Source organism: Nocardia sp. NPDC056064 (genome assembly GCF_042266925.1).
In the GTDB taxonomy this organism is placed as follows: domain Bacteria; phylum Actinomycetota; class Actinomycetes; order Mycobacteriales; family Mycobacteriaceae; genus Nocardia.
In genome coordinates this window covers 2,261,605-2,318,230 of record NZ_JBHJWO010000001.1, presented here as the reverse complement: position 1 = coordinate 2,318,230, position 56,626 = coordinate 2,261,605, and the positions used below count along the sequence as shown (strand labels likewise).

Genomic DNA, 56,626 nt, shown 5'->3' with positions numbered 1-56,626 from the left:
ATCGTCTTCGCCGGGCTGCGCGACTCCCCGGTGCTCGTCGCCGACGATGCCGCCGCCACGTCGGTGTTCACCTTCCGGCACGCCTGGTCCGAACCCGCCTACCGCTCGGTCCTGCTGTCGAGTTTCGCCGGTGGCGCGGCCGTGTTCGGCGTGCGGATGGCGTTCGTCCCGCTGCTGGTGGTGGAGACCCTGCGCCAGGAATCCGGCATGGCCGGGGTGGCGCTGACGGTGTTCGCCGCAGGCAATGCGGCGGTGCTGTTCGTCTCCGGTCGCCTCTCCGACCGCTTCGGCCGCAAACCGTTCCTGATCGCCGGTTCGGCCATCTGCGCGGTGGGCACCGGCGTGCTCGGCTTCGCCCCCTCGCTGCCCTGGTTCCTGGTCGCCTCATTCGTCGCCGGGCTCGGCTCGGGCATGTTCAGCCCCGCCCAGCAGGCGGCCCTGGCCGACGTCATCGGCGCGCGGGCCCGCGGCGGCCCGGTGCTGGCCGCCTTCCAGATGGCCGCCGATCTGGGCACCGTGCTCGGCCCGATCGCGATCGGCTGGCTGGCCGAGCGCACCTCCTTCGGCGTCGGCATGGCGGTCACCGGTGCGCTGCTCGCGGTCTCGGCCGTGGTCTGGGTGCTGACCCCCGAGCCCTCCCGGATCGTCCATCCCGACGACCCCACCCACCCCGACCACGCCGGTGACGGCATCGACCCGCAATGCAGTTGCGACGGTTCCGACGGCGTCCCGGTGGTGCGCGACGGCATGGTCGCGACGGCCCGTCGCGGCGCTCCCGGCTGAGCGGACCCGCAGGTCAACGCCATTTCCCGGTGCCCGGCCGCCGGGTGACGCGCGCCTCGAGGCAGAGTGGACGGGTGAGCAGCGCCAAGTCACCCCACAATCCGCGCCCCGTGTCCAGCAACACCACCTACGCGCTGGCCGCGGTGGCGCTCGTGCTGATCGGGGCGATCGTGTTCGCCGCGTACAAGTGGGGCAACGACGGGCCGCCGCCGGTCCGCAACGAGGGATACGGCCCCGTCCACGACCCGGCCGTGCAGGTGAGCACCACGCCCGCCGGCGTGATCCGCCTCGGCCGCCCCGACGCCGCCAAGACCATCGACCTGTTCGAGGACCCGATCTGCCCCGCCTGCGGCGTTCTCGAGACCAGCTACGGCCAGGAGCTGGCGCAGAAGATCGACGAGGGCGAACTGGCGATCAACTACCACTTCGTCACGTTCCTCGACGACAAGTCCAAGAGCAAGGACTACTCCACCCGCGCCTTCGCCGCGAATCTCTGTGTCGCCCAGACCGGTTCGGGCCCGATCTACGGAAAATTCCACGAGACCGTCTTCACCACCCGCCAGCCCGACGAAGGCGCCGCCGACCTGAGCAACCCCGCCCTGGCCAGAATCGCCACCGAATCCGGCGCCCCCGAATCCGTGGCCACCTGCATCACCGGCGGCGCCCAGCTCGACGCCGCCCGCACCGCCGCCGCCACCAACCTCGCCGACCTCGACGCCCGCACCGGCAACAAGTCCGCCACCCCCTCCGTCTACGACGGCACCACCAAGCTCGACTGGTCCGACGAAAACTGGGTCACCACCCTCACCCCCTGACACCCCGAGGTGAGGTTCCCCACACCCCACCCCTCACCCACACCTCTCCACCCCCCACCACCCCCTCCAGCCACACCCGAAAATCCCCACTTTTCCGCCCTCTACCAGCCGATTTGTAGTCGCCGAGAACCATGGTGTAACTTCATTCAGGCAGCAGCGAGAGCGGCTGAAACAAAAGAACAAGGGGCTATGGCGCAGCTGGTAGCGCACCACACTGGCAGTGTGGGGGTCAGGGGTTCGAGTCCCCTTAGCTCCACAGAAATAGCAGGTCAGGCCCGGTCAAATGACCGGGCCTGACCTGTTTTCCGGTTCTGGCCCCCGTAAACCCCCCGTTTTTGATTGTGTGTTTGATGGATGCTGCGTGCGGCCTGCCCTGTCGTGGGTCCGATTCGCCGCGATGGGCGATGCGTCCGCAGCCGACAGTGAGAACCTGTCTGGCGATCTCACTCCGCCATCCAGTGATTGTTTCGGTCGCGGGATGGAGTTCTTGGGCGGGTCAAGTTCGCCGCACGGGGCTTGCGGCGCCGCCCGCTGGTGACCACAGGTTGCGCACCCCGGCAGGTTGAACGCGCGAACCGTGTTGATTGCCCGGACGACGCCGACGACTCCATGCTCCTGACGGGCGTGCCAAGCTTGCCCAACCTGGCCTTCCCGAACGGTGGCTCATGTCCGGATCTCACCTATCTCAGCGGCAGTTCTGGTGCTGGTCTATTGGCCCGGGCGGTTGTGGCCTGGCAGCGCGATGGTCCAGTTCATACTGGTCTGCGGGGCCTGCAAATCTGTCGAACAGCGCCGTGAAGAATTCAGTGAGTGATGGCTTCGCGGTTTCGGGGTCGGTCAGCACGGCGCCACCGAAGCGGAAGACCTCGTAGCCGCGCATCCGTGGGATCATGTCGATTCGGGTGTCGCGTGCATAGACCTGCGGTGAGGCGATGCCATCTTGGCCGGTGTAGTGGGGTTTTACGTCGACTTCGAGAACGACACTGTGCCCGCGGCGACACTATGCCGAGGTGCTCAGGTGTGACCTACCGGTCTGCCTCCGGCGGCGGTAGGCCCGCTGTCGACATGCGTTGTCGCAATAACGTCGTGGCCTGCCCAACCCCCCAGCCCTTGCGATCTTCAGATCGCAAGGGCACCCACCGCATGGATTTCCGCGCGACTCAGTCCAGCCGAGATGGAACTGACACCACCTTCGCTTCCTGGCGGCGAAATCACGATCAGTGGCCTGACTGAATAGCCTCAGAATCCGGTGCAGCTCATCGGTTTTGAGATCGTGGTTGCGGCTTACGGGGCGGCCCCCGCGGTATGCGGAGATCGTCCACATCAGCGTCATCTCCGCTTCGATGTACGACAGCCCGGTGGCTTCGGCTGCTTCCCACAGCATTTGGCCGTCGAGTAGACGGCTGATCAACTCTGACTCTCGCTCGGTCACAAAGTGGAGAAGGGCCTCAACCTGCTGGCCGAAGTGCTGGACGGCGGCTCTGTCGGTGGCTTGCTGCTCTACTGGGTCGTAATGGTACCTGCGGCGGCTCATGCCCTCCTCCCGGCGGATCGGAGCTCATCGACATCAGCCATGCTGCGTTGGGCCGGGCCGCGGAACCCGAAACCAGCGACCCACGCCTCGAAAATCCAGGGCACATCGTCACGGTTTGCTCTGCACAGGGCGAGGATCGTCACAACAGTAACCGCGCTGAAATATGCTGCCGCCGCCCACCACTGGGTGGAGAGGATCACACCGGTCACCACAGCCGTCCCGCCAGCAACCACGGTTGTCCTGAGCATGAACACACCTCCGGGAATAGAAGAGCCCCCGACAATCGCTCGCCGAGGGCTCGATGGTTTGGCAATAACGCCAGAAATGGAAAGGGCCCCAGTCGCGGGACTGAGGCCATGAAGAGAGAGCTGTGCCCTCGTTCACTGGAGCATATCACTCACAACAGCTACAGAACCGCTGCAGCGGAACAGCTCCCACCTGCTGAAAGTGCGATAGCTTGACACTGCACAACTTTCGTAACGTTTGAGACAGGGGTCCGACAAGGACTGTCAGTGACTGCTGATGGCGGGCCCGAACACGCACTTCCATGCGGCGACGCCTGCCTGCGGATCCCGGCCGACGGCAGCTAATGATCCCGCCTGCCCCCAAGCCGTGATGGCGGAAAGCATCGACGCCACCCTCGCGCAGATCCCCGGGCAGCCACGCCGTTCTACGCCTTCCAGCCGAAGGTGGCAGCCGATGTCGGCCGTGGCCGCTTCACTGATCGAGCGGCTGCGGGAAGTCGTCCGAATTGCCGGGAGCCTGACGCCAGCACGTTCCGTCCAACCCGATATGACCCCCGAAGACCGTGAAGCGCTGATCGAGGCGGGCTACGACCCCGACGATCCCCATGTTCAGGCCCGTACGAAGCAGGTGGAGCGAGGCCTGAAAGTAATGCGTCAGCGCTGGCACTCGCATCTGCAGCACCCGACGGCCGCATCGGTCACCGATGGACGGTGCGGCTGTTGATGGCGATGACGGTCGGACCTGGACGCCAACGGCCGCTGCCGCTTCACCCGACTGCGGTCGTAGCCGCGCTGATTTTCATGCGGGGACCTGATGGCGCTCTCGTCGCGCGGTTTCCACTCTGCTAGGGCACTGCGCTGTTGGTTCAGGATCGTTGGGCGCGCCGCATCGTAGGTCTCGCGCCCCCTTTTGCCAGGTCGACGTTCGCGGGGGTCCGCGCGCGTTTGATCGCGGCGCCGAGGATCGCGGTGACCTCCTCGCTGAGCTTCACGAGCCGGTCGTAGCTCTCGTCTCGGGACACCTGCGTATTCAGGCCGCGGGGCCTGCAGACGGCGGGGGTCTACGGGGCCGGGTATCCGGGGTTGCGCGATGTGTGGTCTCAACCCCAGGGGTGGACGGTTCGCGGTGAGCGCGGGTGAAGGCGAGTACCGGAGTGTGCCGGCTTCGGCGTAGCCACGCAGTACCTCGGTCAGCGTGTCCGCGATCTGCTCCACGCGATCGGGAGAATAGTGTTGCCGAAAACCTCGGTGTCGAGGAGCTGGCGGCGAACCGTGGCCAGCGGGCGATCTTCGCTCGTCAGATCGGTCGTAGCTGGAGCGGTTATGTGCCTCCTGAGATACTATTCGGGCAGCACCGGACGACGAACCGGTAACAGGTGACTACTACAACACAGGTCGAGGTCTTTCTCGGCGACGATTTCGCTCACGGCTCAGAGCGTGCGTTTCTTGCACGGTTGCGAGCTGATCTTGTGCGGCGTGGATGTGGCGCCCGGGTGTTCGCGAACTTCATCACCAGAAGTGGTCAGCGGCAGATCGACTTTCTGATTGCCACCGCGCATCGGGTTGTGCACGCCGAACTGAAGACGGTAGACCCGCAGGCTCCGCTCATCGGTGGACTCAACGGTCCCTGGGCGCACGGAGTTTCCTCAAGGCCCGTTCGGCCGTTGGGGCGGAACTACTTTCACCAGGCCCATTCCGCGACGTTCTCGATCAGTGACGACATGCATGCGCTTGCACGGCATGGTGGGGTTCCGCACGTGCAGGGGAGGTACTACACCCGGTTTCAAACGGTGATCTGTCTCAATCCGGACATTCCGGTAGGGTCTCAGCTGGACACTCATCGACACGTCGAAGTGGTCGGGTATCAGCAGCTGCTCGACCTACTTACCTCCGAGGGGCCTCAGCTCGGCTGGACAGACGGTCATTGGCTTGCATTCGCGAGATATCTGCAGTTGGTTCGTGAACTGCGCGGCCCGGCGGAAAGCGCTGCGCAGCAAGCCATCACGGTTGGGGTGGATGGCTATCGGCGCCGTTTCACCGCTACCCACCGGCGAGACCTGCACGAGTATGTTCCGGTACCCGCGGCAGCCCCGAGGCAGACGGTGCAGGATCCGGCGGCAATGCTTGCGGAAGCGATGCTGAACCAGCGTGTTGTCACCTTCACTGGAGACAGCGGCGCGGGCAAGTCCCACGCAATGCGGCATGCCGCATTGCGAGTGGCGGCGGCCGGTGGAGTACCGATCTGGGTGCGTTGCAACGAGTATCAGCAGGGTCGTTTCAGCCACGCGCTCGCGCGGGCCGTTGCACCCTTCACCGAACAGTCGGGCCTCCAGTTGCTACGGTGCGCTGTCGAGACCGGTAGCCCTACCGCTGTCATCCTCGATGGCTTCAACGAATGCTCTCCAGTCGACCGCGCAGAGTTGCTTGAACAACTTGACGCCCTGCGGCTACGGATGCCGATCGCTGCCGTCATCACCTCCACGGTGCCTGTCGGTCTCCCCACTGATCTCGCGCTCAGCGCTGTGGTCCCAGACGAGGACACCCGCGCCGCGCTGCTGGCTTCCTACGGTCACGCGGAGGGTTTGGCTGGCGTCGAAGCGTTTCGTTCACCGATGGAACTTGCGCTCGCTGCCGAATCTGGGGCGCACCTTCAACCGGGTGCCCCGGTCGCAGAGGTGTTTGACGCCTACATCAGTCACCACTGTCCTTCTGAAACGACGCGCGCCGGACTGCGCTGCATGGCCGTTGAAATGAACCGTCAGCTGCGAGGCTCGCTTCGCATCAGCGAGATCCGGACGCTCCTGCATCGATCGTTCGATGTATCCATGCCCGACCTCGCGATTGATTCGGTCCTCGGCTCAATGCTACTGGTGCGAACGCAGGGCAGAGCGGCGTTCCGACACGAACTATTCGGGCGGTTCCTCACTGCCGAGCAGTTCATCCTGCAATTCCGAGCGATCCCGGAACTGGCTGAGCAGCTGCGACTCCCGGCTCACGCCGATCTCATCTCATATGCTATTGCCCTGCAACATGATCCGGTTCAGTGCCACGAACTGCTGAGTGCTCTGTCCGATCCAGCCCAGCTCGATGCTGCCCTACGCGGTGTGTACGGACACGAGACGGCGCAGACTGTGCACGACGACATCCTAGCTGAGCTCACTCGAGCAACGGCCGTCACCGACACCGCCCGGATCGTCCGCGAAGGCAGCGGCCCCGAAGACATGTCCGCAGTTCGCTGGATAGTGAGTGAACCGCGTAGCACATATCAGCAGGCGCTACTTCATCTTGCCGGGTCGCGCCTAGCCGAGGGAGAGTTTCTCGAACCCACCAGACTGCTGCTCGACGCTACCGACCGTCGATGCAGGCAACAGATGCGGCACCTTCAGGACGAAGGCCATCGGGCGGCGGTAAGTGCTGTCGTCAGGGCGCTCCATAGCGGCTTTTACTACGCCGACGAGCGAGAACTGCGTAGGTTGCCCGCATCGGTGGTGATTTCGGCTTGCGAGAGTTCCCGCAGTACTCGGCGCGGGCATGTCCTGATGTCCTCGCCAGCGCGAGCATTCTGGGAGGACCATGCTCTTGTCCGACCGTTGTGGGCTCGTCTAACTGTCATCCTCCGGCTAATTGACCGCGACGACCCTGATGCCCAGACACTGCTGCCCGATGTCGTCACTGCGGCTTGGGCTGCGGGTGGCTATCACCTGCGCCTCGCAGCACTGGAGGTGGCGCACTTCAACGCCGCAACCGTCGACAGCACTACCCAGCACCGAATGAGGATGGCGCTTGACAAATGCGACACCGACAATATGTTTCTCAACAGCAGCCTGTTCGAAGCCTTGGCTGCCTACGACGGTATCGAACCGCTGAATACCGAAGACGACATTCGTACTCGGATCGAGGCGATCCTCGCAGAGCCCGACAACCCTGTTGCCTGGGTATTCGCCCAGGGTGTCATGGGAATGGTGTGGGAGGACCAGAACTTGCATGGACCCTACGACGAGGTCCTTGAGTCCCTTGAACCTGCGGACTATCTACGCCTACATGTGATGGCTGCTCGCGCCGAGGGAACGCCTGTGAATCGTGATTGGATCATGCGAGCCATCGTCAACAACATCGAGCATGCCGACACGGCAGCCCGATCGGTCTTGCAGCAAGCTGCCACGACCATCGATCTCAACGACCCGTTCCGGCAGGAAGCCGTCGGCGCGCACCTGCTTGCGCTGCGAGGCTGGGCTGCACTGTCGGACGAACTGCCATCCGCTGACAATGTTGGTGGCACCCTCGAACTACGCGCGTGGCGTATCGTCGATGAACTTCTGTTTACGGCTGTGCGTGGAAGTGAGTCGACGTCCAGCGAGATCCTCGCCCTGTGGACCGAGCTGCTAGGTGTTTGTGGACCGGCCGCGGCTGATGTAGTCACTCACATCAAGTCCGCGCGCATGTCGGAATACACACAGGACCAACCCACCATGTATGAACGCCTGATCACGATGTGGCCGGACCAGATGCGACAGCTCATCGAATGGGCGGTGCACAACAAGGACCGCCTGGTGGCGACCCTCAGACACCCGGCACATGACTGCCCGAAACGACTCATCGAAGATCTAGGCGTCATCGGAACAGCCAAGACGGCGACCTTGCTCAAGGGCTATGTTGGAGACGTTGCGATTGGGAACGCTGCTGTCGCCGCTGTCCGCGCGATCGAGCAACGTTTGAACCCATCTTGACCAGGCGACTGGTTCGAATTGTGCGGGTGGTGCCCGGGACGGGCGCGCCGGTCGGGTCGTGCAGTCCAGGATCACGGTGCGCAGTTCCTCGGTGCTGATCGCACCGGCCCGAACCAGTATCGGCACCGCGCCGGTGGTGTTGACGATCGTCGAGGCCACCGCGGCCGGTGTCGGTCCCGCGTCGAGGTAGACCGCTACTTTGGTGCCGAGCATCTGCTTGGCAGCCTGGCAGGTCTGTGGCGAGGCGGTGCCGGTGAGGTTGGCACTGGAGACTGCCAGCGGGCCGGTCTCGGCGAGCAGTTCCAAGACGACCGGATGCGCCGGCATCCGTACCGCGGCTGTGCCTTCGGTCTCGACCAGGTCCAGCGCAGCGAAGGCTCGTGCCGGGCGATCAGGATCAACCCACCCCGCCGGAGCTTCTCCATCAGATCCCACGTCGGTTGCGGCAGCTCGGCGACCCCCAGTCGCCGCGGTCGCCGACCCGATGAGCTCCCCGGACAAGTCCAGTCTGGCGCCGTTGACGTGGCGGGGCGTGCCTGGATCGCTGATGACGAAGGCGTGCAGGCGCATCCACACCGGCTTCGGCGCCTCCACAACGGTCCGCGCAAAGTAGCCCTGCGCCTGCGGGTGTAGCGGCCGCGGTGGTTGAGGCAGTCGGCCGAGATCACGAGGCGTTCTTGCTGGGACTTGATGGTCAGGGCTGGGTGGAAACAGCCGGAAACGCCTTTACAAGTGAGCAATTCAGGTTCGCTGACCTTCACCCGATCCCCGGCCACACTACTGTGACGGGGTGACAGAACACCCGCTGCAGCCTGCCCTCGACCGAACAGCTCGAGCGCTTTGGACCACCACTGACCTTCTTGAGATTGCGATGGGAAGAAAGCCCCAATTTGGCCGATCCGATGCTCGACAGACCTCCCTGTACCGCGCGGCCGTGACGGCTTCCGTCGGCGTGGTGGAAGAGGCAACCGAATCGCTGGTTGTCGAGGCGCTGCGGTCAATGGGGCTCGCACCAAAAGCCGTGGGGCTGCTTGCATCGACCGTCTCAAGAGTTATGGGGAATCCCAATTCTGACGAGATTCGTAAGCTGATGTCGTCCTTTCTGGGCTACGATCCGGTCTCTGACCTGCGTATTACGCTACGTACCTCCGAGCCTGCGTTTCGGATGCCCGAGCCGGTCGGAACTCGCATCTCGCACCAGCTTTGGACCATCTACAACCGTCAGCGTTCCTGGTCGGGTTCCGACGCTGCGATTGTGCTGAATCGGTTCGTGAAGATTCGAAACTCGTTTGCCCATCAGGACTCGTCCGTCGGAATGCTGGCCGCGAAACAACCTGAAAGGCTTCGCTTGATCGTCGAGAAGCTGCGCAAGATCGCTGAGGGCAGTGGGCAGAAGCTTGAGCCCGAAGACAAGGCGTTCATCGAGCAGATCAACGCCAGTAGCGCGGTTCGGGTTCTCGTTCCCGCACGGCCAGGTGAGGATCCGATCAGGGATTGGCGGCTCCACGAGACACACGCTGTGAACGCGCTCCTCACGTCCGCCTGTGTCGTGTCGTCGTTGGCTGATGGTCTCGCCAACCATCTCGACTCATCGGCCGGTGTTCGTCGGGACGCGTACGACCCGCTGTATCTCAACATCGACACGGGCAGCTGGGTCACGCATGCCGGAGACAGCCTCGCGACGAGTCCGTGTGGTGTCGATTGGGTGCTTACTCCGTACGCTCCTCGGTCTCGGACGTGACGGCGATTTGCGGATCTACCGGTCCGTTCCGGGCGGTCCTGGTACAAATCGAATAGGTCCAGGCGTTTAACAGAGCCTTTCCGACTCGGAACCTGGTGTTCCGTCAGATAGTCCGGATTCGCGTTCCGTGGACACATACGGAGTTTGGCCGTCGAGTCTGCGTTGTCCAGCCCGTCCTTCAGTACTCGAGCCATGTCTTCCGGTGGTGCCGATCCATAGAACCTGTCGAGAATTGTGCCTATCGTGCCGGACCCGCAGCCCGAGTGGCTTGCCCCCGGTAAAAGTAGCCACCTGACGGATGAAGTGGTCGCATCACCGGGACCGGCCGATGCCCCTGCGCATCGTGTGCGCGGGCCGCTTCGTGGCCCGCCCGTCCTGCCGTGGGTCGTTCCCAGGGCAGGGCGGCCCGTCAACACTATGGCTCCGCTCCACGCCAGCGGGTGACTTCCGCGTATCGCTTGTCGAGGAGCGTGGCGATTTGTCCGCACCGTTCGAAGGTTTCCTCAACGGCGTCATCATCGAAGTTGTACCGCTGGCTGTTCGGGTCGTCGTCCCAGTGGTTGCCTTCGTCAGTCAGTCGGTGGGCGAACGAGTTACGTCGTTTCGCAAGCCATTCGGCGTTCTCGATGACCGCCTCCGCCTCCTCCTGGTCGGCCAGAAGGTCTGCCGCAGCTTGAGCCTTCGGACGGAGTCCGCGTCGTGAGCGAGTAGGGAGCATACCGGTCAGCAGCGATTCGAGTGCGCTGCAACACGATGCCATGATGGTGCCCGCGCCCATTGGTGCGGCCTCGCCGTCGAGTATGCCTTTGACTTCATCGAGCACCAAGTCTGATTCGCCCTCCCATCCGGGTACTCGATGCGACCCAGCCTCCTCGATCTCCGCAAGTCGCGCGAGTTCTGTGTCGATCGCTGCACGTGTAGTCCTGTGCAGCCAGATCAGTGCACAGAGTCGGTACTGGAAGACGAGGACTTCGACGTAGCCCTGGCCCAACGCCATGTACGGATCGGCCAGTTCGATGTAGGCCGTTGGATTCGGGGGGAGATCCGGAGTCGATGACACTCGGTTACGATGGCACGTAACACCCTCAGCTCGCAGGTTGTTTTCGGTGGTGCGCATCAACCCAGGGCGACTCACTCGAGCTGCCGGCCAATCTGCGGGCCGCGCGCACGGCCCCTTCAGCACGTGCGACGGTTCCTCGCGCAGACTAGAGGAGTTCGCAGACCGCCACCTCAGCGACGGATACAGCACCCGACGATGGCCGAATGCGATAGCCGAGTCTCGTTGATGCGGCACGAGTAGATCGTCTGGATGACGGGCGCCCGGACCGGGACGATGACAAGTCGGATCCTACTTCTGCGCGCCGCACCGCGCCGGGACGGGTGGGGAACCCCTCTCAGCCACATAGCCGTACGACGCTTGGCCGATGTTGAATCCAGCCTCGGTATGCTTTTCGAATCCGCTCCAGCAAACATTATGAGCTGCACGGCTTTTCAAGTTTGGCACTGTGTGGCATTCCCCGGTCCAGCCACTTTGGGTCGGCGCCGATTGAGGTGAATTCCGGTCGGAGGTCGGTGAGGTAGTCGCGGTCTTCGTGGCTGAACCTGAGCTGAAGTACCGGATCGTCGCGCCCGCTCTCACCGAGCTCGATTGGGCCTGCGCCCAAGTCGAGCCTGACAGTCACCACTAACGATGGCTGGCCTGCCTGCTGGAGAATTGAGCCCGGCCCCCGGTTACCCCCGCTTTCGTCGGCGAAAAGGCCATCCGGCCGATATGGGAGGAGGGTCGCCCCGCAGACTTGAGCGACACGGACGGGGTATCCTTTCCCCAGCTCAAGCCAGATCTTCCGGCGGCATGTTCCAACTCGGTCGTGTTGGATGCCGACGCCGCGACGTCGCGAGTCGAGTTTGACGCCCTGACCGCCGATCAGTAGGGATCGAATTCCCCTTGTGGACCTTGAGAGGGACTGCGGGGTGGAGCAGTAAGACTCGGTCCTGGCCGGGGACTTCTCTTGACGTCGGGTTGCGAACCCCTTGTCACATAACATCTTTCGATGACATGGCGGCCTGTCTGCTTGCCTGCGTCTGTTGCCTCGGCGGGGGTGGGTGGGTGTCTGCCATTGATCCCGCCTGGACCAATGTGTTCATGACGCTCTATGTGGGGTCAGGGGTTCGAGTCCCCTTAGCTCCACTTAAAATCCCAGGTCAGGCTCGGTTTTGTACCGGGCCTGACCTGGTGTTGAGGATCGATCTGCCGTCGTCATTGGGGCAGGTTGGGTAGGTCCGCCAGCGTGTGTAGTGCGCCTTAGTACCAGGCGTGTGCAGCCAGCCAGAGATAGGGCGGTTGTCATTCGTCGGTTTCCATCTCTTGGGCCTTGGTGGATCAGGTAGCCCGCTCAAAAGCCGACGGTCCAAGGAAACCACGGCTGGTGCGTCTGCTGGCCCGGTGGCCCGAATAGACGCCTCTATGAGGTTCAAGAATTGATCGGTTCCTGGACATTTCGAACCGAGCGGATACGGTCAGTTCGACTGGTGGTCTGGACTGTCCAGAAATCGAGTCGCCACGGTGGCAGCCAGCTGCGGAAGGTGGTGGCCTCATATCGGGGTCGGGACGAACAGCTCGTCGTAGTCACTGTCCAGTTCGACCTTCTGGCGCCGCTCCTGTTCGCGGGCGCGAAAGTTGTTCATGTACGTGGTGATATCCGTGGCGGTGAGATGTGCCTCGATGACCTGGTTGAGGCAGTAGTGGCCTAGGTAGTATGCGAAAGTGGCTATGGATTCACAGGCGTCAGGCGTGACCGGCCCGCCATGGATCGCAGCGTTGCGAATGCGTTTCAGCCGACTGAGGTGGGTGTCGAAGCGCTGATCGTAAAGGTTCAGTCGCGCAACGACGGATTTTCCGGAGCTGAATACCGCCTCCATATCCGCCAGAGCGCGGCGAAGCCAGTGCCGTTGATAGATCTCGCGCAGCCTCGGGAGATGGTCGATCGCGCCGTTGACATCGAAGTAGTCGACGTCAGCGGACGTAGTCCACAACTCTTCCTTGATGTTGTCGAGATCTTCGGGCGGAGGGAGAGCGTCGGGGGATGAATCCGGCAAGTCGGTGCTTGCGGCGGAGGTGAATTCGCCGAGGAAGGCGACGAGTTGCGCGCGTGAGGTTGCCTGCTTGAAGTATTTGCATGCGAATTGTGCCCAGTCGCTTCGGCCGCCGACAGCCCACGCATTGACGTGTTCGATGGCACGAACAGCCGCCATGACCGTTGCTTCTGATCCGTCGTCTCGCGAGCGGGTCAGTGCGTTGCTGAGCGCTAGGGCGGCAGCGAGCTGTTCGGTTGTCTCGATGCTCAGCGACTGCGAGGTTTGGACCATGAGTTGTATCCGCCGAGCGACGGCGTCTCCGGAGCGGTGGCGTGAGTAGTCGCGGCGGCGCGCTTTGGGGCCCCATTCCCAGGTACGCAGAGTGCCGTCGATGAAAAGCATGCTCCCGTCGAGCTGGGTCCATGTGCCGGGGTACGGGTCGCTGATCTGGACCAGAGCGGCCACGAGCGTAGATGCCTGTTTCCGTGTGAGATGGACCACGGCGTCCGGCAGAAGAACGCGCGCGTAGGTGAGACCCGGGTCCTCGGACCACGCCCGGCGCTCATGTTCCTGGATGTCCGCAGGAAGGTTGAGCACTTCGTGCGGTATTACGGTGAAGTTGCATGCCAGTTCTGGATGTCCGACACACGAAGCCAGCAGTTGGGCGCTGTAGAACGTCACCTGACCGTGTGTGACCTCAAACTCATGCATGAGCGCGGGTTCCAAGCGCAGCCATACAATGCAGTCGGCCTTGGCCGGTGGCCGCATCAGGAATTCCTGGCATTGCTGGCTTCGCCGCCAGACAGGACCATTTCCCCCGTCGTGCGTACCGAGAGTCAGCAGGGGGTAGCCTTGCATCAACTCACTGAGCTGCCGCCCGAGGCCGAACCCGTTATCGGTGTTCTGATGTCGGGCCTCGGCGATCGCCCACAGTGTCTTCCGCTTGAACTCGATGTCCTCGACCTTTTTGGTCCGGTTGACGCAGGCCTGGTGCAGGTCTAACCATGCGGAATCGATCGCTGCGTCGGATCTGAGCCGCTCCCTCAGCATTGCCGCATCGTGGCGTAGGGAATCGCGGACCTGTTCGTCGATCCCTACTTCGTTGTTTCCACCGGCGCCTGCCGAGGAGGTGAAAAGTTGCGCGAAATGCGATTCGACCGAGCGATAGGCCAGGTCAACGACTCGCTGCAGCTTCGGGCCGGACGCGGAATACCCGGAACGGACATCGGCGAGTATTGATTGCCAGTCATTGTGTTGGACGGGGATGAACTGGCGCCGGTCGTCGATCCAGGCGAGTAGCTCCACTACGGCCGCGGTGAGTGTCATCGCCTCGACGTAGACGGTGAATCGCCCCTGGAGCACGGCGACAATTTCAGCCAGCCACTGCTCTTCGTCTACTGGGGATTTCATCACTGTGCATCGTTCGACGACGATGCTTCCGTTACAAGCCAGGCCAGCGCCTCGGCTCCATCTTCCGCTCCGACGTCCGCCGCCGTCAGATTGTTGCCTGAAAACTACGGTTACCGGGCAACTTCGGGAGGCAAGTCGTGACCGGCACCGATCTCGCGCACACCATCGTGCGACTGGAGGGCGTCCGCGCTCGGGCCACCTACCGCCTAGACGACCGGGAGATGGCCCGGCGGCAGCGAGTGGGACTCGGGACTCTCGATGACATGCGGCTACTGGACGTGCTGCTCGGACCCCACGCAGGCGTGCCGGTGTCCCACGACCAGCTCACCGATCGGGAACGGCACGCGCTGCGTCGGCGTCTCCATCGAGGTCGTGCGCAAGCGCCTCGGTCACGCTTCCACCGATCTACATCCTGCTCGCCGATAAGGTCGCCGACGCTGAAATCCGCGCGGCGCGCCACACCCGAACACGGTGACATCCAGACCCGGAGCGAACCGATCGGCGACAGAAACGAACGCCCTACGATGCGCGGCGATGGCGCCGGTACCAAAACGCGTCGGTGATTTGCCTGTCCCACCACTCCCGGATCCGGTCGTCGGAGTCTGTGGATCTACCGGCCCGAACCTCGGCCAGCGTGGCCTCGGCCAGCGGTGTTTCCCTCAGCATCAGCGTCCGATCCCACTCGGTGACCGGCATGAGCCGGCCGGTATCAGTGATAGCGGTGTAGGAGTAACCGCCGGCGATGTCCCAGGCGATCTGGTCGGCGGATTCCACGAACGATTCCAGGTGATGTCCGAAGTTGGTCAAGCCCACGTATAGGGTCACGTCGCCGTACAGGACAGCACGGTGGATCTGACGGTTGAGTCCGGTCGGAGCCATGATGGTCCAGCGGTCGAGCAGGATCTCGTTCATCTCCACCTCGCGCGGATCGTAGGGGTGGCGGCACTCGTAGGCGTGCTCGATGATGAAAGGGGGTAGGGGGAACCCATCGATGTCTCCGTCCTCGTTGCGGTGGGTGAGCGACGGATCGCAGCGGTCGAAGAACCGCATGACATCCAGGAGCGTTTCGATCACCAACCGGCAACCTACACAGTCCTCGTAGCGCCGGTCGACCGAAGTGCGCTTACCGTCGGTGTTGTTCCGGATCTCCACAGGGAGATCGGAATATGGCTTCCAGCGAGGAAAGACCCGCCATCCGCCCTTACCGACCCCACTGACCAGTCGGTCGGTGTCCATGTCGATCATGGCGTGGCGATGGATCTCGGCGTTCCGGATCAGCCGCAGGCCATGCACGACCCGGCCGTCGGAATCGCTGGCCCGCATCGCTTCGTAGCGGGGTTTATCCGCCGGATCGAGCAATTCGGTGAACAGCGTATCGATCGTGCGCATCACCGTTACCGCATCAGCGACGTCGATGGAGACGGCTTCGGTATCGATATGGAAATGGCCTGGGTGCATCACGACATCGCTGTCCGCCGTCGCGAACCAGGTGTCTTCGATCGCGCGGGCCAGAGCTCGGAACTTTCGGCGCAGCTGATTCCGACCACCGGAAGCTGGGATCGGGAACATACCCGGGTCAGTAGAAGCGGGCTGGTCGGGGAGCAGTGCCATCGTGGTCCTCTTCCGGGACCTCGCCAGGTTGGAGGCAAGGAGATCAGAATATCCTGCCGGGGCAAGGCGTTTCCGGCGGGCACGTGTTCAGGTGGAGCGCGGGACGAGCAGATCGGCAGACTACCGGTGTCGGTGGATTCAGGCGGGTGCGGTCATGCGGTGCAGGTGTTCGCGGGTGGTGGTCAAGTCGCCGAGGGCGCCCGCATGCATGGTCGGACGCCACAGTGCGATCGAGAAGCTCTGATCGCACAGCGTCGGCCGTGTACCGTGTCGGGAAGGAGTCGGTGGGTGCAAGACTTGAGCGTGCCCACCGGGTAAACGTGCTCGTTGGTAAACGTTCTCGGCCATCCTGGAGAAGGCTCGGGACATCCTGACCGCCATGGATCGCCTGCACCACCCATAGGTAGGGCCCGGTCCAAGACCGGGCCCTACCTATTTCTCCGACGGCGCGAGGTATCGGCCGGGGCCGAGTTCGTCGGTTAGCTGGAACCGGTGGGAAACAGCCCCGCCGAGCCGCTGCCCAGCTGGGCATCTCCGGTGATCTCGATGACCAGGGTCTTGGTGGAGGAGCCCTGGGTGGCGACGATCGTGTACGTGCCCTTGGCCGGTGGGCGCCAGGTGCCGCGGAGTGCGCTGCGCTCGCGGTCCGGGTAGTCGAGGCGCTCGGCTGAGGTGAGTTCCTGGCCGTTGATGGTCAGGGTGGCGGGCAGGGCGTAGTCGGAGCCGAACATCCGGGCCATGACGGTGCAGTTGGCGCCCACGTAGTCGCAGGCGACGGGGATTTCGCTGTTGCCCCACGCCGAGATGGTGATGTCCTCCACCTCCGCCGAGGCGGTGGGGGCCAAGAGGGCCGGGAGAACGAGTGCGCCCGCCGCCAGGGCGGTCAGTCCTGCGATTCGCATGAGTTCGGTGGTCCTTCGCGTCGGTGTGGTCGGCCCCGGCTATGCGCCCGGAACCTCGTGCAGCGGAAGAGTTCCACAGTTCGCACAGGGCCGGTACCCCGAAAACCCAGGGCTTGCTACCGACCCATCGCACCGGCAATCATCAGGTTCTACGGCGTCGCCGCGCTGGTCCGGCGCCCTTTCGTGGCGTATCTGCGCCGACGGGTGAAGGTTGCGGAGTCAGTAGTGGTAGCGGGCTTGGGCGATGAGAATGTTGTTCCCGGCGACGGCATAGACCAGGCGGTGCTCGTCGTTGATCCGGCGCGACCAATAACCGGACTTGTCGCCCTTCAAGGGCTCGGGTTTACCCAGTCCCGAGAACGGGTCCCGCTCGATGTCGTTGATGAGGCGCATGATTCGAAGCGCCATTTTGCGATCGGTGGAGATCCGGTGAGCGAGGTCCTCGAAGCCGACCTTCGCGAAGGTGACCTTCACCCGAGCTCTTCCGCGAGCCGCTCCATATCCACCTCGACCACCTCGCCGGCTTCCAGCTGAGCGATGCCCTGAGCGAGGCGGGCAGCGTTGGCGGGGGAGCGCATCAGGTAGAGGGTTTCGCGCAGGGAGTTGTACTCGTCTTCGGAGATCAGTACCGCATTGCCTTTTCGGCTGGTGATGTGGATAGCCACGGCATCGTCGTTGACCTGCTCGATGAGCGGGTACAAACTGGCGCGCGCCTCACTGGCGGACATGCTGGTCATCGGCTTGTTCCTTCCTGTGTCCCCAATAATCGTACCGGATTCCGGTACGAGTTTCCGGGGGTTACTGGATGTAGTGATCCAGTGGTGCGCGTCAGCGGCCGATCTGTTATGGTCAATACGACCATAACTAAGGAGAAGGCGATGGCGGACATCAGTAGCTACCCCGGACTGCGGCATCTGAGGGGAGCACCGACCGTGCATGTCAGACATGTCCGCAGGGGCAAGGTCCTGCACGACGGCACCGGACTGAGCTTCTGGTTCCGGCCGGGTACCGCGGTTCTCAGCGAGGTTCCGGTCGACGATCGCGAGCTTCCGATGCTCTTCCACGCCCGTACCCGCGACTACCAGGACGTCACCGTCCAGCTCACGGTCACCTACCGCTGCACCGATCCCGAGACCGCGACGAGCAGGATCGACTTCTCGATCGACCCCGACACCGGAACCTGGCGGCAGGACCCGCTGAGCCAGATCGCGAACACCCTCACCGAGAACACGCAGCAACACGCCCTCGAGGTGCTGGCCACGCTCGATCTCGAAACCGCCCTGCGCACCGGCGTCGACAAGGTCAAGGAAGCCGCCACGCGCAAGCTGACCGCCGACCACATCGGGCTGGCGATCATCGACATCCGTGTCGTCGCGATCCGGCCCGACGCGGAGATGGAGAAGGCGCTGCAGACCACGATCCGCGAGAAGGTGCAGCAGGAGGCGGACAGGGCGACCTTCGAGCGGCGCGCGCTCGCCGTCGAACGCGAGCGCGCGATCAGCGAGAACGAACTGCAGAACCAGATCGAGCTGGCGAAGCGCGAGGAACTGCTGGTCGTCCAGCGTGGCGCGAACACGCTCAGGAAGGCCGAGGACCAGGCCAGGGCGAGCAGGATCGCCGACGACGCCAAAGCCGACAGCATCCGCAAGCTCGCCGAGGCCGAAGCCGCCGGGGAGAAGGCGCACCTGGACGCGTACCGCGAGATTCCCCAGGAGACGCTCTACGCGTTGGCCGCCAAGGAACTCGCAGGCAACCTGCCGGAGATCGGCAGCATCACCTTGACGCCGGACATGATCGCGCCGATCCTGCAACGGCTCGCCCGATGAGCCTGGCTCCGCGCGTCGTGCTGGTGCATCGGCGCACCGAGCTGTCCGAACTGCTGGCACGGCACGGAACGCGCGGGCAGGTCGAATTCTTCCTGCGCTCGCGCGACCGATCGCTGGACGAGGTGGTGGAGCGTGACCGGCGGATCAACGCGGCGTTGACCGAGGTCAGCGCCGCGATTCCGCTGGGCTGGCGCCGCGGCGTGGTCGAGCGGGAGGACCTGTCGCGGTTCCTGTTCGCGCCCGAGGACATCGTGGTGATCGTCGGGCAGGACGGGCTGATCGCCAACGTGGCCAAGTATCTCGACGGCCAGGTCGTCATCGGCATCAGCCCGGAACCGGGGGTCCTCGCGAAGCACACCCCCGCCGACGCGGCGGAACTCCTGCACCACATCGGCGACACCGACGAACTCACCATGGTCGAGGCCAGAACCGACGACGGCCGGAAACTGCACGCGCTCAACGAGATCTACCTCGGCCACCCGAGCCACCAGACCAGTCGCTACCGCATCCGCGACGAACGTCAGGCATCCTCCGGCCTCCTCGTCGGCAGCGGCACCGGCGCCACCGGCTGGTGCTCGTCGGCCCACCGCGAACGGAACAGTCCACTGACGCTCCCCGAACCCACCGAGCGCAGACTCGTCTGGTTCGTCCGCGAGGCCTGGCCTTCCCCGACCACCGGAATCACCCACACCGAAGGCGAGATCACCGGCAAAAGCCTGCACATCGACATCGAGTCCGACGGCCTGGTCGCCTTCGGCGACGGCATCGAACACGACGCCCTACGCCTGTCCTGGGGTCAGCGCCTGACCATCGGTCTGTCTCCCACCCACCTGCGCCTCGTCCGCTGAGGCACGGTCAGGGAATATCCACGGGACTACCGTCGGACGAACGTGATGGGACGTCTGATGTCGGTCGTTCAGTGGATGTCGTGGCCGGGGTGTTGGGTGTCGTAGGCCAGGCGGGATTCGGCGATGGTTTCGCGGTGGGTGAGGGACCAGGTGGCGAGGGCTTCGACGAGGTGGGTGAGGGTGGCGCCGGTGGGGGTGAGGCGGTAGTCGACCTGGGCGGGGACGGTGGGGTAGACGGTGCGGGTGAGCAGGCCGTCGCGTTCGAGGCGGCGCAGGGTGAGGGTGAGCATGCGCTGGGAGATGCCGTGGATGCCGCGCTGGAGTTCGCGGAAGCGGCGGGGGCCGCGGGCCAGTTCGACGATGACCAGGACCGACCACTTGTCACCGACGCGGTCGAGGACGTCGCGGATGCCGCAATCGGGGTGTTCGGGCAGGCCGCACGGGTCCAGGTCGGCGGGCACGGTTACTTCGGTGTGCGTGGGTGACATGAGAGTGCCTTCTTGTGGGTTCAGCGGTGGCGGACGACTATTTCACTGTAGTTACCGAAGAGAACCACACGGGGAGAAGACAATTCGATGATCATGGTCACCGGCGCGCACGGTCAGCTCGGTTCGGGCATTCTGGCTCGGCTGCTTGCGGGCGGCGTCCCCGCGGTGGGTGGGAGCCGCACGGCCGCAACGGATATCCGGCCGCTGGATTTCGACGCGCCGGAAACCCTCGACCTGACGGGCATTTCGACGCTCGTGCTGGTTTCGGCGGGGTACGCGGAGGACGATCGCGTGATCGCGCGCCATCGAGCGGTGATCGACGCGGCGGTGCGCGACGGGGTCGGGCACGTCATCTACACCAGCCTGGCCGGGGCGGGTGACCACCTCGCCTTCGCCCTGGCCCACCGCGCCACCGAACGCCTGCTCGCGCAGAGCGGCCTGCTCTGGACTGTCCTGCGCAACGGCCTCTACGCGGAGTTGTTCGGTTCGTCGTTGCAGTGGGCCGACGCCGAAACCGTCGAATCGGCGTTCGGGACAGGCGCGCTCGCGGCGGTGGCCCGGGCGGACCTCGCCGAGGCGGCCGCCGTCGTCGCCGCCGCACCCGTCGCCCACGCGGGCCGGACCTACGAGCTCGTCGGCACGCCGATCACGGCCGACGCCGTGGCCGGGAGGCTGGGCGTCCGGCACCGCGACCTCGACCTGGCCACCCTCCGCGCCCGGGCGCTCACCACCGATGGCCTGCTGCCGTTCCAGCCGCCGATGATCGCGTCCATCGCCACGGCCGTCCGCCACGGATTCCTCGCCACACCGGGCCATGATCTGGAAGCCCTGCTCGGCCGCCCGATCACCGACCCGCTGACCGTCGCCGCCGAGACGGCCGCGCTGTTGCGTCCGGTGCCCGCCGTGCCGTGACCCGCCTCGGCCCGTCCTCGCCCACACGCCCCCGGCATCGGCGATACTCGAGCGACCCGGGCAGCGATGCCCACCGAACGAGAGGCGTGCGATGACGGTCGTGGCGTTGATCTTCCTCGGCATCGCCGTGCTGCTGCACGGCTACATCTTCGTCATGGAGTCCCTGCAATGGACCAGCCCGCGCACCAGGGCGACCTTCGGCATCACCGCCGAACAGGCCGAAGCCACCCGGGAAATGGCCTTCAACCAGGGCTTCTACAACCTGTTCCTGGCCGTGGTCGCCGCTGTCGGCATGGCGTTCACGGTCTTCGGCGACACCGGCATCGGCCTGGCCCTGGTGCTGGCGGGGGCGGGCTCGATGGTGGCGGCGGGGGTGGTGCTGCTGGTCTCCTCGCCGGACAAGGCCCGCGCCGCCCTGATCCAGCTGGTCCCGCCGCTGCTCGGCTGCCTCGCCCTGCTGATCGCGCACTGACCCGCTGTTAGGATCCGGCAGTCAGATTCCGACGAGCAGCGAAGCGAGACAGTGGGCGCCGAGGACGCAGGGGACGGGCAGGTGGGACGGCCCGCGCCGAAGAGCTCGCGGGGGCTGCGGACCAGGGCCGCACTGGTCGCCGCGGCGCGCGAGGTCTTCGAGCGCGACGGTTTCCTCGATGCCAGGACCAGCGATATCGCCAAGGCCGCCGGGGTCGCCTCGGGCTCGTTCTACACCTATTTCGACGGCAAGGACGAGATCTTCGCCGAGGTGGTGCGGCAGCTCCGCGAGGAGATGCTGCACCCGCACGTGCGCGAGCGCACCGGCGTGGACGACCCGCGTGAGCTGATCGCCGCGGCCAATGCCGAGTACCTGCGTTCCTATCGTCGCCATGCGCGGCTGATGGCCGTGCTCGAGCAGGTCTCGCAGGTGGACGAGTCCTTCCGCGCGCTGCGCTACGAGCGCGGGTCGGCGCTGATCGAGCGCAATGCGGCGATGATCGCGGAGCTGCAGCGGCTCGGCCGCGCCGATGCCGCGCTCGATGCGCGGGCGACGGCGCTGTCACTGTCGGCGATGGTCAGCCGGACCGCGTATCTGGTGTTCGTCGGCGGCGAGCCGGTCCCGTTCGACACGCTGGTGGAGACGGTGAACCGGTTGTGGTTCAACGCCCTTCGCCTGTCCTGACTCAGTCGAAGGCGAACAGCGGCGGGATGGCGCAGACGACCGCGGCCGCCCAGATCCCGTAGACCGGAAGGTAATCGGTCTGCCAGCGTTCGAGATCGGCGAAACCGCGCCGCCCACGGACGAATCCGATACCCAGGCGCACCGACCACACCAGATTCACCAGCAGCACCACATTCATGCCGAGTGCCACCACTTTGTTGGGGGTGGAACCGAATTCGGCGATCCGGGTGAGCATGGCCGCCAGCATCACCACGTCCACGGCCAGCGCGCTGATCACCAGCACCAGCTGGACCCGATCGAACAGGCCGGGCGGGGCGAGCGGGTCGCGGGCCGAGATCGAGTAGAGCAGCAGGCCCAGGACCAGCACCAGGATGAGATCCATCAGGATCAGCAGGTTGCGGTCGACGTCGATCACGCTGCGGGTGGTCGCGAAGGCCACCAGCAGGGCCAGCAGCATCAGGATGGTCAGCGGGGTGAACACCCTGGTCAGCACTGGTGCGATGTTCTCCACCACGCTCTGCTTGGCCTCGACCAGCCAGGCCGCCACGACCATGGCACCCGCCACGCCGAACGGCAGCACCCAGTTCTCGAAGATCGGCTCCACGTCGATGTCGAGGGTGCTGAAAGCGCCCGCGGTCAGCCCCATCAGGACGCCGCCGCCGAGCGCGAGCAGGCTCAGATAGACCACCCACTCGCCGGTGAACCGGATGAAGTCCATCCGGCGGCGTTCACAGCGCCAGTCACCGCCGGCATAGGCGAGGCCGACGGCGAACCACAGGGCGACGGGGGCGTGGATGGCGGCGATGATCTCGGTCGCGCCGCCGTCCTCGAACGGGTACAGGTTCAGCACGAGGGCCGCGAGCACGAACGGAACCACCAGCAGCGCGGCGACTCTCGCGCGCACCTGCCGCTTCCAGGCGAAATAGGCCGCGAGGAATGGCAGGACGAGCAAGCTGACATTCAGTCCGAGATAGGGGTCGTCGAGGAAGGTGACACCCGCCTTCAGCGCCAGCGCGGCACCGACGGCGAGCCCGAGGACGACGGTCAGTTCCCGATTGCTCTGGCGCTCATCGTCTTCGGTCTCGGCGGGGAGCAGAACGAGCTGCTTCCACAGTCTTTCGGAGTGTTCGCGGGCGAACTCGCGCGAGATGGCGTCGACGGCACCCATCCGCTTCACCGCGACCAGGAAGGCCTCGTCGTCGGCGAGCCCGGCATCGCGCAGGGTCGAGATGCGTTCGCGCAGATGGTCTTCCATCTCGTCGACATCGGCGACCGAGATCGCGCGGTGGCGCTGGACATAGCCGCGCCACTGGTCGATGTGGGCCTGCAGCTGTGCGTCGGTGCTCATCACGCCCATCCCTTCGCGATCGTCGGCGGGCGGGTCGCGTCGCGCCAGACCTGTTCGAGAGCCTCGGCGACGACCTGCCACTGCGCCTGCCGTTCGGCGAGGGCGGCGCGGCCCGCCTCGGTGATCAGATAGTGCTTGCGGCGGCGGCCGCTCTCGGCGGTGCGCCAGGCCGAGGACACGTAGCCGAGCCGTTCCAGGCGGTGCAGCAGGGGGTAGAGCATGCCGTCGGTCCACTGCATCCGGCCCCGCGAGAGGGTCGTGACCTGCTCGAGGATGGCGTAGCCGTAGGACTCGCCCTCGGCCAGGATGCCCAGCACGAGGGGCGTGGCCGAGGCCGCCACCAGGTCTTTGTCTATGCGCATCGGGCTCCTATACCTAGAAGTGCTAGGTCATAACCTAGCAGATCTAGGTATGGTTCGGAGGGGTGTGGATTTCGCACCCTAGGGTGATAATCCGGCCGGATCGCCTAACGGGTCCTCGGAGGGTCCCGATGTTGCCTTCGTACGCGTGATCGCGCGCTGGGGACTCGGAATCGAGGGAACATGAACAAGGCAGTTCGGATGAGTGCGCTGGTCGCCATCGCGGCGGGACTGGTCGCAGGCTGCACCGACAGCGACGGTGTGGTGACAGTGCCGACGACGTCCCGTGCGACGACCCCCGGCAGTACGGCTCCGACCACCGCGCCCGGCGGTGCGCCCGCGGTGACCCCCGCGCCCGGCGGCGGCGCACCGGCCGTGACGCCCGCACCCGGCTCGCCCGCCCCGGGTGGTGGCTCGCCCGCGCCGGGTGAGACCGAGGCACCCGTGGTGACTCCGGCGCCCGCCGACGACATCAGCGGTCCCGGCCGCTGCATCGACCCGTCCTCGACCGGCGTGCAGAACGCGATCGCCGGACTGGGCGGCGGATGGGTCGCGACGCAGGCCTCGACCGACCAGCCGGGCGACTGCGGCCAGCTGCTGTGGGTGCGCGCGGTCGGCGGGAACTCGGCGGGTGCGCCGATCCACGTGCTGTTCTTCCACGACGGAACCTATTTGGGCACAGGCACTTCCGAGCCCTACGCGTTCACCTCGGTCAGCGGATCGAACGGCAACTCGGTGAGCGTCGACTACAAGTGGCTGGTGGCCGACGAGCCGTTCGCGGCGCCACAGGGCGGCCCGGTCACCATCACCTACACCTGGACCGGGTCCGGGGTGGCGATGAGCGATCCGCTGCCGCCGGAGGTCACCCAGCCGCACCGCTGAGTGTCAGGCCCGCTCCGGGTGCAGCACCAGGACGGTGATCTCGCTGGGCGCGAACACCCGCAGCTGCGGGCCCCAGAAACCGGTGCCGCGGCTGGTGTAGAGCTGAGTGTTGTTCGCGTGCCTGCTCAGCCCGGCCACCACCGGCTGATCGAGGCGGACCAGGTAGTGGAACGGCCAGATCTGCCCGCCGTGGGTGTGTCCGGAGATCTGCAGGGCCACGCCCGCCGCGGCGCTGTCGGCGATCTGTTTGGGCTGATGGGCCAGCAGCACGACGGGCAGGTCCGGGTCGGCACCGGCCAGCGCGGCGGGCAGGTCGGGGCCGTGGCCGGGCAGGCCGACACCGGTCGGATCGTCGATCCCGGCGATCACCAGGCGCGCGCCGTCGTGGGCGAGGGTGCGGTGCTCGTTGTGCAGGGGCTGCCAGCCGAGCCCGGCCATGTGGTCGATCCAGCCCTGGGCGTCACCGAAGTACTCGTGGTTGCCGGTGATGTAGAAGCGGCCGAGCGGGGCGTCGACTTTGGCCAACGGGTCGACCTGGGCGCGACGCTTGGCGACCGAGCCGTCGGCCAGGTCACCGGCGTGGCAGGCGATGTCCGGGCGTTGCGCGTTGACGACCTCGACCACCCGCTCCGACCAGCGGCGCCGGTCCAGCGCGGCGAAATGGGTGTCGGTGACGACCACGACGCGCAGGCCGTCGAGCTGCTCGGCCAGGCCGCGGATCGCCACGTCGACGGTGCGCACCCGCGGCACCCGCCGCGCCTCGTACACACCCCACCCGATCAGCACCGCCGAGACGGCCAGCACCCCGCCCGCCACGATCCGCGCGGCGAGCTCGCCGTCGACCCCGGCGACCGCCAGCGCCCCGCGCGCGAGCAGGCCCAGGACCGACCACGAGAACACCACCCACAGCACGCCGAGCAGGGTGTCGCCCACGATCACCGCCGGATCGGACTGGGCCGGGCCGTGGCCGAGGAACATCCCGGCGGGCAGCGCGAGGAACCCGAGCACACCCACCGCGGTGCCCGCCCAGAACAGCGGCCCGGTGCCGCCGGTGGGCGCGGCGACCAGCGTCCACCACGGCAGTGCGAACAGCACCGCCGGGACCAGCAGGAACATCAACAGGCGTACGGCGAGCTTCACGGAGGTCCGTCCTTGGCAGGGCCGCCGGGTGTCGCGGCCACGATCGACCATCCAGCCTAGCGTCCGCCGCGCCGGTGCCGAGCGGCGAGAACCCGCAGGCAGTGGCCGTGACGCGAAGCGGATTGCCCCGCATCGCAATTCGATGTGCCCCCGGCTTCGGGGGCGCGCTATGCTGCCCGGCAGGATCCGTCCGCAGGTCGTGCGCGTACGGCGGGTCGCGTGGGGAAGCGGCGAGGCCGCGTGAACGAAAGGTCTGATCAGCATCATGCGTGGCGTAATTCGGGGAGGCGCGCAGGAGCGCCGGCACAGATCGGGCCTGGTCCGGCGGACGATGGTCGGTGCGACGGTGGCCGCGCTGCTGCCGTGGGGCCTGGTGGCCGCACCCGCCTCGGCCGATGCCGACCCCTCGGCGATCGACTTCCCGGTGGACTCGTCGATGGGCACCATCAACACCCGCATCATCCGCGCGGCCGACGGCAACACCGACCGGGTGGTCTACCTGCTCGACGGCGAACGCGCCGAGAACGACCTCAACGGCTGGGAGAAGCACACCTCCATCCCGGCGCAGATGGCCAAATTCAATATCAATGTGGTGATGCCGGTCGGTGGCCAGTCCAGCTTCTACGCCGACTGGGACCAGCCGAGCAGCTTCAACGGCGTCAACCCCGACGGGTCCATGCTGCCCAGCGCCGACTCCGGTTCGGCCATCGGCGGCTGGGAGGACACCCAGGGCAAGACCAACACCTATCGGTGGGAAACCTTCATCACCGAGACCCTGCCGGACGCGCTGAAGTCGCGCCTGGGCTTCAGCGACAGCCGCAACGGCGTGGTCGGGCTGTCCAGCGGTGGCAGCGCGGCGCTGCTGATGGCGGCCTACCACCCCGAGCAGTTCACCTACGCAGGCTCGCTGTCGGGCTACCTGCACATGTCGATGCCGGGCATGCGTGAGGCGCTGGCCGGGGCGATGATCGCCAGCGGCGGCTACAACATCGAGTCGATGGCGCCCGCGGGCAGCGAGAAGTGGAAGCGGATGGACCCGTACGGGTTCGCCGAGAAACTGATCGCCAACAACACCCGCCTCTACATCTCGGCCGGTAGCGCCAAGCCCGCCGACCAGGACCTGTCCTCGATCGACGCGATCACCCAGGGCATGCCGCTCGAGGCCATCGCCCTGGCCAACACCCGCTCGTTCGAAAAGCGTCTCACCGCACTGGAATACACCAACGTCAGCTACGACTTCCCCGACATCGGCATCCACAACTGGGGCACCTGGGAGCAGGTCGCGATCCGCTTGATGCCGGACATGGCCCGCAATATCGGCAAGCCACTGCCCGCCGGTGCCCCGCCCGCAGGCGGACAGCCGCCTGCCGGTGCTCCGCCCGGCGGACCCGAGGGCGCCCAGCCGCCCGCCGGTGAACCGCCGAAGTAAGCTCTCACCAACGAAAACCGCCGCTTCCTTTCGGGAGCGGCGGTTTTCGCGTTGTGGGGTCACGCAGAGCCTGGCCGCGGGCTTCACGTCGCCGAGCGCTATGGCCTGGCACCGGCAGGAATGGCACCCGGGTTCGGCACTGGCTCTGGTAGCGAATCGGCTGGCAGTCCGGGAGGACGGATGACGCTGATCGGCAGCTTTTCCTTCGTCGTAGACCATCATTGCGAGTATGAACTTCGTGCTGGATGGGTTCGGTGGATTCGTGCCCTTCTCGGAACTGCCCGCAGCGAACGTGCCGGTCGGCCCTGGGGTGTACGTGGTGATCCGGCTGACGGAGACCGCGCCGCTCTTCCTGCCGGCGAGCCCTGCAGGATGGTTCAAGGGTAAGGACCCCACATTGCCGGTGGCCGAACTCCAGGCCGCGTGGGTACCGGGTGAGCCAGTGCTCTACATCGGCAAGGCTGCGGCCGGAAAATCAGGAAAACGTGGGCTGCGCAAACGGCTCGACGAATACCGCCGCCATGGTGCGGGTCGGCCGGTGGGCCATTGGGGCGGGCGGATGATCTGGCAGCTGGCCGACAGCGCCGAGCTTTTGGTCGGCTGGCGGACCACCGTCGATGCGCGTGCTACCGAGAAGGCCATGATCGCCGCCTTCGTCGAGATGTACGGGAGGCGTCCTTTCGCTAATCGCACTGGATAGTGCGAAGAAACGAGGTGCTCACTGATGCATTCTCGGCAGAGGTGGCCCCGGCTGAACGTTCGTGTCGTCAACGCTCGCTGGCTGGGACCGCATCCGCTGTCGCCCCTCGTAGGTCAACATCGGTTCGGCGCAGTGGTTTTCGCTGGATTGGTGGAGGCGAGCCGGCCCGCGGTGTGGCGGACCAGCTCGCTGTTCTGGTCAGCTGGTTCTGATCGGGCCGGGAGTTGTCCAGCCCCAGCGGGGTTCGGTGTGGATGGTGATGTCGGCGGGTGGGGCGGCGACGTAGCGGGTGAGGCGTTGGAGTTCGCCCCAGTCTCTAGTCCAGTCGTCGGCGAGGTAGGTGGGGATGGGGGTGGATTGCATGAGGGTGGTGGTCCAGCCGAGGGGGCCGCCGCCGGTTTCGCCCTGCCAGGTTTCGGAGACCTGGGCGTTGAGTTTGTCGGGGAGGATGCGCCAGATCGGTAGTTCGGCTACGCCGTCGCGGTGGTCGAAGGGGTGCTGGCAGGGGAAGGCCAGGCCCACATGCCAATCCATGAGGATCGGGTCGGTGTTGCCGACCAGGGTGTTCAGGGTCGCGAGTTTGGGGAGGCGGGGTGGGGTGAGGGCCAGCCAGCGCATCGGGTCGGGTTCGCCTGATTCGGTCACCAGGCGGACGGCTGTGGTGCCCTGGGGGATGCGGTCCAGGTCGATCGGCAGGTTCCGCCAGCCCGGTGCGCCGCCGACCGACGGCGGGGTGAGATCGCCCAGCGCGGTGACGGTTCCGTCCTCGGCGCGGTTCGCGAACTCGACACGGAGCTTCTGGCCCGGCATCGGTGAGCCGTCCGGGCCGGTGCCTTCGATTCGTCCCGCTACCGTGAGGATCAGTACGCGGTAGGCGGGATTCTGCTGTGCGGCAGCGAGATCGAGGCGGTACCACTCGGTGGTGAGCTGGGTGCGCTGTGGTGCCCCGGTCGAGTAGCTGCCGAGGACCGGCGTGCGTTCCGGGGCGAGGCCGAAGGGGAGTGCGACGGTGCTGCCGTTGACGCCGGTGACCGCTGGGCCTACCGTGCCTGGAGTTCCGCCCGGTGCGGTCGGAGCGCCTGCCCCGGGTCCGTTTGCCGCTCCTCCGGGAGGAGTGCCGCCGGGTCCGCTGGGCGTGCTGCCGCCGGGTCCGCCGGGCGTGCTGCCGCTGGGTCCGCCGGGTGCGGTGCCGCCGGGGGCTGGGCCGGAGCCGGAGGGGGGTGCGCTGGACTGGCCGGGGCCGGGGTCGGGCATGAGGCTGCCGACGCCGTTGGGGGTGAAGCCGGTGTTCTCGGCGGTGAGGCCGTCGGCGACGGTGCCGGTGTAGGGGGTGAGGAGGGAGTCGGCGGTGTTGGTTTCGACCAGGACGTCGTCGGCCATGGCGCAGCGGTCGCCGGTGAGGGTGCGCAGGTTGGCGAGGCCGACCGAGTGGGCCGGGTATTGCGAGATCATCGCGGTGGTGAGGGATCCCACTTCGAACAGGAGCATCGCGGCGGTGGCGAGGGTGAGGGCGGCGATCGCCGGTGGGCGCGAAGTGATTGCGCGGGCGCGGGTTTCGCTCCGGTCGTCCGTGTCCTCCGGGCTGCCGGGAGACGGATCGGGTGGGGAGGTGTGGTCGGGGGCGCGGTAGTACTGCCAGAGGGCGATGGCGGCGGTGGCGCCCGCGGCTGTGAGGAACAGGGAGGAGACCGCGATGCCTGCGAGGGTGGGGGCGCGGTCGGGCCAGGGGACACCGTAGCCGGAGACGTACCACCAGCCGTTGGAGCCGGTGAAGGTCACAGCGAGTAGGAAGAAGACGCCCGCGGTGAAGAGGGTGCGCAGGTGGGTGGCGTGGATGATCTTGCGGCTCAACGCGACAGTGGTGACCGCCGCGAGGGCGCCCGCGAGGCCGGCGTAGACGCCGAAGTGGTGTGTCCACTTGGTGGGGGTGAACATCATCAGCAGCAGGGCCAGCGCGATGACCGCGAGCAGTCGGCCGACGGGGCCGCGTGCGGTGGTGGGGATGCGTCCGCCGCGTCGGACGGCGACGAGCACGCTGACCACGAGGCAGCCGAGCATGGCGAGGATGCCGAAGCGGCGGGCCAGTGAACCGTCGGGGTTGACCGACAGCAGCGAATCCCAGCGGGTCCGCTCCTCGAACCATGCCATATCGGGACCGACGAGTTGCCGCACCCGCGTGGCCTCCATGACCGTCGCCAGGGTCTGATCCGCGAAGACCACCACCAGCACCAGGGTCCCGGCCGCGAGGATCGGCGCGGCCAGTGCCGCGTAGCGGAGAAGCGTTGCTGCCCAACCATTGCCGACACGTAGCTTGGCATCGGAGCCGGAGCCGGAGCCGGAGCCGGAGCCGGAGCCGGAGCCGGAGCCGGAGCCGGAGCCGGAGCCGGAGCCGGAGCCGGAGCCGGAGCCGGAGCCCGAGCCCGAGCCCGAGCCCGAGCCGGACCCGGAGGAATCGGAATAGGAGACCGACGTGGAGTTCGGCCCGGCCTCAATGGGTTCCGGAGCGAAGTGGGCTCGGGCGCGGGCGGTGATCGTGCGCAGGACCGGGCGTGCACCGGCCAGGAGTGCGCCCACACAGATGAGTCCGGTGGGGCCGGCGGCGAGGGAGAACGCGGCGACGAGGACGGCGATCGCGGCGGGGAGCAGGCGGCGGGTGGCGATGGCGCGTTCCATCGAGCACCAGGTGAGCAGGGCGCCGACGGCGATGAGCGGTTCGGGGCGGAGGCCGTTGTTGTAGGGCAGCCAGATCGCCAGGAAGATCAGCGCGGCGGTCCAGCGGGCGGTGCGGCGCGCGGAGACGCCGGAACCCAAGCGTGGCAGCACTTCCCGGCTGAGCAGCAGCCAGCAGACCAGTCCGGCCAGCAGGGCGGGCAGGCGCATCCACAGGCCCGCGTCGCTGATCCGGGTCATCCAGGCCAGGACTTCGTACGGCCAGCCGAAGGGGGCCTCGGCGACCTGGAACCAGCGGTAGTAGTTGGCGGTGTAGCCGGCTTCGCGGGCGGCGCGGGCCATGGTGAGGATGTAGCCGTCGTCGGAACTGTTGGCGCCGATGACATGCCAGACCACCAGCGTGCCCGCGACCACCGCGTCGAGCCCGGTGAACCGCCACCACCGCGCGGGCAGGACGCGCCGTGAGCGCCGACCGTCCCGGAGATCGCCGCGATGCAGGCAGAACAGCGCGAGGAGAGTGCACAGCAGGGCCCCGACGATCGCCGCGATCTTCCAACCGCTCGGGCTCGACGAGAATCGCGCGTCGATCTCGGCGTGCAAACGGGCATCGCCCATCCGCCCCCGATCCAATTCGGTATAGACACCGACGATCTGCGGACGCACATCCCCGTCGACGACAGTCCGCATCGGCGACCCATCGCTCTTGGTCATCCCGCCGATCTCGGCGGTCGTCCGCGTGGCCGTGGAAGTCACGGTGAACGCAGTGCACCCCGCGGCCTGAGCGGCACCATCGCCGGGAGCGCGGTCACCAGCGGGCGGCACGCTGGACGGCGCACCAGCCCCAGGAGCTGCCGAGGACTGCCCCGGCAGTGGAGTCGCGCCGGGGCCGGTCGCGCCAGGTGCGCCTGTCGGCGGGACGGACTGTCCCGGGGCAGGGCCGCCCGGCGGAATCCCCGGGCCCGCACCAGGGTCCGTCGGTGGGTTCGTGGGTGCCCCGGACGCACCCGGCGGGCGACTGGCCGAAGGCGATCCGGCCGGCCCGCCGGGTGGAGCAGAACCCGCCGGAAGGGAGTTGGGTGCGGCCGAGCCGGGCGGCCCACCTGCCGCACCGGGCGGTGGAGTCGCGGCACCCGGTCGGCCGGAGTCGGAACCACCTGTCGCGCTGCTGATTTCTGCCATCGGCACGCTCAGCAGCAGCCGATCACGCAGCACCACGGCCAGGGTGCGGCCGGTGTCGGGGCGGTCTTCGATCCGGGCGACCAGGCCCTTCGATCCGGCGCGGGGCGCTTGGGGTGGGACGGTGGCGAGGACGGTTCCGCCGGTGAGGTCGCGCAGGGCGGTACAGGGGATGCTCACATCCAGGGACAGGGGGACGTAGTCCACCAGCGGGGCGCTGAGTTGCAGCGACTGTGGCTGGGGCCAATCCAGGCTCGCGCGGTGTTGCTGGACCGGAAGCAGCGGGACGAGAACCGCCAGCAACACTCCGAGCACCCCCGCTGCGATGCCGATCACTTTCACACGGCCGGAGCCGGAAGAATCTGCATGCACGGAAGACGATGCTAGCGAGGGCGTCTGGTCAGCGGGGACGGCGTAGCTCGGTGACCGCGATCCGGGCCACCTCACCGATGGCGGCGTCGACCACCGGCAGCATCGGATCGGCGCGGGCCGCGCGCGTGAACACCGCGACGGCGACCGGGATCTCGCCGGGGAACTCGACCACCGCCACCTCGTTGCGGATCACCCCGATGGTGCCGGTCTTGCCCGCCACCACGACCCCGCGATGCGGGAATCCGGCGGCGATGCGATGCGGCCAGACCTGCTTGCGCATCACCGAGAGCACGAAAGCGGTGCCCTCCGTGGACAACACGCGGCCCGACCACAGGGCGTCGAGCAGCGTCGTCATCTCCGCGGGGGTGGTGGCGCTGGTGTAGGCGGGGTCGTAGGCCGAGACGGTCCAGGCCTCGTCGCTGTCGGCCAGTGCGGCGAAAGCGGCTGCGGTGCTGGGGGTATCGGTGTCGCGGACCAGGCTGCGGTGCAGGTCGGCGGTGCCGCCGACGACGCGGGTACCGATGAGACCGAGCTCGGCGGTCAGTTCGCCGATCGCGGCAGGCCCGACCTCGTCGAGCAGGACATCGGCCGCGGCATTGTCGGACACCGTCATCATCGAGGTGGCCAGATCGCGGCGGCTCAGGGTGACCGGGTCGTGCAGGGCCGCCAGGCCGGTGGGGCCTGGCGTGCAGTCGGCGGGATCGATGGTGAGCCGGGCGGTGGGATCGAGGAGGCCGTTGTCGACCTGACGGCAGAACGCCACCAGCAGCAGCAATTTGTAGACCGAGGCGGTGACCACGCGGTCTCGTCCGCCGACGCAGACTTCGGCGGGGGAGTCGTCGCAGCGCCGGGCGTGCAGCCAGCCACTGCATCCGGCATCGGCGAAGACGGCGCGAATCCGCTGGACGACAGTGGAATCCGTGGCCGGAGTCACCGGAGCCGCTCCCGGTGGAGGGCCCGGTCCACAGCCTCGGCGTGCGCACCGGCGTCGGCCCGTCGGATCACCCGGACCCGCAGCGCCACCGACTGGGCCGCCAGCGTGAGCCAGGCCACGCCCGGCGTCGGGGTGGGCGGCGTGGCGATCACGCCGAAACTCGTGCCCGCGGCCACGGCCGCCAGCACCGCGCGATCGTCCGGCGCGGTGAGTACCGGCGTGTCCAGTCCGCGTTCGCGCAGCAGATCCACGACGGCGTCGAAGGCCGGGGGATTGGCCGACCGGGGAGGGTGCGCGAAGTGCAGGCCGGTGAGCATGGGGAAGACCGGTCGTTCGGCGGTGGTGCTGCGATGGTCGGCGGGCACCACCAGCCAGCGCGGCAGCTTGACGACCGGTCCCGCCTCGACCCCGTCGACCAGCGCGGGATGCTCGACCACCGCCACATCGCACACCCCGGCCCGCACCTCGGCGATCAGGTCGACCGTCGAGCCCAGCGTCGTGGACACATTCGCCTCGGCGCCGCGCAGCGCCGTGACACAGGCGGTGACGAGCCGGGCGGGCAGCGCCGTGGTGGACGCGAAGCGCACGGTGCCGCTGCGCCGGGCGATGCGCTCGGATTCGGCGAGCAGGCGATCGGCGTCGTCGACGAGCAGCCGGGCGCGCGGCAGCAACTGCCTGCCGGCCGGGGTGAGCCGCGCGCCCCTGCTGGTGCGGTGGATGAGTTCTACCTCGAGATGCTGTTCCAGCCTGCGCAGGCCCTGGGACAGGGGCGGCTGGGTCATGTCCAGGGCCGCGGCCGCCCGCCCGAAGTGGCCTTCGTCGGCGACCGCGACGAAGAACCGGAGATGGCGGAGCAGATCCATGACGGCCATTGAACCAGCGTCGCGACACCGGAATCGGCCGATCGGCGGGCACAGAGCCTCTCGGCACACGACCGCCTACCGTGCCACCTGCGCCGATATCGGGCTCGACTCGCCCGCCCGGCGTGCCGCTATTGGCTCGGGCCCGGTGCCGGATGGTGTGCTGCGGACGTGACTTCCTCCACCGCGTACCGCAGTCGATACCTCGTCGCCGTGGTCCTGGCGGCCGCCGTGACGGCCTGCTCGACCGAGCCGGCGCCAGCCCCCGCCGCCCCCGCCACCGAAGCGTTCGCCGACCTAGAGACGAAATACGATGCACGCCTGGGCCTCTCGGTGGTCGATACCGCCGACGACCGCACGGTTTCCTACCGCGAACACGAACGCTTCCCGATCGCCTCCACTTTCAAGGGCATCGCCTGCGGTGCGCTCCTCCAGGCACACCCCCTCGCCTCCGGCTATTTCGACCGCGTCATCCACTACACCGCCGCCGATCTGGTCGACTACTCACCCGAAACCGCACAGCACGTCGACACCGGCATGACCGTCGCCGACCTGTGCGCCGCCGCCATCACCCTGTCCGACAACACCGCGGGCAACCTGCTGCTCCGCGAACTCGGTGGCCCCGCGGGTTTCACCGCCTTCGTCCGCACGCTCGGCGACACAGTTACCCGCCTGGACCGCTGGGAAACCGAACTCAATACCGCCGTCCCCGGCGACGAACGCGACACCACCACCCCCGCCGCCCTGGCCGCCGACTACCGCGCCCTGCTCCTCGGCCCCGCCCTCGCTGAACCCGAACGCGCGCAACTCACCACCTGGCTGCTCGCCAACACCACCGGCGCCGAACGCATCCGGGCAGGTCTGCCCGCCGACTGGCAGGTCGGCGACAAAACCGGCACCCCCGCCTACGGTTCCGCCCTCGATGTCGCCATCGCCTGGCCGCCCGGCCGCGCCCCGCTGATCCTCGCGGTGCTGTCCACGCGATCCGAGCCGGACGCCGAACCTTCCAACCCCCTGATCGCCGATGCGACGAGAACCGCAGTGGCACAGCTTAACTGAATCCGGCACGCGAACTCCGCGCGACTCAAGTGACCCGCCAGCCCGCGCGCACCGACCCCGCACACACCTGCGGATCGTCCCCGGCCGCGACGAACAGCGCGGTGAGCAAGGGGACCCCGTTCGCGAGCAGTTCGCGCGGCAGCGGGCCGGTGGCGACGAGCCCGGCCAGTCCGTGGCCGATGGTCCAGCTCTGGGTCGCCAGCTCCAACGGGTCGATGTCGGGCCGGAAGCGGCCGAGGTCGCGGGCCGAGGCGGCGGCCGTGACCAGCCGTTCCAAGGTGGCATCGGCCGCCGCGGCGTCCTCCAGATCGAAGCCGGGGTCGAACATCACCCGGTACAGGTGGGGTTCGGCGAGCGCGTGAGCGAGATAGGCGCTGCCGAGCGCGGACAGATCGCGCACCGGGTCCTCGGTCACCGGCACCTCGTCCAGGCGCGCGGCCAACCGGGTGAACCCCTCCTGGCGCACCGCACGCCACAGCCCGTCCATGCCGTCGAAATGGGTGTAGACGGCCATCGTGGACACCTCCGTGCCCGCCACCAGGCCGCGCAGGGTGACCGGTGCGCGCTCGCGCAGCAACTGCGCCGCACGATCGATCAGCATCGAGCGCACGGCGGGATTTCTCGTCCTCGCCATGGACTCAGATTACATATCATTGCTATGTTATGACAACGAGCCCAGACGACAGGAGAGACCGATGACAGTGGAACTGCTGAATCCGGACGGACTGCCGAAGCCGGAGGTGTACCGGCAGATGTCGATCGCCACCGGATCGCGGCTGGTGTTCCTGGCCGGGCAGGTCGCCCGCGACGGGGCGGAAACCCGGTCGGCGCCGGGGATTTCGCCGCGCAGGTGGAACAGGCCTACCTCAATGTCGGCACCGCGCTGGCGGCCGTCGGTGGCAGTTTCGACGATGTCGCGAAGCTGACCATCTATGTCGTGGACTGGGGTCCGGACAAGTACCCGCTGCTCGGTGAGGGGGTGGCGCGCGCGGCCGCGAAGCTGGGCGTTGACCCGGTCAAGCCGATCACCCTGATCGGCGTCGCGGCGCTGGGGGAGCCGGATCTGCTGGTCGAGGTCGAGGCGACCGCCGTGCTGGACTGATCAGGCGCCCGCGCGCAGCACCTCGGTCGCGGCGCGGTAGCGGCCGGGGGCGGTGCCGTAGGCGCGGGTGAAAGCCTTGCTGAAGGCGTATTCGGAGCTGTAGCCGGTGCGGCGGGCGATGGTGGCCAGCGGGTGGTCGCTGGTGCGCAGCAGGTGTGCGGCGGTGAGCATGCGCCAGCGGGTCAGGTAGCTCAGTGGCGGTTCGCCGAGCTGGGCGGTGAAACGTTTCGCGAACGCCGCGCGGCTCAAACCGGCTCGGGCACCGAGGGATTCGACGGTCCACGGGTGGGCCGGGTCGGCGTGGATGCCGCGCAGGGCGGGGGCGAGGTGCTGGTCGGTGAAGGCCGCCGACCAGCAGGCGGTGTCGTTCTCGGTGAGCCACGCGCGCAGGAGGTAGAGCAGGAGCAGGTCGAGCAGCGGCGGGACGGCGGCATCCGAGCCGGGGTGCGGGTGGGTGAGTTCGTCGGCGAGCAGGTCGACCGCGGCGCGCAGTGACGGGTGCGCGCCGAGCCGGGCCGGAATGTGCACCACCTCGGGCAGCTCGGCCAGCAGGGGGTGGGTGCGGTCGGCGGCGAGCTGGTAGGAACCGCACAACAGGGTGGCCGGTGCGCCGGGGCCGTCGACCACGCGCAGGTCGTGCGGGCCCGCGGTCTCGGTGAGCGGGCTGTCGGGATGGTCGGCCAGGCCGTGGGCGAGACCGCGCGGCATGAGCACCGCGTCGCCGGTACCCAGCGCGAGCGGCGCGGCGCCGGGCCGGGTCAGCAGGCACGAACCTTGCAGGACCACATGGAATCCCGCGCCCTCGACGCGCGGATAGTGCCGCCCCCAAGGCGCGTGCCGGACGAACAAGCCCGACACGGGGCTGCCGGTGCGCGCGGTGGCGAGGACATCGCTGAGCAGGTCCATGTCCAGAACTCTACCTGTGAAGACGAATGGATATCTGCCGAAGATTCCGGATGATTTTCCGTCTCCTCCAGAGCTCATACGGTGAGTACACAACCCGATGAACAAGGAGTGGGACATGAAGATCGCTGTCTACGGAGCCAGTGGACACGTCGGCCGGTTCGCCGCCACCGAACTGCGCGAGCGCGGGATCGAGACCGTCGTCGTCGGTCGTGATGCCCAGCGGCTCAACGGTTTCGGTGCCGAGGCCAGGGTCGCCGCCGCCGATGACCCGGCCGCCCTGCGCGCCGCCTTCACCGGCGTCGACGCCGTGATCAGCACGCTGCCCGACTACACCGGCACCGGTGAGCAGGTGCTGCGGGCCGCGATCGATGTGGGCGCCCACTACGCCGATGTCGCGGGGGAGCAGCTCTACGTCGCGAAGGTCTTCGGCGAGTACGGCGAACGCGCCGCGGCCGCTGGCGTCACCCTCGCACCCGCCATGACCGAAGCGGGTGTGTTCGGTGATCTGCTGGCCCAGCTCGGCGCCGAGCGGCTGGGCGGGGCCGACGAGATCGTGCTGAGTCATGTCGCCGCGCCGGGCGGGGAGGGCTCGCGGGGGAGTATGCGCACGGTCCTGCGGAATCTGGAGGTGTTCACCAGCGGCGGACTGTCCTGGATCGACGGGGAATTCCGCACCGGTGTCACTGCGCGCCGGGACACTTTCCTGCTGCCCGGAGAATCAGAACCTGTCGCAGTGGTGAAATTCCCGCAGCCCTCGGTGGTGACCATTCCCCGGCATCTGGCGGCGGGCGCGGTGGAAGGTGTTCTGGCACGTTCGATTTTCGATGTGGTCGGCACCGTGACCGAGGCCGATCTGGCGGCCGCCCCGGAAGCGCCGAGCGTGCCCGCGCCGTATTCCATGATCGTCGACATCCGGCACGGCGACCGCGCACTGCGCGGCATCGGCCGCGGTCCCGACGCCTACCGCAACAGTGCTCAGCTGGCCGTGGAGGCCGCCACCAGGATCGTCGCCGGAGCGGGAAAGCCGGGAGTGCGGGCACCGGCGGAACTGTTCGACCCCGCCGAATTCCTCGCCGCGGTGGCCGCGTTCGGGATGTCCTGGTCACTGGAATGAGCCCGCCGGGCGGCCCCGGCGCCAAGTGTGTGCGAACACATAGTGAACCGCGCTCGTCCGAGTGGCAGGCGGGGCGGGGGCTCGATATGCTCGCATGCACTATCTGAACGGGCTGTCGTGCCGCGTGATTGGTTCGAGATTGGCGGTTGGGGGCCTGTGAATACTGCGGAAGTCGAGCCGATGGCGCATGCGCCGGTGCGGCAGGCGCGCGTCGGCCGCGAGGGTGCCGGACAGGCCGGAACCGTGGTGTTCGGCGCCGGGCTGGCCATTGTGGTGATCGCGGTCGTCACGGCGGTTTTCGCGCCCACGGCCATCGGCATCCCGGTCCTCAGCGCCGCGCTCGCCGCGGTGGTCGTCGGCTGCCCGGCGATCTATCTCACCCTGCGTGCCAGGGCCGAGGCCCAGCGCAGCAAGGCCGCCGCCGAGCAGGCCGAACAGGAACTGGCCAGGAGTGTCGCCGAATCCGCCACGCGCATCGCGCAGGCCGAGGAGCACACCGCCGCCTTCGCCTGGGAAGCACAGGAGAACGGCCGCCGCGGCGCCGCGGCCTTGGCGGCCTTCGCCGGCGCGGCGGGCCGCATCCAGGCCATGACCACCTCCATGCTGGCCGAACTGCGCGAGATGGAACACCGCCACGCCGACCCGCGCGTGCTCACCGACCTGCTCCACATCGACCACCGCACCGCCCAGACCGGCCGTCTCGCCGACAGCATCGCCGTGCTCAGCGGCGCCCGCACCGGCCGCCGTTGGGCGAAACCGATTGCGATGGAATCGATCCTGCGCGGTGCGATGGGCCGCGTGGCGGGGTATCAGCGCGTGCGGTTGCGCGCGGTCGCCGAGGTCGGCATCGCCGGGCACGCCGCCGAGGGCGTGATGCACACCCTGGCCGAACTGCTCGACAACGCCTGCAACTTCTCCCCGCCCACCACCGAGGTGCACGTCTACGCCGCGGAAGTGCCCGCGGGCGTGGTGATCACCATCGAGGACAGCGGCCTGGTGATGAGCGAATCGGCGCTGCGCCGCGCCGAGGCCGCCGTCTCCGGACGCGATCACAAGGGCAAGGGGGTGGACCTGGCCTCGCTCTCGGGCACCCGTCTCGGGCTGGCCGTGGTCGGCAATCTCGCCCGCAAACACGATCTGACCGTGTCGTATCGGCCCTCGGCGATCGGCGGCACCGCCGTGGTGGTCGTGGTCCCGCGGGAACTCACCGCGCGCGCCGAACGCCGCGGCGCCGGGCTGCTCGCCACCCCGACCCCGCGCCCGGTGGAACCGCCGCGCCCAGTCGAGGCCCCGCGCGCCGACCTCGGCCAGTTCGACACCCCGATCCCGCGCGCGCAGCACGCCCGGCCCGCCACCGGCGATTTCGGCTGGCCCGAGAGCACCGCCGCGCCCGACCAGCAGGTCCCCGACGCCACACCCGTGCTGCCCAAGCGGCGCCGGGGCAGCACCCTGGCCCAGGTGCATCCCGAAGGTCTGTCCACCCCACCGGCCGCCGATGCCGCGCCGACGAAGCCCGCGGCACTGGGCGCCTTCCAACGTTCCGCGCCGGGCCGCCGCCACGCTGCCCCCGACTCTCCGGAGGACCGATGACCACCACATCCACCAACCTCGGCTGGTTGCTCGAGAAACTGCTCGCCCGCACCCCACGCGCCAGGCACGCCCTGCTGCTCTCCGGTGACGGGCTCAAGATCTGCCACACCCCGGAACTCGATGTCGACCGCGCCGACCAGCTGGCCGCCATCGCCGCCGGGTTCCAGAGCCTGTCGCACGGGGCTTCCGTCGAATTCGGTGACGGGCGTGGCGGTGTCCGCCAGTCGATGACCGAGTTCTACGGCGGCATCCTGTTCGTGATCGAGGCAGGCCGCGGCGCGCACTTAGCGGTGGTGGCCGCCGAGGACGCCGACGCGGGCCTGGTCGGGCACACCATGCACGAGCTCGTCGAACAGCTGGGCGAGCATATGCAGGCGCAACCGAGACGGGTGGTGCCGAGTTGACCAGGGCGCTGCGCGACGACGATCCCGACCGGTTCTACACCCTCACCGGCGGTCGCGCCCCGGCCACCGAGGACTTCGACCTGGTCACCCTGGTGGTCAGCGAATCCGGTCCCTCGGCGGGGATGACCTCCGAACAGGTGGCCATCCTGCGGATGTGCCGGGCGCCCACCGCCGTGGTGGAGATCGCCGCCGAACTGCGTCTGCCCGTCGGGGTCGCCACCGTGGTGCTCTCGGATCTGCTGCACGCGGGCAAGATCACGGTCCGTCCTCCGCTCTCGGCAGCCATGACGCTGGATCTGTCCACCCTCGAGAAGGTGCTCGTTGGACTTCGCAAACTCTGACCGCGCGCCCGAACGCGCCCAGGCGCCGCTGGACAGCACGGTCAAGCACGGCTTGAAGATCGTGGTGATCGGCGGATTCGGGGTCGGGAAGACCACCCTGGTGCGTTCGGTCAGCGAGATCAGGCCGCTCGACACCGAGGCCACGATGACCGACATGGGCGTCGGTGTCGACGACGCCGAGGGCGTGCCCGGCAAGTCGACCACCACGGTGGCCTTCGACTTCGGCCGGATCTCCCTCGACGAGGAGCACGTGCTGTATCTGTTCGGCGCGCCGGGGCAGCAACGGTTCTGGTTCCTGTGGGACCGGCTGTTCACCGGTGCGCTGGGCGCGATCGTGCTGGTCGACCAGCGCCGCATCGCCGACTCCTGGTACGCGATCGACCGCCTCGAACACCAGCGCACGCCGTTCGTGGTGGCCTGCAACGACTTCGGTGAGGCCCACGCCCCCGAGGCGGTACGCGAGGCACTGGATCTGGACCCGGCGGTGCCGCTGCTGATGTGTGACGCGCGCTCGCGCGAATCGAGCAAACAGGTGCTCATCGCTCTGGTAGAACATCTGTATTCCGCTGTCCCGCAGGGGGAATCCGTTTCATGAGCATTCCGACGGGCGCGTGCCCGGTCACCGGCGCCGTCCCGTTGAGCGGGCCGGAATTCCACATCGAGCCGCACGAGGTGTACCGGAAGATGCGCCGCGACCACGGTCCGGTGGTCGCGGTCGAGCTGCCCGGCGGGTTCCCGGCCTGGCTGATCATCGGCTATCGCGAGCTGCATCAGGTGACCAGTGATCCGCTGCTTTTCCCGCGTGACGTGTCGCTGTGGAACCAGTGGGGCCGGGTGCCCGAGGACTGGCCGCTGCTGCCGATGGTGGGTCGGCCGATGCCCTCGATCTACTTCACCGCGGGCGCCGAGCACCGCAGGCACCTGGCCATGGTGGAACCCGCCCTGGACGCGGTGGATCACTTCGAATTGCGCAGGGCCTGTGAGGAACTCGCCGACCGGCTGGTCGACGACTTCTGCGGCCGCGGCTCCGCCGACCTGGTCGCCGAGTTCGCCGAACCGCTGCCGGTGCTGGCCCTGGGCCGCATCCTCGGCCTGCCCGACGCCGACGCCGCCGACCTCGCCGCCACCATGAAGGCACTGGCCGACGGTGGTGCCGACGCCCAGGACGGTTTCGTGCGCTTCGGTGAGCACATGGCCCGGCTGCTGATGAGCAAGAAGGCAAGGCCCGGTGGCGATCTCACCTCGCTCATGCTCGCCGATCCCGAGCCGTTCACCGACGAGGAGTACATCAACGACCTGATGGCGATCACCGCCGCGGGTCATCTCACCACCGCCGACTGGCTGGGCAGCTCCATGCGGCTGATGCTCACCGACGACCGCTTCGCCGCGGCGCTGGGCGGCGGCAGGCGCAGTGTGGGCCAGGCCATGAACGAGGTGCTCTGGGAAGAGGGGCCCACCTCGATCCTGGCCGGGCGCTGGGCCGCCCGCGACACCCGCCTGGGCGATCAGACCATCCGCGCGGGCGACATGCTGCTGCTCGGGCTGGCCGCGGCCAACCTCGACCCGCATATCCGCCAGTCGTTCACCGACGGCGACTCGGTGCCCACCGGCAACAACGCGCACTTCGCGTTCAGTTACGGCGAATACCGCTGCCCGTTCCCGGCGCAGCAGATCGCCGAGATCATCGCCAGGACCGGGATCGAGGTGCTGCTCGACCGGCTCCCCGATGTCGATCTGGCGGTGCCCGCCGACCAGTTGACCCGGCGCCCTTCGGCTTTCCTTCGGGGCATGACCGCACTGCCCGTTCGTTTCACACCGGTTCGACCCGTCGGAGGTTCGTCGTGAGTTCCCAATGCCCGTTCGCCATCGATCCCATGGTCGGTGACCTCGACGGAGAAACCGCCCGACTGCGCGCGCAGGGCCCGATCACCCGCATCGACCTGCTGGGCGTGCCCGCCTGGACCGTCACCGATCACGCGGTCGCCCGCAAACTGACCACCGACCCGCGCCTGATCAAGGACATCAACGCCTGGAAGCTCTACACCGACGGCGTGGTGACCAACCAGTGGCCGCTGATCGGCATGGTCGACGTGGACCGCTCGATGTTCAATGTCGACGGCGCCGAGCACCGCCGCCTGCGCCTCAAGACCGCCCAGGCGCTGGCCCCGCGCCGGCTCGAGGAGCTGCGCCCGACCATCGAGGCGCTCACCGCCGAACTGCTCGACGACCTCGCCGCCGCCGGTGCCGACGGCACGCCCGTGGACCTCAAGCAGGTCTTCGCCTACCCGCTGCCCATGCGGGTGGTCGGCGACCTGATGGGCGTCGCGCGCGAGGACCACGCGCAGCTGCTGGACTGGTACAAGAAGTTCTTCTCGGTGATGACGCCGCAGGACGAGCGCCTGCGGGTGATCGGTGAACTCGACGTGTACTTCACCGACCAGGTGAAGCAGAAGATCGCCGATCCGGGCGACGATCTCACCTCGGCCTTCGTCGTGTCCGACGAGGAGGGCGGCGCCGCGCTCACCGAGGAGGAGGCGATCGGCAATATCAAGGCCCTCGTCGCCGCCGGGCACGAGACCACCGTGAGCCTGATCGTCAACACCGTGCGCGCGCTGCTGGGCGAGCCCGAGCAGCTGGCCAAGGTGCTGGCCGGGGACGTGGAATGGAAGCAGGTGATCGAGGAGTCGCTGCGCTGGGACGGCCCGGTCTCGCACCTGCTGATGCGCTTCGCCACCGAGGACATCACCGTCGGCGACACCGTGATCGCCAAGGGCGAGGGCGTGGTGATGTCCTACCGCGCGATCGGGCGCGACACCGCCGTGCACGGCGAGACGGCCGACGAGTTCGACGTCACCCGCGCGACCGCCAACCGGCACCTTGCCTTCGGTTACGGCCCGCACATCTGCCCGGGTGCGGCGCTGTCGCGGCTCGAGGCGGCCATCGCGCTGCCCGCGCTGTTCGAGCGCTTCCCCGAGCTCAAGCTCGCGGTGCCCGACAGCGAGCTCGGCAATCTGCCGGTGCTGACCCAGAACGATCTGGCCGCGCTGCCGATCATCCTGAACTGACCGGCGTCGCGTCGCGCCCGGCGAGTACCGCCGGGCGCGACGCTCTGCGTCACAGCCCCAGATCGCGGCCGATGAGCTCTTTCATGATCTCGTTGGAGCCCGCCCAGATCTTGGTGACCCTGGCGTCCATCCACGCCCGCGCGACCTTGTACTCGCGCATGTAGCCGTAGCCGCCGTGCAGCTGCACGCACGCGTCGAGCACCTCGTTCTGCACCTGTGCCGACCACCACTTGGCCTTGGCGGCGTCCACGGCCGACAGCTCGCCGGTGGCGTGCGCGGCGATGCACTGGTCGACGAACGCCTGCGTCACCTCGACCTTGGTGACGATCTCGGCGAAGAGGAACTTGTTGTACTGGAAGCTGCCGATCTGCTGACCGAAGGCCTTGCGCTCCTTGGCGTAGTGCAGCGTCTCGTCGAGCACCGCCGCCGCGTGCGCGATATTCGACACCGCCGCGCCGATGCGCTCCTGGGGCAGCCGTTCCATCATGGCGATGAAACCGCGGTCGACCTCGCCGATCCGGTTGGCGTCGGGCACCCGCACATTGTCGAAGAACAGCTCGGCGGTGTCGGATTCGGGCTGGCCGACCTTGTCGAGCTTGCGGCCGCGGGTGAAGCCCGCCATGCCGTTCTCCACGGCGAACAGGGTGATGCCCTTGGCCTTCTTCTCCGGGCTGGTGCGCGCGGCGACGATCACCAAGTCGGCGTTGAAGCCGTTGGTGATGAAGGTCTTGGAGCCGTTGATGATCCAGTCCTCGCCGTCGCGCACGGCGGTGGTCTTGAGCGCGGCCAGGTCGGAGCCGCCGGAGGGCTCGGTCATGCCGATGGCGGTGACGATCTCGCCGGTGCAGAACTTGGGCAGCCAGCGCCGCTTCTGCTCGTCGGTGGTCAGTTCCACCAGGTAGGGCGCGCACACGTCGTAGTGGATGCCGAACGAGGACGACAGGGCCGCACCGGCTTTGGCCAGTTCCTCACCGAGGACGGCGGCGAAACGCCAGTCGCCGGCGTCGCTGCCGCCGAACTCCTCGGGGATGCCGAGGCCCAGGTAGCCGAGTTCGCCCGCGGCCAGCCAGGTCTCGCGGTCGATCGAGCGCTGTTCGATGAACTTCTCGGCATTCGGTTCGACCGAGCGCTTGACGAATTCGGCGACCGAGGCGCGGAAGGCTTCGTGGTCCTCGGTGTAGATGGTGCGCTTCATGGCTTTCCTTTCAGCAGAACCAGCGAGGCCTGCACGACCTTGGCCGCGTCGGGTTCCTCGCCGCTGATCACATCGGTGTAGATGAAGGTCTCGGTGATCCGCGCCAGCAGCAGCGCCAGTTCCGGCACCGGCAGCGGCGGATCGAGTTCGCCCGCCGTGACCGCTTCGGTGAGCAGCTCGGCGATGACCGCGACGAAGCGCCGCTGCACCGAGCCCGCGGTGGTGGTGAGCAGGCGCAGCGCGCGTTCGGGTTCGCGGCGCAGGAACTGGCGGAACGCGTCGGAGGTGTTGACGGCCTGCGCGAAGTCCCCGAGGACGGTGGCGATCCGCTGCACGCCGCGGGTGTCGGTGGCGGCGACGGCGCGGCGCAGGGTGGGTTCGGCGACCGACCAGATCACTTCGGCGAGCAGTTCGTCGCGGCCGCCGACCCAGCGGAACAGGGTGGCCCGGTTGACGCCGAGTTCCTCGGCGAGTTCCTTCATCTCCAGCCTGCGCCCGGCCAGGAACCCGGAGCGGGCGGCCTTGAAGGCGGTGATGGCGTCGGGCCGGGCGGCGAGGTCGTCGAGGCGCTGTCCCAGCGTGGTCTGTTCGCGCACGTCACCTCCCGGTCGGCTTTGCAACGTTTCGCTCAGTGTATTGGTGATGCAACATCTGTCAATATGTCGCACTGGGGGCACAAAAAATCCCCCGGTCGCGATGACCGGGGGATCTCGTTGTAGCCCCGACGGGATTTGAACCCGCGCTACCGCCTTGAGAGGGCGGCGTCCTAGGCCGCTAGACGACGGGGCCAGAACCACAGCTCACCGGGGTGAACCGCGCGGAACATACGATAGCCGACGACTGGTCGTTCATCCAAAACGGCTGGTCCGGGTCCCGTGGGGATCAGAAATCGACGGCGTCGCGGATGATCGGGCAGGTCATGCAGTGCCCGCCGCCGCGGCCACGGCCCAGTTCGGCGCCGACGATGGTGATCACCTCGACGCCCTGCTTGCGCAGCGCGGTGTTGGTGTGGGTGTTGCGGTCGTAGGCGAACACGACACCCGGTTCGACGGCGACGAGGTTGTTGCCGCTGTCCCACTGCTGGCGTTCGTTGGCGTAGTAGCCGCCGCCGGTGTCGACCACGCGCAGTTCCCGGAAGCCGAGAGCCTCGGCGACCACGGTGAGGAAGGGGGCGGATTCGTCGACCACCTCGATCGGGTTCTTGTCGCCGGGGCGCAGGGAGAAGGCGTGGATGCCGTGCACGATGTCGGGGAAGATGGTGACCAGGTCGCGGTCGGCGAAGGTGAACACGGTGTCGAGGTGCATGGCCGAGCGCAGTTTCGGCATGCCCGCCACGATCACCCGCTCGGCGGCGCCGTTGTCGAACAGAGCCTTGGCCACCTGGCTGATGGCCTGGCGCGAGGTGCGTTCGCTCATGCCGACCAGCACCACGCCGTTGCCGACGGGCATCACGTCACCGCCCTCGAAAGTGGCCAGGCCCCAGTCGAGTTCGGGGTCGCCCCACCAGACCCGGGCGCCGGTGTAGTCGGGGTGGAAGGTGTAGATCGCCTTCATCAGCAGGGTTTCGTCGTGCCGGGCGGGCCAGTACAGGGGATTCATGGTGAGGCCGCCGTAGATCCAGCAGGTGGTGTCGCGGGTGTAGAGGGTGTTGGGCAGCGGCGGGAGCAGGTATTCGCGGGCGCCGCTCTGTTCGCGGGCCAGGGCGCGGTAGGCCAGGTCGCTGCCGGGGACATCGGCCACGGCGAGGCCGCCGATGAGGTGGGTGGCCAGCGTGCGGTCGTCGAGGGACTCCAGATAGCCGCGGGTCTGCTCGATCAGCCCGATGCCGACCTCGTTCGGGGTCATCGTGCGGTCCAGGACCCAGTCCCGCGCGCCGGACACGGCCAGGGTCTCGGTGAGCAGGTTGTGCAGTTCGACGACCTCCACGCCGCGGTCGCGCAGCTTGGCGACGAAGTCGAAGTGGTCGCGGGTGGCGTTCTGCACCCACAGGACGTCGTCGAAGAGCAGATCGTCGCAGTTGGTGGGGGTGAGCCGCTCATGCGCCAGGCCGGGCGCGCAGACCAGCACCTTGCGCAGGGTGCCGACCTCGGAGTGCACGCCGTAGGCGGATGCGGGCTGGGTCATGGGCTTACCTCCTGGCAGGGGACTTCGGGGGTCAGATGGTGATCCAGCCTGCGGCGAGCCCGACGATGCCGGCGACGGCGCCGAGGATCGACACGACCAGCAGCACCGGCTCCCAGCCCTGGAACGGCGTGCGGCCCTGCTCGCGGCGGGCCAGCCAGAACAGGATGGAGCCGGGGGCGTAGATGATGAGCGAGAGCAGCAGGAACTCCGGGCCCGCGGCCATGATCATGAAGGTGGTGTAGAGGGTGGCGATCGCGGCGATGATCAGTTCCCTGCGCCGGTCCTCGGGGTGCAGTTCGGTGTAGGTCTCGCGGGTGTAGGCCAGTTTGAGGGCGTAGGCGGCGGCCAGCAGATAGGGGATCAGCGACAGCGAGCTGCACAGTTTCAGCGTGAAGGTGAAGGCGTCGTCGGAGAACAGCGTGGTCAGCAGCACCAGCTGGATCAGCACGGTGGTGAAGATCAGCGCCACCACCGGCACCTTGTGGGCGTTGACGCGCGCGAGGAACGACGGCATGTCCTCGTCGGCCGCCGCGACATAGAGGACCTCGGCCGCCATCAGGGTCCAGGCCAGGTAGGCGCCCAGGACCGAGACGATCAGGCCGATGCTGATGAACCACGCGCCCCAGGTTCCCACGGCGGATTCGAAGACCGGCGACATCGACGGCTGCTGGGCCGCGGCGAGTTCGTCGCGCGGCAGGATGCCGAACGAGACCATGGTCACCGAGGCGAACAGGGCCAGCACACTGAGGAATCCGAGCACGGTGGCCCGGCCGATGTCGGCGCGGCGCCGCGCGTAGCGGGAGTAGACGCTCGCGCCCTCGATACCGAGGAAGACGAACACGGTGATCAGCATGGTCGAGCGGACCTGCTCGAACAGCGACTCCGAATACGCGTCGCCGCCCAGGAAGTTGTCGGCGAAAACGCCGGTGTCGAAATAGAACACGAGCACGATGACGAACACCATGATCGGCACGATCTTGGCGATGGTGACGATCTTGTTGATCGCGGCCGCCTCCTGCACGCCGCGCAGCACGATGAAATGGAACGCCCAGATGAACACCGTGGACAGCAGCACCGCGGGCACCGTATTGCCCTCGCCGAAGATCGGAAGCACCTGCCCGAGCGTCGATTTGATGAGCACCCAGTAGCTGACATTGCCCACACACGCGCTGGCCCAATAGCCGAATGCCGAGAAGAAACCGAGGTATTCGCCGAATCCGGCCTTGGCGTAGGCGTACACACCGGCATCCAGATCGGGCTTGCGGATCGCCAGCGCCTGGAACACCAGTGCCAGCATCAGCATGCCGGTGCCCGCGATACCCCACGCGATCAGCGCGCCGAAACCACCGGTGGCCTGGCCGAAATTGCGCGGTAGCGAGAAGACGCCCGCACCGACCATCGAGCCGACGACCATCGCCGACAGGGTCAGCAGCGGCATCGTCTTGTTCGTGCCTACGTCGGTTTTCGTCATCCGTGACTCCCCGGGCGAACCTGCTGGATGTAACGGGATGCAGCTAGCCGAATGTTAGCCGAGCGTCGGTTCTCCGGGACCGGACGAGCCGGAAGTGAGTGCGCCCGTCTTCAGATCGTGATGAGGAGCTGGGCTACGGCAGTTCCCAGACGTGGAGGGTGTTGTCCGCGCAGCCCGCGACGACAACGGTGCGGCCCTCGCGCTGGGCGGTGGTGACCGCTTCCGCGGAGCAACCGGTCAGTGGCTCGCCGACGGATCGGCCGGTGGCGAGATCCCAGAGGCGGACCGTGCCGTCGCGGGCACCGGAGACGATGACGGTGCGGCCCTGGTAGTCGGCGGTCGCGAGGGCCATGACCCAGCTCCCGTGGCCGGTGAGCGGTTCACCGACGAGCTGGCCGGTGGCGAGATCCCAGACGCGGATGGTGTCGTCGTTGCTGCCGGAGACTACGACCGCGCGGCCGTCGAGCTGTGCGGTGGTGAGGGAGGCGATGTCCTTCGTGTGGCCGATCATGGGTCGGCCGACGGGGCGTCCGGTGTCGAGGTCCCAGGCGCGGACGATGGTGTCCGTTCCGCCGGCGATCACCACGTCGCGGCCGTCAACCTGCGCCGTGGCGACGGCGTCGACATTGTTGACGGTCATCGGGGCCACGCCCTCGGTGGTTCCCGCGAAACCTTGGCGCAGGCGTCGGCCGGTGCCGAGATCGACGACCGCGACGCCCGAGGTGATGCCTGCGAGGACGACGGTGCGCCCGTCGCGCTGGGCAGTGGCCAGCGCTGCCGGATAGCGGACCGAGAGTTCGCCGGGGACGTCATCGCCGGCGATCTCGCCGATGGGGATGGCCGCGTCGAGATCCCAGAGGCGGAGGGCCTTCGCGCCGCCGGAGACGATGACGGTGCGGCCGTCGCGTTCGCCGGTGGTGAGCGCCTCGATGCGATCTTCGCGGTCGGCCAGCGGCGGGCCGAGCGGCTGACCCGAGGCGAGATCCCAGAGACGGATCGAACCGTCGTCGCTCGCGGAGACAACGACCGTGCGCCCGTCGCGCTGGGCGGTCGTGACGGCATTGACGGTGTCGGTGTGGCCGGTCAGCACGCCGACGAAGTGCTGGTCGGCCGCGTCGTGATCGGTTGTGCTGGAACCGTTTCGATCCTCGCGCGTCAGCACCACCGCGGTGATCGCGGCGAGTACGACCACAGTGACGGCCACGGCGGCGGCAGCCCACCAGCGGCGGGACCCGCCCGGTGGCGCACCCCCAGAACTCTCGACCACGAGAGGAAACCTACCCGAGGTGAGACCCGCGTGTGGTTGACCCGGTGCGATGCCGGGGGAAGGGTGGGGTGATGGCCGGTAAGGAAGTGCGGGGCGGGGTCGAGCTGTCGAATCTCGACCAGCCGCTGTTCGACGGTGCCGAGGCGACCAAGCGGGATCTGATCGACTATCTCGAGTTCGTGGGGGAGCGGTTGGTCCGGGTGCTGCGGGGGCGGCCGTTGTCGGTGGTGCGGGTGCGGCCGGGGCAGGAGCCGTTCATGCAGAAGAATCTGCCGAAGTACACGCCGGAGTGGGTGGCGCGCACGCCGGTCTGGGCGGAGAGTTCGCGGCGGGAGATCACCTACGCGCTGTGCGACGACCTGCGGACACTGCTCTGGTTCGGTAATCAGCGGGCGGTGGAGTACCACCCGACGCTGTTTCTCGCCGAAAACGCCCCGGTGCCAACGCATCTGGTGCTCGATCTCGATCCCTCGCCGGGGCAGACCTTCGCCGACGCGGTCGCGGGGGCGCGGCTGATCCGGGAGGCGCTGGCCGCCGACGGGCTGGCGGGGGCGGTGAAGACGAGCGGGTCCAAAGGGGTGCATGTCTTCGTGCCGGTGGTGGCCGGTGTCGATGTGGAGGACGCCGCCGCGGCGACACGGGCGGTCGCGGCCAGGGCCGAACGCATCGACCCCTCGATCAGCACAACGGCTTTCATTCGCGAGGACCGGCACGGGAAGGTCTTCCTCGACGCCACCCGCGCCGGCGGCGCCACCGTGGCCGCGGCCTACAGCCCGCGGATCCGGCCGGGCGTCACCGTGTCGTTCCCGCTGCGCTGGTCGGACCTCGACGCCGTGACACCCGCCGACTTCACGCTGCGGACGGTGCCGGAGCTGATCGGTGACAATGATCCGTGGGCATCGGAAATGCCTGCCCCGCAGGAACTTCCCGCGGATCTTGTCGAGGAGGGTCACACGATTCCGGTGGCGCGGGTGCAGGCCATGCACGAGGGAAAACGTCGGGCGCGGGCGCGGCGGGAGGAGTGACCGTCCGGCGGAACCCGCGATGAGTCCTCGCTCTCCGGCCGCCCCCGGTTCAGGGGTGGTGGTCAGCTAGGCGAGCGGCGGGCGATGAAGAGGGCCGGGTTCTGGATTGTCATCGCCGCGATGATGTCGGCGGCCTTGTGCGGGCGCATTCTGGCAGGCCACAGGATCAGGGCCTTCCTGCCGTCGACCGAGGTCCAGCCGGTGGCACCCGGTCGGAGGCGGGGTGGCTGGGTCCTGTCGGACCACTCGTGCAGGACGACTTCGATCGTCTCCTGCCAGCGGTATCGGCCGATCCGGACGCCGGCGATCTCGGGCCAGGCGATCCTGACCGGCTCGCCGCCGACCGCGACGGTCATACCGCCGGGGTCGAGGACGAGCTCGGGGAGGTTCCGGATTCCGGCGCGGATCGTCAGGACCAGGATCGCGCAGGCGAGGAGAGCGACCGGTACCGCGTGGATCACCCGGGGCACGAGGTCGATCTCGCTGTCGGTCAGCAGCCAGATCGCGAAGACGGCCGCGCCGCCGGACAACAGCGCGTGGATCGTGAACTCGGCACGGGATGCCGGGTACACCGTGCGCATGTTTCCTCCCCCGCGATCCTGTAGACGGAACTGTAACCCGCTGCGGGAGAACGGACTACCCGCCGAGTGCGGCCACGCCCGCCTGCGCGAACTTCTGGTCCAGGTCGCCGCTGGGGGCGCCCGCGACGCCGATGCCCGCGATGGGGGCGCCGTCGGCCTTCACGGGGGCGCCGCCGCCGAGGAACAGGGTGCCGTCGATGTCGGCCAGGTGGGGTGCGGACTCGAGGCGCTTGGTGAGTTCGGTGGTGGGGGCGTTCCAGGAGACGGCGGTGAAGGCCTTCTGCTGGGCGGCGTCGTAGGACTGCGGGCCGGCGCCGTCACCGCGCAGGGTGACCAGGACATTGCCGTTGCGGTCGACCACGGCCACGCTCACGCGCTGGTTCTCCTTCGCGGCCGCGTCGAGGGCGGACTGGGCGGCCTCGGTGGCGGCGGCGAGGGTCAGGTGGGTGCTCTGCGCCAGGTTCGGCGCGGCGGCGTCGGCGACCACGGGGGTGCGGGTGGCGGGGTCGGGGTTCTGCGCCTGGACGGTCACCACGCCGACGACACCCGCGCCGATCACCGCGGCGGTGGCGCCGGCGACGACGAGACGGTTACGGGTGCTGAACTTGGTGGTCATGGCCTGCTCCTGAGGGGGTTGCGGCCGATCGGCGGGGTGCCGTGGCCTGCTGATATCCATCCTGTGCGGGATCGGGGCCCGGCGGATCGGCGGTGTGGCTGGATTCCGGCGGCCGGATCGGACGACACCCGGGTCGACCGATCGGATGACCCGCCGAGACCGTGTCGGCGGTGAGAATGGGCAGGACAGGAGGTGGCGATGGACCCGGCACACGAACGCGACGACGACCGGCTGCTGCCCGTCATCGTGCACAGCGCCTTCTATGTCCTGCTCGCCGCCTCGCTGCTGCGCTGGCTGATCCGGCACAGCGAGACCAGGTCCACGCCGCTGATCGTGGCGCTCGCGCTGATCCTCGCCGTGCTCTACGCGCTGAGCGAGCTGCGGCAATCGCATCGGCTGGAGTGGTTCGCGGGGCTGGTAATGACCTGGTCGGTGCTGGTGGTGCTGGCACCGAGTTTCGCCTGGTGCGCGGTGCCGCTGGTCTATACGGGTCTGCGGATTCTGTCCGAGCGGGTCGCGATCATCCTGGTGATGGTCCTGACCGTCCTGGTGGTGGTGAGCCAGGTGCGCATCGCGGGCTGGCTCGATCCCAATCTGGTGCTCGCCCCACCGGCGGTCGCGGCGGTGACAACAGCGCTGTTCGTCGGGATGCGCCGCCAGGCCGAACGGCAGCGCGCGCTGATCGACGACCTGGTGCGCACCCGCGCCGAACTGGCCGCCACCGAACGCCGCGAGGGCACCCTGGCCGAACGCGAACGGCTCGCCGGGGAGATCCACGACACCCTCGCCCAGGGCCTGTCCAGCCAGCGCATGCTGCTGCAAGCCGCCGACCTGGTGTGGGACAGCGACCCCGGCCGGGCCCGCACCCACCTGCGTGCCGCCGCCGAGATCGCCGAACGCGACCTCACCGAGGCCCGCCGCTTCGTCCACGACCTCGCCCCGGCCGATCTCGCCGCGGGCGGATCACTGCCCGCCGCGCTGGCCGCGCTGGCCACCCGGGAGTCCGGTGACGCACTCGAGGTGCGCTTACATATAGAAGGAGCGCCCGGCCCGCTGCCGCAGCGGGTCGAGGCCACGCTGCTGCGCATCGCCCAGGGCGCGCTGGCCAATGTGCGTGAACACGCCGCCGCGCGCACCGCCACCCTCACCCTCACCTGCCTCGACGACCAGATCGTGCTCGACATCGCCGACGACGGCCGCGGCTTCGACCCCGACGCGCTGCCCGGTCCGCGCCCCGACGGCGGACACGGGCTGCCCGCCATCCGCGCACGGGTGCGTCAGCTGGGCGGGACCTGCACGATCGAATCGGCTCCCGGCGACGGCACCGTGCTCTCGGCCGCGATCCCCCTGGCCGCTGGCTAGCATCGGCATCGTGACTGTGCGCCTGCTCCTCTGTGACGACCACGCGGTCGTGCGCGCCGGCCTGCGCGCGCTGCTGTCGAGCGCGCCGGACATCGAGGTGATCGAGGAAGCCGCCGACGGGCCCGCCGCCGTCGCGCTGGCCGCGAGCCTGCGCCCCGATGTCGTGCTGATGGATCTGCAGCTCGGCGGCGACATGGACGGCATCGAGGCCACCCGCCGGATCACCGCCCAGCCCGCGCCCACCCCGCACGTGCTGGTGCTGACCACCTACGACACCGACGCCGACATCACCCGCGCCATCGAGGCGGGCGCCACCGGCTACCTGCTCAAGGCCGAGCGGCCCGAGGAACTCTTCGCCGCCATCCACGCCGCCGCGAGCGGCCGCACCACCCTGTCCGCCCCGGTCGCGGCCCGGGTGATGGCCAGGATGCGCAATCCCGGACCCACCCTCACCGCCCGCGAGCGCGACATCCTCGGGCAGCTGGCCCAGGGCCTCGGCAACCGCGAGATCGCCCGCGCCCTGCACATCAGCGAGGCCACGGTGAAGACCCACCTGGGCCGCATCTACGACAAATTGGGCGTCGACACCCGTGCGGCGGCCGTCGCGGTGGCCACCGAGCGCAGGCTGCTCGCCTGAAATGCCCGAATAGTTTGTGACCGGCGCCACGGTTTACCGGTGACCTCGCTCACGAAATGCATGATCAATGACAGTCCTGTGATTACGGATTTATTACGGCAGACCTGCGCGGAACAGTGTTCTTTTGAACAATGCTCGCTACAGAATCGTTCGTGATCGGGATGTGATCGAAGCTGGCAAAGCCGCTACATTCGATCACGGCTTGAACAACAACCCGAGCCGAATCGAATCGCAGAACACCGGAAAGCCTGCCCCGCGATTCGAGGATCCCCGACATTCCTGAGGGGCAGGGACACGGCGATCGTCACCAGCCGGGCCGGTGGGCGCAGGTAGGAATCCTTATGTCTTTCAATCGCAAGTTCACCACTCGTGCCCTGGGCCTCGCCGCTGTCGCCGGTGCCATGATCGCCGTTCCGGCCGGTCTGACCACCGCCACCGCCTCGGCCAACAACTGGGACGCCGTGGCGCAGTGCGAGAGCAGCGGCAACTGGGGTATCAACACCGGTAACGGCTACTACGGCGGTCTGCAGTTCTCGCAGAGCACCTGGGAGGCCTACGGCGGTGCCGGTACCGCCGACAACGCCAGCCGTGAAGAGCAGATCCGCGTGGCCGAGAACGTGCTGGCCGCGCAGGGTCCCGGCGCCTGGCCGGTCTGCAGCGCCTACCTGTAAAGCGCGCTGTCACCCGAGACTTTCCTTGTCGGGAAACGAAATACCCGTTATTCGGAGCACACGCCGAATAGCGGGTTTTTTCGTGCCCGGATATATTCAGCCTATTTGTATCGAGCGGCGTGCCATGCCGAGCCAATAACCGTCGACGACGGTGCGCAGCGAGTCGAGATCATCCAGGCCGGCGCCGAGGGTGAAGAAGATCGGCGCGAAGTGCTCGGTGCGCGGGTGGGCCAGCCGGGCGGCCGGCGCGGTGTGCTCGAAATCCAAGAGGGCGTCGATGTTTCGCGCGTCGAGTGCCTCGCGGCCCCACTCGTCGAACTCGGCGGTGAACGTGTGCACCTGCCGGTCGTCGCCGGTGATGGCCCGCAGATTGTGGGTGAAGAACCCGCTGCCGACGAGCAGCACGCCCTCTTCGCGCAAGGGCGCGAGTCTGCGGCCGAATTCGAGTAGTTCGCTGGGGTCCAGGGTGGGCACCGAGACCTGGAGAACGGGGATATCGGCGTCCGGGTACATCTGCGTCAGCGGGACGTACGCGCCGTGATCGAGCCCGCGCTCCGGCTCGTCCGTCACCGCGCCACCCAGCAGCGCGCGCACCCGCGCGGCGAGTTCGGGTGCGCCCGGCGCGGGATAGCGCACGTCGTAGTAGCGCTGGTCGAAGCCCCAGAAGTCGTAGACCAGCGGCACCGTGCGGGTGGCGCCGATGCTGACCGGCGCCGACTCCCAGTGCGCGGAGACGATGAGGATCGCCCGCGGCCGCGGCAGATCGCCCGCCCACGCCGCCAGTTCGGCGGGCCAGGTGGCGTGGTCGATCAGCGGCGGCGCGCCGTGGGACAGGTAGAGCACCGGCATGGTCATGTTCATGATGAACAACCGGAGCGTCGCGGTTACTCCTCGAGGCGCGGAGCGGCGTCGAGGCGGTGCACGGTGAGCGCGGCGGCGAGCATGCGCGAATCCGTCGGGTCGGCCGGGTCGAGGCCGGTGAGCTCGGCGATGCGGCGCAGGCGGTAGGTGAAGGTGTTGGGGTGCACGTGGATGCGCCGCGAAGCCGTCTTGCGGTCGGCGCCGTGGCGCAGGTGCGCCTCCAGCGCCTCGATCAGATGCGGGCTCGACAGCAGGGGGATCACCCGCTGGGCGAGGCGTTCGCGCGCCGGGCCGGGGCGGGTGAGCTGGTATTCGAGCAGCAGGTCGTCGAGGCGGTAGCAGCCGCCGGGCCTGCCGCGCAGCCGGGCCAGCTCGGTGAGTTCGGCGGCGTCCTTGGCGGCGGCCGGGATGGCCTCGCGGGTGACACCGGAGAACTCGGCCAGATACACCGTCACCCCGAACTGCTCGGCCAGCCGGGCGGCGAGGGCGTCGAACTGGGCGGGGTCGAGCACATCGGTCTCGGAGGAGTTGCTCAGCAGCGCGATGCCGTTGGCACCGTCGAAGGTGGCCGGGGTGGTGGTGCCGGTCAGTTCGTCGAGCGCGCGTTGCAGCACCCTGATCCGGCGGCGGGTGACCAGGTTGGCGGCGCTGCCCGCGCGGGCGGGTTCGCTGAGATGGATGGCCAGCACGGTGTACTGGTCGGTGAGCACGGTGTCGGCGCGCGCGGCCAGTTCCTCGGCGGGCAGGCCGCGCACCAGCGCCGAACACAGTTCGCGGCGGGCTTCGCGCTCGGCGTGATAGATCGACTGCTCGACCTCGGTGTAGGTCTCCACCACGGTCATGTTGATGTGGCGCAGCAGTTCGAGCAGGCGGCTGCCGACCACGATCAGCTCGGCCATCTCGGTCGGATCGGCCAGCGCGGAGGCTTCGGCCAGCACCGACTGGGCCGACCCGTGGATCGCGCCGATCAGCATCGGCAGCGGCAGGCGGTCCTCGGCGTGCCGTTCGGCGACCGGCCCGACGAAGGCGGCCACCTCGGCCTGGGTGAACTCGCGATCGGCGGCGATCGCCTCGAGCACGGCCCGGCCACAGGCATAGATGGTCGGCAGGACTTCGGCGGTGAAATGGCCCGCGGGCAGTTCGGCGGGCGCGGTGGCGCCCAGTCCCTCGGCGAGCATGCGTTCGGCGATCTGGGGCCAGCGGGTGAGCAACCGCGCCGTCAACGCGGGGCGGGTGGAAACGGGGTGTTCGGCGAGCATGACTCGATTGTGTCCGAGGACAGGGCGGCATGG

Annotated in this window: 51 protein-coding genes, 2 tRNA genes and 2 pseudogenes (1 of these 55 cut by a window edge); 26 read left to right on the top strand and 29 right to left on the bottom strand. The window is 67.9% G+C overall.

The genetic code is table 11. From position 1 onward, the window contains the following. From ACFC06_RS10610 to ACFC06_RS10600, 3 genes are all read left to right on the top strand, one after another. Positions 1 to 783: the 3' portion of an MFS transporter gene (locus tag ACFC06_RS10610; RefSeq protein ID WP_375929518.1), read on the top strand. The gene continues 537 nt to the left of window position 1, outside the view; 783 of the gene's 1,320 nt are visible here — the last part of the coding sequence; its start codon lies beyond the left edge, outside the window; it ends in the stop codon at positions 781 to 783. A 74-nt stretch (positions 784 to 857) separates the two neighbouring features. Then, positions 858 to 1,598, top strand: a complete 741-nt coding sequence (locus ACFC06_RS10605) for a DsbA family protein (protein ID WP_375929517.1) — start codon at positions 858 to 860, stop codon at positions 1,596 to 1,598. A 183-nt stretch (positions 1,599 to 1,781) separates the two neighbouring features. Next, positions 1,782 to 1,854 (top strand) — tRNA-Ala (locus ACFC06_RS10600). Positions 1,855 to 2,283: 429 nt separating this feature from the next. On the opposite strand, the gene ACFC06_RS10595 is transcribed toward ACFC06_RS10600, so the two are convergent. After that, positions 2,284 to 2,478, bottom strand: coding sequence for a hypothetical protein (locus ACFC06_RS10595; RefSeq protein ID WP_375929516.1), 195 nt, complete (start codon positions 2,476 to 2,478; stop codon positions 2,284 to 2,286). Between the two features lie 650 nt (positions 2,479 to 3,128). Next, positions 3,129 to 3,380 carry a hypothetical protein gene (locus ACFC06_RS10590; RefSeq protein WP_375929515.1) on the bottom strand — a complete coding sequence of 84 codons (252 nt, stop codon included), beginning with the start codon at positions 3,378 to 3,380 and terminating at the stop codon, positions 3,129 to 3,131. Positions 3,381 to 3,831: 451 nt separating this feature from the next. Here ACFC06_RS10590 and ACFC06_RS10585 point away from each other — a divergent pair, with 451 nt between their 5' ends. Further along, positions 3,832 to 4,101: a hypothetical protein gene (locus ACFC06_RS10585; RefSeq protein ID WP_375929514.1), complete on the top strand. Its 270-nt coding sequence runs from the start codon at positions 3,832 to 3,834 to the stop codon at positions 4,099 to 4,101. A gap of 3,880 nt (positions 4,102 to 7,981) precedes the next feature. Here the strand turns inward: ACFC06_RS10585 and ACFC06_RS10580 are convergent. Further along, the gene (locus ACFC06_RS10580) at positions 7,982 to 8,674 is read right to left on the bottom strand and encodes an L-threonylcarbamoyladenylate synthase (protein WP_375929513.1); all 693 of its coding nucleotides are present in this window, start codon (positions 8,672 to 8,674) and stop codon (positions 7,982 to 7,984) included. Between the two features lie 220 nt (positions 8,675 to 8,894). Between ACFC06_RS10580 and ACFC06_RS10575 the strand changes: the two genes are divergently transcribed. Beyond that, positions 8,895 to 9,845 (top strand): hypothetical protein, encoded by a 951-nt coding sequence (locus ACFC06_RS10575; protein ID WP_375929512.1) that lies wholly within the window; start codon positions 8,895 to 8,897, stop codon positions 9,843 to 9,845. Positions 9,846 to 10,260: 415 nt separating this feature from the next. Here the strand turns inward: ACFC06_RS10575 and ACFC06_RS10570 are convergent, their stop codons facing one another. The 6 genes from ACFC06_RS10570 to ACFC06_RS10545 all read right to left on the bottom strand — a co-directional run bounded on the left by ACFC06_RS10570 (position 10,261) and on the right by ACFC06_RS10545 (position 17,580). Further along, complete coding sequence (locus ACFC06_RS10570; protein WP_375929511.1) at positions 10,261 to 10,905, bottom strand: hypothetical protein; 645 nt, start codon at positions 10,903 to 10,905, stop codon at positions 10,261 to 10,263. Between the two features lie 1,532 nt (positions 10,906 to 12,437). Next, on the bottom strand, positions 12,438 to 14,330 hold the full coding sequence (locus ACFC06_RS10565) for a hypothetical protein (protein WP_375929510.1): 1,893 nt from the start codon (positions 14,328 to 14,330) through the stop codon (positions 12,438 to 12,440). A 519-nt stretch (positions 14,331 to 14,849) separates the two neighbouring features. Beyond that, positions 14,850 to 15,941 carry a hypothetical protein gene (locus tag ACFC06_RS10560; protein WP_375929509.1) on the bottom strand — a complete coding sequence of 364 codons (1,092 nt, stop codon included), beginning with the start codon at positions 15,939 to 15,941 and terminating at the stop codon, positions 14,850 to 14,852. Positions 15,942 to 16,420: 479 nt separating this feature from the next. Beyond that, entirely contained in the window at positions 16,421 to 16,843 is a 423-nt protein-coding gene (locus ACFC06_RS10555) for a hypothetical protein (protein WP_375929508.1), read from the bottom strand. Positions 16,844 to 17,062: 219 nt separating this feature from the next. After that, positions 17,063 to 17,317 (bottom strand): Txe/YoeB family addiction module toxin, encoded by a 255-nt coding sequence (locus tag ACFC06_RS10550; RefSeq protein WP_375929507.1) that lies wholly within the window; start codon positions 17,315 to 17,317, stop codon positions 17,063 to 17,065. Continuing rightward, entirely contained in the window at positions 17,314 to 17,580 is a 267-nt protein-coding gene (locus ACFC06_RS10545; protein ID WP_375929506.1) for a type II toxin-antitoxin system Phd/YefM family antitoxin, read from the bottom strand. Before ACFC06_RS10545 ends, ACFC06_RS10550 begins: the two co-directional genes overlap by 4 nt. A 195-nt stretch (positions 17,581 to 17,775) precedes the next feature. Here ACFC06_RS10545 and ACFC06_RS10540 point away from each other — a divergent pair, with 195 nt between their 5' ends. Then, positions 17,776 to 18,669, top strand: coding sequence for an SPFH domain-containing protein (locus tag ACFC06_RS10540; protein WP_375929505.1), 894 nt, complete (start codon positions 17,776 to 17,778; stop codon positions 18,667 to 18,669). Next, a complete protein-coding gene (locus ACFC06_RS10535) occupies positions 18,666 to 19,517 on the top strand; it encodes a hypothetical protein (RefSeq protein WP_375929504.1) in 852 nt (283 codons plus the stop codon). Before ACFC06_RS10540 ends, ACFC06_RS10535 begins: the two co-directional genes overlap by 4 nt. A gap of 68 nt (positions 19,518 to 19,585) precedes the next feature. On the opposite strand, the gene ACFC06_RS10530 is transcribed toward ACFC06_RS10535, so the two are convergent. Beyond that, positions 19,586 to 20,005 (bottom strand): winged helix-turn-helix transcriptional regulator, encoded by a 420-nt coding sequence (locus tag ACFC06_RS10530; protein ID WP_375929503.1) that lies wholly within the window; start codon positions 20,003 to 20,005, stop codon positions 19,586 to 19,588. An 87-nt stretch (positions 20,006 to 20,092) separates the two neighbouring features. Here ACFC06_RS10530 and ACFC06_RS10525 point away from each other — a divergent pair, with 87 nt between their 5' ends. The 3 genes from ACFC06_RS10525 to ACFC06_RS10515 all read left to right on the top strand — a co-directional run bounded on the left by ACFC06_RS10525 (position 20,093) and on the right by ACFC06_RS10515 (position 22,073). Beyond that, complete coding sequence (locus ACFC06_RS10525) at positions 20,093 to 20,917, top strand: NAD(P)H-binding protein (RefSeq protein ID WP_375929502.1); 825 nt, start codon at positions 20,093 to 20,095, stop codon at positions 20,915 to 20,917. A gap of 91 nt (positions 20,918 to 21,008) precedes the next feature. Further along, the gene (locus ACFC06_RS10520) at positions 21,009 to 21,389 is read left to right on the top strand and encodes a DUF1304 domain-containing protein (protein ID WP_375929501.1); all 381 of its coding nucleotides are present in this window, start codon (positions 21,009 to 21,011) and stop codon (positions 21,387 to 21,389) included. An 81-nt stretch (positions 21,390 to 21,470) separates the two neighbouring features. Next, positions 21,471 to 22,073: a TetR/AcrR family transcriptional regulator gene (locus tag ACFC06_RS10515; RefSeq protein ID WP_375929500.1), complete on the top strand. Its 603-nt coding sequence runs from the start codon at positions 21,471 to 21,473 to the stop codon at positions 22,071 to 22,073. 1 nt (position 22,074) lies between these two features. Here the strand turns inward: ACFC06_RS10515 and ACFC06_RS10510 are convergent, their stop codons facing one another. Together ACFC06_RS10510 and ACFC06_RS10505 are read right to left on the bottom strand one after the other, a co-directional pair. Next, positions 22,075 to 23,421, bottom strand: coding sequence for a permease prefix domain 1-containing protein (locus ACFC06_RS10510; RefSeq protein ID WP_375929499.1), 1,347 nt, complete (start codon positions 23,419 to 23,421; stop codon positions 22,075 to 22,077). Next, the gene (locus ACFC06_RS10505) at positions 23,421 to 23,783 is read right to left on the bottom strand and encodes a PadR family transcriptional regulator (protein ID WP_375929498.1); all 363 of its coding nucleotides are present in this window, start codon (positions 23,781 to 23,783) and stop codon (positions 23,421 to 23,423) included. The genes ACFC06_RS10510 and ACFC06_RS10505 overlap by 1 nt, the downstream gene beginning before the upstream one ends. A 180-nt stretch (positions 23,784 to 23,963) precedes the next feature. Between ACFC06_RS10505 and ACFC06_RS10500 the strand changes: the two genes are divergently transcribed. Next, positions 23,964 to 24,662, top strand: coding sequence for an LppP/LprE family lipoprotein (locus ACFC06_RS10500; protein ID WP_375929497.1), 699 nt, complete (start codon positions 23,964 to 23,966; stop codon positions 24,660 to 24,662). Positions 24,663 to 24,665: 3 nt separating this feature from the next. On the opposite strand, the gene ACFC06_RS10495 is transcribed toward ACFC06_RS10500, so the two are convergent. Next, positions 24,666 to 25,802 carry a metallophosphoesterase gene (locus ACFC06_RS10495; protein WP_375929496.1) on the bottom strand — a complete coding sequence of 379 codons (1,137 nt, stop codon included), beginning with the start codon at positions 25,800 to 25,802 and terminating at the stop codon, positions 24,666 to 24,668. A gap of 331 nt (positions 25,803 to 26,133) precedes the next feature. On the opposite strand from ACFC06_RS10495, the gene ACFC06_RS10490 reads away from it, so the two are divergent. Continuing rightward, positions 26,134 to 27,231, top strand: a complete 1,098-nt coding sequence (locus ACFC06_RS10490; RefSeq protein WP_375929495.1) for an alpha/beta hydrolase — start codon at positions 26,134 to 26,136, stop codon at positions 27,229 to 27,231. A gap of 229 nt (positions 27,232 to 27,460) precedes the next feature. After that, entirely contained in the window at positions 27,461 to 27,931 is a 471-nt protein-coding gene (locus tag ACFC06_RS10485; RefSeq protein ID WP_375929494.1) for a hypothetical protein, read from the top strand. Positions 27,932 to 28,129: 198 nt separating this feature from the next. Here ACFC06_RS10485 and ACFC06_RS10480 read toward each other — a convergent pair whose 3' ends face one another. From ACFC06_RS10480 to ACFC06_RS10465, 4 genes and pseudogenes are all read right to left on the bottom strand, one after another. Then, a complete protein-coding gene (locus ACFC06_RS10480; RefSeq protein WP_375935371.1) occupies positions 28,130 to 31,423 on the bottom strand; it encodes an arabinosyltransferase domain-containing protein in 3,294 nt (1,097 codons plus the stop codon). A gap of 351 nt (positions 31,424 to 31,774) precedes the next feature. Next, positions 31,775 to 32,083 (bottom strand): annotated as a pseudogene (locus tag ACFC06_RS10475) (hypothetical protein); the annotation flags it as partial. 94 nt (positions 32,084 to 32,177) lie between these two features. Next, complete coding sequence (locus tag ACFC06_RS10470) at positions 32,178 to 33,083, bottom strand: serine hydrolase (RefSeq protein ID WP_375929493.1); 906 nt, start codon at positions 33,081 to 33,083, stop codon at positions 32,178 to 32,180. After that, the gene (locus tag ACFC06_RS10465) at positions 33,080 to 33,955 is read right to left on the bottom strand and encodes a LysR family transcriptional regulator (protein ID WP_375929492.1); all 876 of its coding nucleotides are present in this window, start codon (positions 33,953 to 33,955) and stop codon (positions 33,080 to 33,082) included. The genes ACFC06_RS10470 and ACFC06_RS10465 overlap by 4 nt, the downstream gene beginning before the upstream one ends. A gap of 159 nt (positions 33,956 to 34,114) precedes the next feature. On the opposite strand from ACFC06_RS10465, the gene bla reads away from it, so the two are divergent. Then, positions 34,115 to 35,002 (top strand): class A beta-lactamase, encoded by an 888-nt coding sequence (bla, locus tag ACFC06_RS10460; RefSeq protein WP_375929491.1) that lies wholly within the window; start codon positions 34,115 to 34,117, stop codon positions 35,000 to 35,002. A gap of 25 nt (positions 35,003 to 35,027) precedes the next feature. Here bla and ACFC06_RS10455 read toward each other — a convergent pair whose 3' ends face one another. Continuing rightward, on the bottom strand, positions 35,028 to 35,636 hold the full coding sequence (locus ACFC06_RS10455) for a TetR/AcrR family transcriptional regulator (RefSeq protein WP_375929490.1): 609 nt from the start codon (positions 35,634 to 35,636) through the stop codon (positions 35,028 to 35,030). 135 nt (positions 35,637 to 35,771) lie between these two features. On the opposite strand from ACFC06_RS10455, the gene ACFC06_RS10450 reads away from it, so the two are divergent. Further along, positions 35,772 to 36,104 (top strand): RidA family protein, encoded by a 333-nt coding sequence (locus tag ACFC06_RS10450; RefSeq protein ID WP_375935368.1) that lies wholly within the window; start codon positions 35,772 to 35,774, stop codon positions 36,102 to 36,104. Here ACFC06_RS10450 and ACFC06_RS10445 read toward each other — a convergent pair whose 3' ends face one another. Then, positions 36,105 to 37,010: an AraC family transcriptional regulator gene (locus tag ACFC06_RS10445; RefSeq protein WP_375929489.1), complete on the bottom strand. Its 906-nt coding sequence runs from the start codon at positions 37,008 to 37,010 to the stop codon at positions 36,105 to 36,107. It lies immediately after the preceding gene. Positions 37,011 to 37,125: 115 nt separating this feature from the next. Here ACFC06_RS10445 and ACFC06_RS10440 point away from each other — a divergent pair, with 115 nt between their 5' ends. The 7 genes from ACFC06_RS10440 (at position 37,126) to ACFC06_RS10410 (ending at position 43,524) form a co-directional block, all read left to right on the top strand. Further along, on the top strand, positions 37,126 to 38,124 hold the full coding sequence (locus ACFC06_RS10440; RefSeq protein ID WP_375929488.1) for a saccharopine dehydrogenase NADP-binding domain-containing protein: 999 nt from the start codon (positions 37,126 to 37,128) through the stop codon (positions 38,122 to 38,124). 156 nt (positions 38,125 to 38,280) lie between these two features. Further along, on the top strand, positions 38,281 to 39,714 hold the full coding sequence (locus tag ACFC06_RS10435; protein ID WP_375929487.1) for a sensor histidine kinase: 1,434 nt from the start codon (positions 38,281 to 38,283) through the stop codon (positions 39,712 to 39,714). Then, positions 39,711 to 40,118, top strand: coding sequence for a roadblock/LC7 domain-containing protein (locus ACFC06_RS10430; protein WP_375929486.1), 408 nt, complete (start codon positions 39,711 to 39,713; stop codon positions 40,116 to 40,118). The genes ACFC06_RS10435 and ACFC06_RS10430 overlap by 4 nt, the downstream gene beginning before the upstream one ends. Beyond that, a complete protein-coding gene (locus tag ACFC06_RS10425) occupies positions 40,115 to 40,459 on the top strand; it encodes a DUF742 domain-containing protein (protein WP_375929485.1) in 345 nt (114 codons plus the stop codon). The genes ACFC06_RS10430 and ACFC06_RS10425 overlap by 4 nt, the downstream gene beginning before the upstream one ends. After that, entirely contained in the window at positions 40,440 to 41,054 is a 615-nt protein-coding gene (locus tag ACFC06_RS10420; protein ID WP_375929484.1) for an ATP/GTP-binding protein, read from the top strand. The genes ACFC06_RS10425 and ACFC06_RS10420 overlap by 20 nt, the downstream gene beginning before the upstream one ends. Beyond that, positions 41,051 to 42,304, top strand: coding sequence for a cytochrome P450 (locus ACFC06_RS10415; protein WP_375929483.1), 1,254 nt, complete (start codon positions 41,051 to 41,053; stop codon positions 42,302 to 42,304). Before ACFC06_RS10420 ends, ACFC06_RS10415 begins: the two co-directional genes overlap by 4 nt. Then, positions 42,301 to 43,524: a cytochrome P450 gene (locus tag ACFC06_RS10410; protein ID WP_375929482.1), complete on the top strand. Its 1,224-nt coding sequence runs from the start codon at positions 42,301 to 42,303 to the stop codon at positions 43,522 to 43,524. Before ACFC06_RS10415 ends, ACFC06_RS10410 begins: the two co-directional genes overlap by 4 nt. A 49-nt stretch (positions 43,525 to 43,573) precedes the next feature. Here the strand turns inward: ACFC06_RS10410 and ACFC06_RS10405 are convergent, their stop codons facing one another. The 6 genes from ACFC06_RS10405 to ACFC06_RS10380 all read right to left on the bottom strand — a co-directional run bounded on the left by ACFC06_RS10405 (position 43,574) and on the right by ACFC06_RS10380 (position 49,581). Continuing rightward, positions 43,574 to 44,719, bottom strand: a complete 1,146-nt coding sequence (locus ACFC06_RS10405) for an acyl-CoA dehydrogenase family protein (protein WP_375929481.1) — start codon at positions 44,717 to 44,719, stop codon at positions 43,574 to 43,576. Further along, positions 44,716 to 45,315, bottom strand: coding sequence for a QsdR family transcriptional regulator (locus tag ACFC06_RS10400; protein ID WP_375929480.1), 600 nt, complete (start codon positions 45,313 to 45,315; stop codon positions 44,716 to 44,718). Before ACFC06_RS10400 ends, ACFC06_RS10405 begins: the two co-directional genes overlap by 4 nt. A gap of 120 nt (positions 45,316 to 45,435) precedes the next feature. Next, positions 45,436 to 45,508, bottom strand: a tRNA-Glu gene (locus tag ACFC06_RS10395). A gap of 93 nt (positions 45,509 to 45,601) precedes the next feature. Then, positions 45,602 to 46,843: an arginine deiminase gene (locus ACFC06_RS10390; RefSeq protein WP_375929479.1), complete on the bottom strand. Its 1,242-nt coding sequence runs from the start codon at positions 46,841 to 46,843 to the stop codon at positions 45,602 to 45,604. 31 nt (positions 46,844 to 46,874) lie between these two features. Continuing rightward, the gene (locus tag ACFC06_RS10385) at positions 46,875 to 48,314 is read right to left on the bottom strand and encodes a basic amino acid/polyamine antiporter (RefSeq protein WP_375929478.1); all 1,440 of its coding nucleotides are present in this window, start codon (positions 48,312 to 48,314) and stop codon (positions 46,875 to 46,877) included. 133 nt (positions 48,315 to 48,447) lie between these two features. Then, the gene (locus ACFC06_RS10380; RefSeq protein ID WP_375929477.1) at positions 48,448 to 49,581 is read right to left on the bottom strand and encodes a WD40 repeat domain-containing protein; all 1,134 of its coding nucleotides are present in this window, start codon (positions 49,579 to 49,581) and stop codon (positions 48,448 to 48,450) included. A 71-nt stretch (positions 49,582 to 49,652) separates the two neighbouring features. On the opposite strand from ACFC06_RS10380, the gene ACFC06_RS10375 reads away from it, so the two are divergent. Beyond that, entirely contained in the window at positions 49,653 to 50,606 is a 954-nt protein-coding gene (locus tag ACFC06_RS10375) for a DNA polymerase domain-containing protein (protein WP_375929476.1), read from the top strand. A 62-nt stretch (positions 50,607 to 50,668) separates the two neighbouring features. Here ACFC06_RS10375 and ACFC06_RS10370 read toward each other — a convergent pair whose 3' ends face one another. Next, positions 50,669 to 51,187: a hypothetical protein gene (locus ACFC06_RS10370; RefSeq protein ID WP_375929475.1), complete on the bottom strand. Its 519-nt coding sequence runs from the start codon at positions 51,185 to 51,187 to the stop codon at positions 50,669 to 50,671. Between the two features lie 55 nt (positions 51,188 to 51,242). Further along, positions 51,243 to 51,803: a heme-binding protein gene (locus tag ACFC06_RS10365; protein ID WP_375929474.1), complete on the bottom strand. Its 561-nt coding sequence runs from the start codon at positions 51,801 to 51,803 to the stop codon at positions 51,243 to 51,245. Between the two features lie 198 nt (positions 51,804 to 52,001). Between ACFC06_RS10365 and ACFC06_RS10360 the strand changes: the two genes are divergently transcribed. From ACFC06_RS10360 to ACFC06_RS10350, 3 genes and pseudogenes are all read left to right on the top strand, one after another. Continuing rightward, positions 52,002 to 53,165, top strand: a complete 1,164-nt coding sequence (locus ACFC06_RS10360; RefSeq protein WP_375929473.1) for a sensor histidine kinase — start codon at positions 52,002 to 52,004, stop codon at positions 53,163 to 53,165. A gap of 7 nt (positions 53,166 to 53,172) precedes the next feature. Further along, entirely contained in the window at positions 53,173 to 53,802 is a 630-nt protein-coding gene (locus ACFC06_RS10355) for a response regulator (RefSeq protein ID WP_375935365.1), read from the top strand. Positions 53,803 to 54,143: 341 nt separating this feature from the next. Next, positions 54,144 to 54,470, top strand: a pseudogene (locus tag ACFC06_RS10350) (transglycosylase family protein); the annotation flags it as partial. 99 nt (positions 54,471 to 54,569) lie between these two features. Here ACFC06_RS10350 and ACFC06_RS10345 read toward each other — a convergent pair. Continuing rightward, positions 54,570 to 55,334, bottom strand: a complete 765-nt coding sequence (locus tag ACFC06_RS10345) for a dioxygenase (protein WP_375929472.1) — start codon at positions 55,332 to 55,334, stop codon at positions 54,570 to 54,572. Positions 55,335 to 55,357: 23 nt separating this feature from the next. Then, entirely contained in the window at positions 55,358 to 56,593 is a 1,236-nt protein-coding gene (locus ACFC06_RS10340) for a PucR family transcriptional regulator (RefSeq protein WP_375929471.1), read from the bottom strand. Positions 56,594 to 56,626: the final 33 nt, after the last annotated feature.

Bases quoted from the DNA above. Each gene is read 5' to 3' on its own strand.
- ACFC06_RS10595 (WP_375929516.1), bottom strand. From the start codon at position 2,478: ATGCGCGGCTACGAGGTCTTCCGCTTCGGTGGCGCCGTGCTGACCGAC.
- ACFC06_RS10590 (WP_375929515.1), bottom strand. From the start codon at position 3,380: ATGCTCAGGACAACCGTGGTTGCTGGCGGGACGGCTGTGGTGACCGGT.
- ACFC06_RS10585 (WP_375929514.1), top strand. From the start codon at position 3,832: ATGTCGGCCGTGGCCGCTTCACTGATCGAGCGGCTGCGGGAAGTCGTC.
- ACFC06_RS10580 (WP_375929513.1), bottom strand. From the start codon at position 8,674: ATGCGCCTGCACGCCTTCGTCATCAGCGATCCAGGCACGCCCCGCCAC.
- ACFC06_RS10565 (WP_375929510.1), bottom strand. From the start codon at position 14,330: ATGAAATCCCCAGTAGACGAAGAGCAGTGGCTGGCTGAAATTGTCGCC.
- ACFC06_RS10560 (WP_375929509.1), bottom strand. From the start codon at position 15,941: ATGGCACTGCTCCCCGACCAGCCCGCTTCTACTGACCCGGGTATGTTC.
- ACFC06_RS10555 (WP_375929508.1), bottom strand. From the start codon at position 16,843: ATGCGAATCGCAGGACTGACCGCCCTGGCGGCGGGCGCACTCGTTCTC.
- ACFC06_RS10545 (WP_375929506.1), bottom strand. From the start codon at position 17,580: ATGACCAGCATGTCCGCCAGTGAGGCGCGCGCCAGTTTGTACCCGCTC.
- ACFC06_RS10535 (WP_375929504.1), top strand. From the start codon at position 18,666: ATGAGCCTGGCTCCGCGCGTCGTGCTGGTGCATCGGCGCACCGAGCTG.
- ACFC06_RS10530 (WP_375929503.1), bottom strand. From the start codon at position 20,005: ATGTCACCCACGCACACCGAAGTAACCGTGCCCGCCGACCTGGACCCG.
- ACFC06_RS10525 (WP_375929502.1), top strand. From the start codon at position 20,093: ATGATCATGGTCACCGGCGCGCACGGTCAGCTCGGTTCGGGCATTCTG.
- ACFC06_RS10520 (WP_375929501.1), top strand. From the start codon at position 21,009: ATGACGGTCGTGGCGTTGATCTTCCTCGGCATCGCCGTGCTGCTGCAC.
- ACFC06_RS10510 (WP_375929499.1), bottom strand. From the start codon at position 23,421: ATGAGCACCGACGCACAGCTGCAGGCCCACATCGACCAGTGGCGCGGC.
- ACFC06_RS10505 (WP_375929498.1), bottom strand. From the start codon at position 23,783: ATGCGCATAGACAAAGACCTGGTGGCGGCCTCGGCCACGCCCCTCGTG.
- ACFC06_RS10500 (WP_375929497.1), top strand. From the start codon at position 23,964: ATGAACAAGGCAGTTCGGATGAGTGCGCTGGTCGCCATCGCGGCGGGA.
- ACFC06_RS10490 (WP_375929495.1), top strand. From the start codon at position 26,134: ATGGTCGGTGCGACGGTGGCCGCGCTGCTGCCGTGGGGCCTGGTGGCC.
- ACFC06_RS10485 (WP_375929494.1), top strand. From the start codon at position 27,461: ATGAACTTCGTGCTGGATGGGTTCGGTGGATTCGTGCCCTTCTCGGAA.
- ACFC06_RS10465 (WP_375929492.1), bottom strand. From the start codon at position 33,955: ATGGCCGTCATGGATCTGCTCCGCCATCTCCGGTTCTTCGTCGCGGTC.
- ACFC06_RS10455 (WP_375929490.1), bottom strand. From the start codon at position 35,636: ATGGCGAGGACGAGAAATCCCGCCGTGCGCTCGATGCTGATCGATCGT.
- ACFC06_RS10445 (WP_375929489.1), bottom strand. From the start codon at position 37,010: ATGGACCTGCTCAGCGATGTCCTCGCCACCGCGCGCACCGGCAGCCCC.
- ACFC06_RS10440 (WP_375929488.1), top strand. From the start codon at position 37,126: ATGAAGATCGCTGTCTACGGAGCCAGTGGACACGTCGGCCGGTTCGCC.
- ACFC06_RS10430 (WP_375929486.1), top strand. From the start codon at position 39,711: ATGACCACCACATCCACCAACCTCGGCTGGTTGCTCGAGAAACTGCTC.
- ACFC06_RS10415 (WP_375929483.1), top strand. From the start codon at position 41,051: ATGAGCATTCCGACGGGCGCGTGCCCGGTCACCGGCGCCGTCCCGTTG.
- ACFC06_RS10405 (WP_375929481.1), bottom strand. From the start codon at position 44,719: ATGAAGCGCACCATCTACACCGAGGACCACGAAGCCTTCCGCGCCTCG.
- ACFC06_RS10390 (WP_375929479.1), bottom strand. From the start codon at position 46,843: ATGACCCAGCCCGCATCCGCCTACGGCGTGCACTCCGAGGTCGGCACC.
- ACFC06_RS10385 (WP_375929478.1), bottom strand. From the start codon at position 48,314: ATGACGAAAACCGACGTAGGCACGAACAAGACGATGCCGCTGCTGACC.
- ACFC06_RS10375 (WP_375929476.1), top strand. From the start codon at position 49,653: ATGGCCGGTAAGGAAGTGCGGGGCGGGGTCGAGCTGTCGAATCTCGAC.
- ACFC06_RS10370 (WP_375929475.1), bottom strand. From the start codon at position 51,187: ATGCGCACGGTGTACCCGGCATCCCGTGCCGAGTTCACGATCCACGCG.
- ACFC06_RS10365 (WP_375929474.1), bottom strand. From the start codon at position 51,803: ATGACCACCAAGTTCAGCACCCGTAACCGTCTCGTCGTCGCCGGCGCC.
- ACFC06_RS10360 (WP_375929473.1), top strand. From the start codon at position 52,002: ATGGACCCGGCACACGAACGCGACGACGACCGGCTGCTGCCCGTCATC.
- ACFC06_RS10345 (WP_375929472.1), bottom strand. From the start codon at position 55,334: ATGAACATGACCATGCCGGTGCTCTACCTGTCCCACGGCGCGCCGCCG.
- ACFC06_RS10340 (WP_375929471.1), bottom strand. From the start codon at position 56,593: ATGCTCGCCGAACACCCCGTTTCCACCCGCCCCGCGTTGACGGCGCGG.